Origin of the sequence: Rhodococcus wratislaviensis (genome assembly GCF_041228765.1) — a bacterium.
Taxonomy (GTDB): Bacteria; Actinomycetota; Actinomycetes; order Mycobacteriales; family Mycobacteriaceae; genus Rhodococcus_F; species Rhodococcus_F wratislaviensis.
Genome location: NZ_CP150488.1, coordinates 4,557,939 through 4,615,011, shown reverse-complemented (window position 1 = coordinate 4,615,011; position 57,073 = coordinate 4,557,939). Strand labels below are relative to the sequence as shown.

54 protein-coding genes (2 of these 54 only partly in view) are annotated in these 57,073 nt (G+C 65.8%); 19 read left to right on the top strand and 35 right to left on the bottom strand.

Translation table 11 applies throughout. The features are described 5' to 3' along the window. The 3 genes from WKC72_RS21315 to WKC72_RS21305 all read right to left on the bottom strand — a co-directional run. Window positions 1-32 carry the 5' portion of a DnaJ domain-containing protein gene (locus WKC72_RS21315; RefSeq protein ID WP_370178977.1) on the bottom strand. Its footprint begins 364 nt before the window's first position, so 32 of the gene's 396 nt are visible here — the first part of the coding sequence; it begins with the start codon at window positions 30-32; the stop codon falls past the left edge of the window. A 399-nt stretch (window positions 33-431) separates the two neighbouring features. Continuing rightward, window positions 432-755, bottom strand: coding sequence for a hypothetical protein (locus WKC72_RS21310; protein ID WP_268790412.1), 324 nt, complete (start codon window positions 753-755; stop codon window positions 432-434). Window positions 756-823: 68 nt separating this feature from the next. After that, window positions 824-1,246, bottom strand: a complete 423-nt coding sequence (locus tag WKC72_RS21305) for an Hsp20/alpha crystallin family protein (protein WP_112298847.1) — start codon at window positions 1,244-1,246, stop codon at window positions 824-826. A 129-nt stretch (window positions 1,247-1,375) separates the two neighbouring features. On the opposite strand from WKC72_RS21305, the gene WKC72_RS21300 reads away from it, so the two are divergent. Continuing rightward, on the top strand, window positions 1,376-1,780 hold the full coding sequence (locus tag WKC72_RS21300) for a MerR family transcriptional regulator (RefSeq protein WP_245973238.1): 405 nt from the start codon (window positions 1,376-1,378) through the stop codon (window positions 1,778-1,780). Between the two features lie 551 nt (window positions 1,781-2,331). On the opposite strand, the gene WKC72_RS21295 is transcribed toward WKC72_RS21300, so the two are convergent. The 9 genes from WKC72_RS21295 to WKC72_RS21255 form a co-directional block, all read right to left on the bottom strand. Beyond that, window positions 2,332-3,126 carry a GvpL/GvpF family gas vesicle protein gene (locus WKC72_RS21295; RefSeq protein ID WP_370178974.1) on the bottom strand — a complete coding sequence of 265 codons (795 nt, stop codon included), beginning with the start codon at window positions 3,124-3,126 and terminating at the stop codon, window positions 2,332-2,334. Continuing rightward, the gene (gene gvpJ / locus WKC72_RS21290) at window positions 3,123-3,488 is read right to left on the bottom strand and encodes a gas vesicle protein GvpJ (protein ID WP_005241554.1); all 366 of its coding nucleotides are present in this window, start codon (window positions 3,486-3,488) and stop codon (window positions 3,123-3,125) included. Before gvpJ (WKC72_RS21290) ends, WKC72_RS21295 begins: the two co-directional genes overlap by 4 nt. A gap of 254 nt (window positions 3,489-3,742) precedes the next feature. Continuing rightward, window positions 3,743-4,153 carry a PAS domain-containing protein gene (locus WKC72_RS21285; RefSeq protein ID WP_037231898.1) on the bottom strand — a complete coding sequence of 137 codons (411 nt, stop codon included), beginning with the start codon at window positions 4,151-4,153 and terminating at the stop codon, window positions 3,743-3,745. Window positions 4,154-4,408: 255 nt separating this feature from the next. Next, window positions 4,409-4,630 carry a gas vesicle protein GvpG gene (locus WKC72_RS21280; RefSeq protein ID WP_128638431.1) on the bottom strand — a complete coding sequence of 74 codons (222 nt, stop codon included), beginning with the start codon at window positions 4,628-4,630 and terminating at the stop codon, window positions 4,409-4,411. Window positions 4,631-4,639: 9 nt separating this feature from the next. Beyond that, window positions 4,640-5,413: a GvpL/GvpF family gas vesicle protein gene (locus tag WKC72_RS21275; RefSeq protein WP_370178970.1), complete on the bottom strand. Its 774-nt coding sequence runs from the start codon at window positions 5,411-5,413 to the stop codon at window positions 4,640-4,642. Beyond that, window positions 5,413-5,778, bottom strand: coding sequence for a gas vesicle protein GvpJ (gene gvpJ / locus WKC72_RS21270; RefSeq protein ID WP_005241539.1), 366 nt, complete (start codon window positions 5,776-5,778; stop codon window positions 5,413-5,415). Before gvpJ (WKC72_RS21270) ends, WKC72_RS21275 begins: the two co-directional genes overlap by 1 nt. A 301-nt stretch (window positions 5,779-6,079) precedes the next feature. Further along, window positions 6,080-6,454: a gas vesicle protein GvpJ gene (gene gvpJ, locus WKC72_RS21265; protein WP_037231892.1), complete on the bottom strand. Its 375-nt coding sequence runs from the start codon at window positions 6,452-6,454 to the stop codon at window positions 6,080-6,082. Next, a complete protein-coding gene (locus tag WKC72_RS21260) occupies window positions 6,451-7,812 on the bottom strand; it encodes an SRPBCC family protein (RefSeq protein WP_370178967.1) in 1,362 nt (453 codons plus the stop codon). Before WKC72_RS21260 ends, gvpJ (WKC72_RS21265) begins: the two co-directional genes overlap by 4 nt. A gap of 6 nt (window positions 7,813-7,818) precedes the next feature. Next, a complete protein-coding gene (locus WKC72_RS21255; protein ID WP_128638428.1) occupies window positions 7,819-8,424 on the bottom strand; it encodes a hypothetical protein in 606 nt (201 codons plus the stop codon). 75 nt (window positions 8,425-8,499) lie between these two features. Between WKC72_RS21255 and WKC72_RS21250 the strand changes: the two genes are divergently transcribed. Continuing rightward, complete coding sequence (locus WKC72_RS21250; RefSeq protein WP_158461210.1) at window positions 8,500-8,658, top strand: hypothetical protein; 159 nt, start codon at window positions 8,500-8,502, stop codon at window positions 8,656-8,658. 1,135 nt (window positions 8,659-9,793) lie between these two features. Further along, entirely contained in the window at window positions 9,794-11,299 is a 1,506-nt protein-coding gene (locus tag WKC72_RS21245; RefSeq protein WP_370178964.1) for a diguanylate cyclase domain-containing protein, read from the top strand. A gap of 192 nt (window positions 11,300-11,491) precedes the next feature. Here the strand turns inward: WKC72_RS21245 and WKC72_RS21240 are convergent, their stop codons facing one another. Together WKC72_RS21240 and WKC72_RS21235 are read right to left on the bottom strand one after the other, a co-directional pair. Next, window positions 11,492-11,887: a hypothetical protein gene (locus WKC72_RS21240; RefSeq protein ID WP_370178962.1), complete on the bottom strand. Its 396-nt coding sequence runs from the start codon at window positions 11,885-11,887 to the stop codon at window positions 11,492-11,494. A gap of 239 nt (window positions 11,888-12,126) precedes the next feature. After that, on the bottom strand, window positions 12,127-12,420 hold the full coding sequence (locus WKC72_RS21235) for a hypothetical protein (protein ID WP_037231836.1): 294 nt from the start codon (window positions 12,418-12,420) through the stop codon (window positions 12,127-12,129). A 314-nt stretch (window positions 12,421-12,734) separates the two neighbouring features. Between WKC72_RS21235 and WKC72_RS21230 the strand changes: the two genes are divergently transcribed. Together WKC72_RS21230 and WKC72_RS21225 are read left to right on the top strand one after the other, a co-directional pair. Continuing rightward, the gene (locus WKC72_RS21230) at window positions 12,735-13,304 is read left to right on the top strand and encodes a hypothetical protein (RefSeq protein ID WP_245973237.1); all 570 of its coding nucleotides are present in this window, start codon (window positions 12,735-12,737) and stop codon (window positions 13,302-13,304) included. Window positions 13,305-13,730: 426 nt separating this feature from the next. After that, the gene (locus WKC72_RS21225; protein ID WP_322789928.1) at window positions 13,731-13,979 is read left to right on the top strand and encodes a hypothetical protein; all 249 of its coding nucleotides are present in this window, start codon (window positions 13,731-13,733) and stop codon (window positions 13,977-13,979) included. Window positions 13,980-14,053: 74 nt separating this feature from the next. Here WKC72_RS21225 and WKC72_RS21220 read toward each other — a convergent pair whose 3' ends face one another. The 8 genes from WKC72_RS21220 to WKC72_RS21185 form a co-directional block, all read right to left on the bottom strand. After that, entirely contained in the window at window positions 14,054-17,836 is a 3,783-nt protein-coding gene (locus tag WKC72_RS21220; RefSeq protein WP_370178959.1) for a hypothetical protein, read from the bottom strand. A gap of 181 nt (window positions 17,837-18,017) precedes the next feature. Then, entirely contained in the window at window positions 18,018-20,570 is a 2,553-nt protein-coding gene (locus tag WKC72_RS21215; protein ID WP_370178957.1) for a LuxR C-terminal-related transcriptional regulator, read from the bottom strand. Window positions 20,571-20,680: 110 nt separating this feature from the next. Then, complete coding sequence (locus WKC72_RS21210) at window positions 20,681-22,435, bottom strand: MOSC domain-containing protein (protein ID WP_370178955.1); 1,755 nt, start codon at window positions 22,433-22,435, stop codon at window positions 20,681-20,683. Between the two features lie 142 nt (window positions 22,436-22,577). Then, entirely contained in the window at window positions 22,578-23,903 is a 1,326-nt protein-coding gene (locus tag WKC72_RS21205; RefSeq protein WP_370178953.1) for an MFS transporter, read from the bottom strand. 108 nt (window positions 23,904-24,011) lie between these two features. After that, window positions 24,012-25,247, bottom strand: a complete 1,236-nt coding sequence (locus tag WKC72_RS21200) for an alpha/beta hydrolase (RefSeq protein WP_370178951.1) — start codon at window positions 25,245-25,247, stop codon at window positions 24,012-24,014. Continuing rightward, window positions 25,244-25,489, bottom strand: coding sequence for a hypothetical protein (locus WKC72_RS21195; protein ID WP_370178949.1), 246 nt, complete (start codon window positions 25,487-25,489; stop codon window positions 25,244-25,246). Before WKC72_RS21195 ends, WKC72_RS21200 begins: the two co-directional genes overlap by 4 nt. Then, window positions 25,486-26,130 carry a VOC family protein gene (locus WKC72_RS21190; RefSeq protein ID WP_370178946.1) on the bottom strand — a complete coding sequence of 215 codons (645 nt, stop codon included), beginning with the start codon at window positions 26,128-26,130 and terminating at the stop codon, window positions 25,486-25,488. Before WKC72_RS21190 ends, WKC72_RS21195 begins: the two co-directional genes overlap by 4 nt. Before the next feature lie 23 nt (window positions 26,131-26,153). Next, window positions 26,154-26,912: a maleate cis-trans isomerase gene (locus tag WKC72_RS21185; RefSeq protein ID WP_370178944.1), complete on the bottom strand. Its 759-nt coding sequence runs from the start codon at window positions 26,910-26,912 to the stop codon at window positions 26,154-26,156. Window positions 26,913-27,169: 257 nt separating this feature from the next. On the opposite strand from WKC72_RS21185, the gene WKC72_RS21180 reads away from it, so the two are divergent. From WKC72_RS21180 to WKC72_RS21160, 5 genes are all read left to right on the top strand, one after another. Further along, window positions 27,170-29,272 carry a hydantoinase/oxoprolinase family protein gene (locus tag WKC72_RS21180; protein ID WP_370178942.1) on the top strand — a complete coding sequence of 701 codons (2,103 nt, stop codon included), beginning with the start codon at window positions 27,170-27,172 and terminating at the stop codon, window positions 29,270-29,272. 11 nt (window positions 29,273-29,283) lie between these two features. Next, window positions 29,284-31,608, top strand: a complete 2,325-nt coding sequence (locus WKC72_RS21175) for a hydantoinase B/oxoprolinase family protein (protein ID WP_370178940.1) — start codon at window positions 29,284-29,286, stop codon at window positions 31,606-31,608. A 43-nt stretch (window positions 31,609-31,651) separates the two neighbouring features. After that, on the top strand, window positions 31,652-33,349 hold the full coding sequence (locus tag WKC72_RS21170) for a (2,3-dihydroxybenzoyl)adenylate synthase (protein ID WP_370178938.1): 1,698 nt from the start codon (window positions 31,652-31,654) through the stop codon (window positions 33,347-33,349). Between the two features lie 173 nt (window positions 33,350-33,522). After that, window positions 33,523-35,106 (top strand): FAD-dependent monooxygenase, encoded by a 1,584-nt coding sequence (locus tag WKC72_RS21165; protein WP_112298376.1) that lies wholly within the window; start codon window positions 33,523-33,525, stop codon window positions 35,104-35,106. Next, entirely contained in the window at window positions 35,103-35,927 is an 825-nt protein-coding gene (locus tag WKC72_RS21160; RefSeq protein ID WP_112298377.1) for a TetR/AcrR family transcriptional regulator, read from the top strand. Before WKC72_RS21165 ends, WKC72_RS21160 begins: the two co-directional genes overlap by 4 nt. A gap of 37 nt (window positions 35,928-35,964) precedes the next feature. Here the strand turns inward: WKC72_RS21160 and WKC72_RS21155 are convergent, their stop codons facing one another. Further along, window positions 35,965-36,393 (bottom strand): nitroreductase/quinone reductase family protein, encoded by a 429-nt coding sequence (locus WKC72_RS21155; RefSeq protein WP_112298378.1) that lies wholly within the window; start codon window positions 36,391-36,393, stop codon window positions 35,965-35,967. A gap of 168 nt (window positions 36,394-36,561) precedes the next feature. Continuing rightward, window positions 36,562-36,750 (bottom strand): ChaB family protein, encoded by a 189-nt coding sequence (locus WKC72_RS21150; protein ID WP_009473096.1) that lies wholly within the window; start codon window positions 36,748-36,750, stop codon window positions 36,562-36,564. A gap of 226 nt (window positions 36,751-36,976) precedes the next feature. Here WKC72_RS21150 and WKC72_RS21145 point away from each other — a divergent pair, with 226 nt between their 5' ends. Both WKC72_RS21145 and WKC72_RS21140 read left to right on the top strand, forming a co-directional pair. After that, window positions 36,977-37,231 (top strand): hypothetical protein, encoded by a 255-nt coding sequence (locus tag WKC72_RS21145; RefSeq protein ID WP_235214329.1) that lies wholly within the window; start codon window positions 36,977-36,979, stop codon window positions 37,229-37,231. Continuing rightward, window positions 37,228-37,434 carry a hypothetical protein gene (locus tag WKC72_RS21140; protein WP_037231813.1) on the top strand — a complete coding sequence of 69 codons (207 nt, stop codon included), beginning with the start codon at window positions 37,228-37,230 and terminating at the stop codon, window positions 37,432-37,434. The genes WKC72_RS21145 and WKC72_RS21140 overlap by 4 nt, the downstream gene beginning before the upstream one ends. A gap of 58 nt (window positions 37,435-37,492) precedes the next feature. On the opposite strand, the gene WKC72_RS21135 is transcribed toward WKC72_RS21140, so the two are convergent. Then, on the bottom strand, window positions 37,493-38,743 hold the full coding sequence (locus WKC72_RS21135; RefSeq protein WP_112298849.1) for a LuxR C-terminal-related transcriptional regulator: 1,251 nt from the start codon (window positions 38,741-38,743) through the stop codon (window positions 37,493-37,495). A 191-nt stretch (window positions 38,744-38,934) separates the two neighbouring features. Here WKC72_RS21135 and hxlB point away from each other — a divergent pair, with 191 nt between their 5' ends. After that, a complete protein-coding gene (hxlB, locus tag WKC72_RS21130) occupies window positions 38,935-39,516 on the top strand; it encodes a 6-phospho-3-hexuloisomerase (protein WP_370178932.1) in 582 nt (193 codons plus the stop codon). 36 nt (window positions 39,517-39,552) lie between these two features. Further along, window positions 39,553-40,182, top strand: coding sequence for a 3-hexulose-6-phosphate synthase (gene hxlA / locus WKC72_RS21125; protein WP_037231807.1), 630 nt, complete (start codon window positions 39,553-39,555; stop codon window positions 40,180-40,182). A gap of 188 nt (window positions 40,183-40,370) precedes the next feature. Here the strand turns inward: hxlA and WKC72_RS21120 are convergent, their stop codons facing one another. The 5 genes from WKC72_RS21120 to zwf all read right to left on the bottom strand — a co-directional run bounded on the left by WKC72_RS21120 (window position 40,371) and on the right by zwf (window position 46,423). Continuing rightward, entirely contained in the window at window positions 40,371-40,676 is a 306-nt protein-coding gene (locus WKC72_RS21120) for an EthD family reductase (RefSeq protein ID WP_037231804.1), read from the bottom strand. Window positions 40,677-40,740: 64 nt separating this feature from the next. Further along, a complete protein-coding gene (locus tag WKC72_RS21115; RefSeq protein ID WP_370178929.1) occupies window positions 40,741-42,063 on the bottom strand; it encodes a cytochrome P450 in 1,323 nt (440 codons plus the stop codon). A gap of 81 nt (window positions 42,064-42,144) precedes the next feature. Next, window positions 42,145-43,116 carry a 2Fe-2S iron-sulfur cluster-binding protein gene (locus WKC72_RS21110; RefSeq protein ID WP_370178927.1) on the bottom strand — a complete coding sequence of 324 codons (972 nt, stop codon included), beginning with the start codon at window positions 43,114-43,116 and terminating at the stop codon, window positions 42,145-42,147. Between the two features lie 538 nt (window positions 43,117-43,654). Next, window positions 43,655-44,734: an AraC family transcriptional regulator gene (locus WKC72_RS21105; protein ID WP_370178925.1), complete on the bottom strand. Its 1,080-nt coding sequence runs from the start codon at window positions 44,732-44,734 to the stop codon at window positions 43,655-43,657. Window positions 44,735-44,881: 147 nt separating this feature from the next. Further along, window positions 44,882-46,423 carry a glucose-6-phosphate dehydrogenase gene (gene zwf / locus WKC72_RS21100; RefSeq protein WP_370178923.1) on the bottom strand — a complete coding sequence of 514 codons (1,542 nt, stop codon included), beginning with the start codon at window positions 46,421-46,423 and terminating at the stop codon, window positions 44,882-44,884. A 200-nt stretch (window positions 46,424-46,623) separates the two neighbouring features. Here zwf and gnd point away from each other — a divergent pair, with 200 nt between their 5' ends. Beyond that, the gene (gnd, locus tag WKC72_RS21095) at window positions 46,624-47,523 is read left to right on the top strand and encodes a phosphogluconate dehydrogenase (NAD(+)-dependent, decarboxylating) (RefSeq protein WP_370184438.1); all 900 of its coding nucleotides are present in this window, start codon (window positions 46,624-46,626) and stop codon (window positions 47,521-47,523) included. Between the two features lie 34 nt (window positions 47,524-47,557). Here gnd and WKC72_RS21090 read toward each other — a convergent pair whose 3' ends face one another. Beyond that, window positions 47,558-48,334, bottom strand: a complete 777-nt coding sequence (locus WKC72_RS21090; protein ID WP_268790390.1) for a helix-turn-helix domain-containing protein — start codon at window positions 48,332-48,334, stop codon at window positions 47,558-47,560. Window positions 48,335-48,424: 90 nt separating this feature from the next. Between WKC72_RS21090 and WKC72_RS21085 the strand changes: the two genes are divergently transcribed. Next, a complete protein-coding gene (locus WKC72_RS21085; protein ID WP_370184435.1) occupies window positions 48,425-49,222 on the top strand; it encodes a TSUP family transporter in 798 nt (265 codons plus the stop codon). Window positions 49,223-49,859: 637 nt separating this feature from the next. On the opposite strand, the gene WKC72_RS21080 is transcribed toward WKC72_RS21085, so the two are convergent. Both WKC72_RS21080 and WKC72_RS21075 read right to left on the bottom strand, forming a co-directional pair. Further along, entirely contained in the window at window positions 49,860-51,302 is a 1,443-nt protein-coding gene (locus WKC72_RS21080; RefSeq protein WP_370178920.1) for an aldehyde dehydrogenase, read from the bottom strand. 32 nt (window positions 51,303-51,334) lie between these two features. Next, a complete protein-coding gene (locus WKC72_RS21075) occupies window positions 51,335-52,432 on the bottom strand; it encodes an NAD(P)-dependent alcohol dehydrogenase (RefSeq protein WP_370178918.1) in 1,098 nt (365 codons plus the stop codon). Window positions 52,433-52,524: 92 nt separating this feature from the next. On the opposite strand from WKC72_RS21075, the gene WKC72_RS21070 reads away from it, so the two are divergent. Continuing rightward, on the top strand, window positions 52,525-52,668 hold the full coding sequence (locus WKC72_RS21070) for a hypothetical protein (protein ID WP_370178916.1): 144 nt from the start codon (window positions 52,525-52,527) through the stop codon (window positions 52,666-52,668). Window positions 52,669-52,769: 101 nt separating this feature from the next. On the opposite strand, the gene WKC72_RS21065 is transcribed toward WKC72_RS21070, so the two are convergent. After that, the gene (locus WKC72_RS21065; protein ID WP_370184433.1) at window positions 52,770-53,798 is read right to left on the bottom strand and encodes an LLM class F420-dependent oxidoreductase; all 1,029 of its coding nucleotides are present in this window, start codon (window positions 53,796-53,798) and stop codon (window positions 52,770-52,772) included. Between the two features lie 70 nt (window positions 53,799-53,868). Then, window positions 53,869-55,530 (bottom strand): fatty acid--CoA ligase, encoded by a 1,662-nt coding sequence (locus tag WKC72_RS21060; protein WP_370178914.1) that lies wholly within the window; start codon window positions 55,528-55,530, stop codon window positions 53,869-53,871. 190 nt (window positions 55,531-55,720) lie between these two features. Here WKC72_RS21060 and WKC72_RS21055 point away from each other — a divergent pair, with 190 nt between their 5' ends. Both WKC72_RS21055 and WKC72_RS21050 read left to right on the top strand, forming a co-directional pair. Then, window positions 55,721-56,953, top strand: a complete 1,233-nt coding sequence (locus WKC72_RS21055; protein WP_370178912.1) for a cytochrome P450 — start codon at window positions 55,721-55,723, stop codon at window positions 56,951-56,953. Further along, window positions 56,950-57,073: the 5' portion of a ferredoxin gene (locus WKC72_RS21050; protein WP_370178910.1), read on the top strand. The gene runs 71 nt beyond the window's last position; the window shows 124 of its 195 coding nt (coding positions 1-124); its start codon is at window positions 56,950-56,952; its stop codon lies beyond the right edge, outside the window. Before WKC72_RS21055 ends, WKC72_RS21050 begins: the two co-directional genes overlap by 4 nt.

Below are 57,073 nucleotides of genomic sequence, written 5' to 3'. Positions count from 1 at the left end.
ACCTGATACGGATCCCGATTGGCGGCCGTCACTTCGTTTCGTTCCTGCGATGCGCCGGAGAAGAGGTGGTCCCGGGCATCGAGGTGCCGGAACCACCAGAACGGGCGAGCCCGACCCGCACGAAAGGCCCACCCGCTTTCCTGATTCTCGTGAATGTGACAGGTGGGCACTGCCCCGCCCGGAACAGCCGACGAAGACCGTCTGCCACTAATGGCCGTGCGCCCCGGTCGATCCGACACAACCACCACGGATTGTTGTCGGGTGCGCGGTCGGCGCCGTCGTGTGGTCCTTTTCGTTGATCGGCGGCACCGGGCGGTGTGCCCCGGGTTCGCCGCGCCGCTCGCGAAGCAATGACAGGTGAAGGAGGCGGCAGCGGTCGAACCCCGTGAGCTGGTGCACTCGTCTGATTCATCACCCCGTTCCGAACTACATCACAGACGAAACATACTCTTGCGGATGGACTTTCCGGGTGCCGGTGGCGAACGCTGCGTGGCCCGGATCTCCGGGACCGGAGGAGCCGACACCGTCCACCCCATCGAAGCGGGAGGGAAGGGCTGCGGCGGACCGGCCGGCGCAGTCGCCAGCCGAGCGAGCAGGACCACGGCCTGCGGCGTGAGCGCGTCGGCGAGGATGCGATCCGAATCGGCCTCGAGCACTGCGTAGTCGAGCTCGTGCCACGGCCACACCACTTCGCGTGCGCCGCGCTCCGGAATTACGGTGGCATTCACGTCGGTGACCATGTTCGCCAGTGTCATCGACAATTCACCCCCTCCCGAGCCGTGTCGTCTCAGTCGAGCGTTGACGGTCTCCCTGTCGACCGCGCTCAGGCGGTGACCGCCTTCTTCTCCGAATGCCCACTACTGATCTCGATCTTGCGGGGCTTGGCCTTCTCCGCGACCGGGATCGTCAACCGCAGCACCCCGGCGTCGTAAATCGCCTCGATCTTGTCCGCATCGAGGTTCTCCCCCAGGAACAACTGCCGGCTGAACACCCCGCGCGGACGCTCGGCTGCAACCATCTCTCGGTTCTCGTCGAGCGCGGACCGTTCGGCACGCACCGTCAGAGTGTTCTTGTCGACGTCCAGATCCAGCGAGTCGGCATTCACGCCGGGTAGATCGAACTCCACCACGAACCGGTCCTGTTCACGCCAGGCGTCCATCGGCATCACCGCCGGACGGGCCGCGGTGCCGAGGACCTGCTGTGTCAGACGGTCGAGGTCGCGGAACGGATCCGTACGCATCAACATCGTGTCCACCTCCTGAAACACTCTCTTCATTCCACCAGGTAAACTCCAGCAGATGCTGTAGGTTTGGTATAGCATCTGTCATAGACCATGACAAGAGGTTACGCGAGAAAATTCCCGATCGGAGCAGAAGTGCCCGAAAAATTCGAGCGGTACGACTCCGAATCACCGTCGCTGCGCGGCGTTTACGGCATTTCGGTAGCCGCCGAGCTGTCCGGATTCGGGGTCGCCGCGCTGCGCCTGTACGAGGACTACGGGCTGATCACCCCGGGCCGCACCGACGGCGGCACCCGCCGCTACAGCGACTACGACCTGACGCGGCTTCGGCGCATCGCCGAACTCATCGAAGCCGGAGTCAACCTCGTCGGTATCGGCCGGGTTCTCGACCTCGAGCACCGCACGGACGAACTCGAACGCCACAACCGCCGCCTGCAAGCCGACAACGCGCAACTACGCGCCGAGCAGGATCCCGAGACCAGCACAGACCACACGAGCACCGCCGGTAACCCCGGCATCGGCAAACGCGAACACCACTGAAAGCGCCGGCCGCGCCGCTTCGGGCGCAGGACGGGCCGGGAATGGCATCAGCGACGGAATGATCGGTCACGGTCGGCCGAAGACGCACCGAGAACAGCCGCACCGGAACGGTGAAATTCGATGCACGACACGCGATTTCGGTCCATCCAGTGGTGTGGGCTGGTTCCCCTCACCGAGGCGAGGCGCCGCAGGACCCTCACCATTCGTTGGGGGCGAGCGGCGGCCGGGTGCGCCCCCTGCTACGAGCACCCCGACACATCGCCGAAGGCACAGAACTAACCGGCGGTCCTACGTACTGGGAACTTCGCCCGACCTATGCGGTGGTGACGTCGGTGGGTCGGGAAGATCGACATCGAGAACGAAGTCCAGCCAGGTGAGTGCGTCTGCCCGGGCTTCCGCCCGCGTAGTGATGTCAGGAGACACCCTCCGCAGCACCCAACGCTCCGATGCCGGGTGCGGTTCAACGCGCACCCGGGACACCTCGCACGAAAGCCGGTACGTGCAGGGTGAGCACAGCCTCTGGGAACCCTGAACGACCACAGACCTTTTCGTCAGCCCTCCGGCTTCGGTGTGACCATAAAGTCGTAGGGGGCCATGGGGCCGAGGATGCGCATGGTGACCCGGTTGTCCCAGCGTTCGGCCAGGTCGCCGACCGTCCGTTCGAGTTCGCCTTGCCGGTCCACCTCGAAGAGGACCGCGAGCTGGACGGCGTCCTCGTCGTGGGTGGGTTCGCGGACGGTGACGGTGTCGGTCAGCGGTGACAGCGCGTCGAGGGTGGTGCGGGTGTCCGCGTCCCGTTTGGCCTCGAGGGCTTGGCCGATGATCTCCCCTAGGGCCATTCTGGCGTCCCGGGTGAGCTCCTCGGGCTGGTCGCGGATCGTTTCGAGCAGGTCGGTGGCCTTCGGGCTCTCGTCGACGATCTCGCGGATGATGGTCTCCTCAACATAGCGGCCCTTCACCATGTACTGGGCGAAGCCCTCGAGCTCATTGAGAGCGGCAGCGAACTCGTCCTCGTGTTCGGTGAGGAGCTCGTTGATGACCGCGTCACGGTCGGACACGACGGCACCGAACCGCAGCGGCAGCACCGGGGCGACGTGCGAGGTGCCGTCGAGGATGTGGGCGTGGGCCTGCAGGTCCGCGGGGGTGCCCAGTCGTTGGTCCGGGTCGATCTCGCTGACCAACGCCGCGATGTCGCCGTGTTCGACGATCTCGATCGGGGCGTCGTGGACGCCGGAGGCGTCGTCCTCGGGTTGCACGTCCGCGGGCACGATGCCATACACATAGATCACCGCCGCCGAAGCACCCTCGTCGTTGTCGTTGTCGTCGGTGTCGTCGGCGGAGGTCATTTCCGCCTCCGCCGGGGTGCCGGTTCGCGTTCGCTGCCGGATCCGCTGAGCAGCTCACCGAGCGTCTCCCCGACGCCCTCGAGGACACCCTTGGTCTTGGACTTCGTGCTGCCACTGCCCTTGACATCGGACACGAGGTCGGACAGGCCCTTCGGTTCACTGCCGATCGCGAGCCGGTTCGCCGCCTCGGCGAAGCGCAGGTAGGTGTCGACGCTGGCGACCACGATGCGGGCGTCGATGGTGAGCAGTTCGATACCGACCAGTGACACCCGCACGTAGGCGTCGATGACCAGGCCCTTGTCCAAGATGGTGTCGATGACGTCCGCCAGGCTGCTCGAGCTCGGACCACCCGCTGTGGTCATTGCTGTGCTCCTCACTTCCGGCCCCCAGGTGTTTTCGCCTGGGCGCGCCGATCCCGACCGATCGCGAGTACCCCACCGACCGTCCTCTTGAACAGCGCCCCGACCACGGGCGTTCGCGGGTCGGCGGCGTTTGCCGATGCCGCCGACCGAGTGCGTACCGAGAACCCATGCGTGAAGGACGTGTCGTTCGAGACCTGCGCGCCGCACCCTCCGGGCCCCCGGACACTGACCAGCGACCGGACACGATCGCGGCCTCACCCGAAGGTCGGCGCGTTTCCGCCGTCCCACAACAGCTCGGTCACGTCCTGGAAGCAGACGAGCAATACCGGATCGTCCGCACGTGTCAGCACGGACTTGCTGATCGCCGCCCGCACGGCAGAACCGTCTCGGTGCGTGAGCGTCACGATCGTCCCCGCCGACTGTTGCAGATCCTCTGCAACCGGCCGCGGAGGGGACGCCGTCGGGAGCAGATCTCGCATGGATCGCCCCGAGAGCACATCGTGCGGATACCCCATCATGGCCTCGAACGCGCGATTGACGTGCACGACGTGACCGTCGCGGTCGACAGCGAGCACCGGCACCGGGAGCCGTTCCAGCAGCACCAGCGCGGGAAGTCCTTCGAGGTAGCCCAGAGCGGTATCCGGATCCGCACGTCGTCTCTCCATAATGATGTATCGAGGGTGCGGCCCCGCTGTTACCCCCGACGCTGAAACACCGGCAGCGGCGGCGACCCCTCGATCGGGCCACGTCGACACCCGGCCGCCGCCCCGTCCGCCCTCGCGGCCGAGGGATGGAAGAGCAAACTCGGGCACACGACCACGGCAGGCCTGTCCGGGACCGCGGAATCGGGATGACCACGCACCGCATCCGTCCCATCGCTACCACGCCGCGGATCCAGCGCGGCCCTGCCGGTGATTTCCCTAGGGTGATCCCGTCAACCGGTCGATGAGCACCTGTTGCGCCTGCTCCTCCTCTTCGGCCGTGATCTCACCCCGGGCACGGGCCTCCTCGAGTTCCTCGATCCCGCGGCGGATTGCCGCCGGATTGTGCATCTCCTCCTCGACCTGCCGCTGGATCAACGCCGCCAGCGAGATCACACCCTTCACCGGCTGGAGCGGCAGCGTGACGATGAAAGACAGCAATCCCGTGGTTCAGCCCTGCCCCGCCGGATTCTGGGTGACCACGAAGTCGTAGGCGGCCATGGGCCCGAGCAGCTTCAGCTCGACCCGGCCGTCCCACTCCTCGGCCAGTTTTCCCACAGCCTCTTCGAGTTCGTCCTGCCTGTCCACGTCGACGAGGACCGCGACCTGCACGGCCTCTTCCTCGTGCGTGGGTTCGCGGCGGTTGACGGAGTCGGTGAGGTCGCCCAGGGCATCGACCGTCTTGCGGGTGTCTTCCTCGCGCTTGCCGGCGATCGCGTTGTTCACCAGTTCACCGAGCGCCATCCGCGCCTGGCGGCCGGCGTCCTCCGACTTGTCCCGGATCTCCTCACGCAACTGCGCCGCCTGCTCGTTCTCGTCGAGGATCTCCCGCAGGATCGCCTGCTCCGCATACCGGCCCTTGACCACGTACTGGGCCTTGCCCTCCAGTTGTTCGAGGGCCGCCGCGAACTCGTCCGCATGTGCCGAGAGCAGTTCCTCCTTCACGGCGTCGGCGTCAGTGAGCACCGCACCGAACCGCAGCGGCAGGTCTTCGGGTTTGCCGATCGGACGGTCCACCGACACTTCGCTCACCAGGGCCGCGATGTCACCGCTCGCGACGACCTCCACCTTCCCATCCGCGACCCCGGTCGCGTCGTCCCCAGGTTCGACGTCGGCCGGGACGATGCCGTAGACGTACACCCCCACCGTCTGCTTCTTGTCCGACTTTTCCGACTTCTCTGTGTTCTCTCTCTTCTGCTTCTTCGTCTGCTCCGATGTAGCCATCACCTGTCACCTCGAGTCGACTTGCGCGACACCCGTTCCCGTTCCGGTTCCTCTTGCCCGCCCAGCAGGCCGCCGAGCTTCTCTTCGATGGCGCTCTTCGTCTTCGACTTCGCGATCTTTTCCGTCCCGCCCGACACCAGATCGGACAGCCCCTTCGGCTCGCTGCCGATCGCGAGCCGGTTCGCCGCCTCCGCGAATCGCAGGTAGGTGTCGACGCTGGCGACCACGATGCGGGCGTCGATGGTGAGCAGTTCGATACCGACCAGCGAGACCCGCACATACGCGTCGATCACCAGGCCCTTGTCCAAGATGGTGTCGATGACATCGGCCAGGCTGCTCGAACTCGGCCCACCCGCTGTGGTCATCCTCCTCGCTCCTCCCTGCCCCGCTATCGCCCTCCGCAACGCCGTGTGCGGGCGACTCGACGCGTGGCGGTACCGATCGTTCCTCGGCACGCTCTGCGCTCTCACCGCCGCCGCGTCCAGCTCGCCCCTGTGGCATACCCGAAATGGTGATGTAAGTGCGGACTACCGGACTACCCGGAACTCCGGAAGTTCAATCGATCAAAGACCGCCAGGGACTGAGCAATTCGACGACTACACCACTGCTCGAAACGGTCCGACCGGTCGGCCCTCGGGTGCCCGTTGGCCTGTTCCGACGTCGACATCACTTGTCCTCGCGAGTGGACTTGCGTGAAACCCGTTCGCGCTGAGGTTCTTCCTGTCCGCCGCCGAGGAGGTCGCCGAGTTTCTCGCCGGCGGCCCCGAGTGCGCCCTGAGTTTTCGATTCAGCGCCTCCCTCGCCGCCCCCAGCCAGGTCCGTCAGCCCCTTGGGCTCGCTGCCGATCTCGAGCCGGTTCACCGCTTCCGCGAACCGCAGGTAGGTGTCGACGCTGGCGACGACAACGCGGGCGTCGATGGTCAGCAGTTCGATACCGACCAGCGAGACCCGCACGTACGCATCGATCACCAGGCCCTTGTCGAGGATGGTGTCGATGACGTCGGCGAGACTGCTCGAGCTGGGTCCACCGGCCGTGGTCATGCGCGTGCTCCTGTCCTACGCCGGGGCGTTGCCTTCTTTGCTGTGGTCTTCTTTGCTGCGGTCTTCTTTGCAGGGGTCTTTTTTGCCGGGGTCTTCTTCGCGGGGGTCTTCTTCGCGGCGGCCTTCTTTGCGGGGGCCTTCTTTGCTGCGGGCTTCCGGGGACGACGCCGCCGCGGCTCGGGACGCCGGCGCGGCTCGGGCTCCTCCTCGGGTTCTTCCTCCTCGTACTCCCCGGTCTCGTCCTCCGACTCCTCCTCCGCCTCGGCGGCCTCGTCCTCCGGCTCCTCCTCCTCGTACTCCCCGGTCTCGTCCTCCGGCTCTTCCTCCGGTTCCTCCTCCTCCGCCTCGGCGGCCTCGTCCTCCGGCTCCTCCTCCTCGTACTCGCCGGTCTCGTCCTCCGGCTCCTCCTCTTCCTCGTACTCGCCGGACTCGTCCTCCTGGTCCTGCGGCTCTTCGTCTTCGGCAGTCTCGTCGTCGTCCGGTTCCTCGTTGATGTCCTCGGACTCCTCGGGTTCGACGACCTTGCCGTCCCGGATTTCTCCGCGCCACCCCTCGATCTCGTCGGGATGGAGAACGGACTGGGTCATGACATGGCGTCCGAAGTGCTTCAACTCCAAACGCGCTCGCCGTCCCTGTGCACGCCACAGGTTTCCCGTCTTCTCGAACAATCCCTTCGGGTGATACTCGAGGATCAGAACGATGCGGGTGAGATCCGGGGTCACCTCGTGGAACGTCACCGCACCGTCGATGAAACCCTTGGCGCCCTTCGAGCGCCACACGATCCGCTCATCCGGGACCTGCTCGATGATCGACGCTTCCCAGGTGCGGTGCGACAAGAAGATCTGAGCCTTCCACTCGAGCTTCTCGTCCGCCTCCTGCTCCACCCGCTCGACCTTCTTCATGAAGGAGGGGAAGTCCGCGAATTGGGTCCATTGGTTATACGCCAGTTGGACCGGGACACCGACATCGATCGTTTCGACGATATTGGTCAACTTGAGCTTCTTGCCCTTACCCCCACCGCCACCACCGGTGACCGCGTCCTTCACATCCGACGCCGTGTCCTTCACCTTGTCGGTCAGCCCGGAGAACAGTGACTTGCCGTCGCCCTTCTCGTCCCCGTCACCGTCACCGTTGCCGTTGCCGGTGACCGCGGACAGCAGGCTTCCACCGCCGCCCTCGGCGTAGTCGGTCAGCCGGCCGGCCGCACCCTGCACCTTGTCGGACACGGTGGACATCGCCTTGTCGGTCACGGTGCCAAGCAGGCCCTGCGCCGCCTTCTTCAGCGGTGACACCGATGCGGCCTCACCGGACACGTTCTGGCGCAGCTTCTTCGCTGCACTGTCGAGATTCGAGGTCATCGCTGATCACTTCCGGGTGCGTCGTCGTACGGGTACGGAATCGGTCGTCGCCTTCGCGCGCGTCCTGCGGGCCCTTGCTCGGGCCAGATCGTCTTCTTCGTCGTCGTTGTTCGTCGACGACCGGGACCGTGACCGGGCGGGCCGGGAACTACCGCTGCTCGAGGTGCGGCGGCGTGGGGCCGGACGCTTGCGGGCGCGGGGCGCCTCCTCCTCGGCTTTGTCCTCCTCGGCGGTCTCGTCCTCCGTGTACTCGTCGTCGTAGTCGTCCTCGGGCTCCTCTTGACTCTTGCGCTTGGACCTCTTCCCGCCCGCGGCCTCGTCGCCACCCGATTGCAACCGGGAGTTGAGCGAGTCGATGCGGTGACTGGCCGCGGTGACCGCGGCCGTCTTCGCCGCGTTCATCAACTCCTTGCGGACCGTCTCGCCGAGCTTGGCGACCTCGGGCGAATCCGCGAGCAGCTTGCCGGCCTGACCGAGCACACCCAGTGAGCCAGAAGGAAACCGACTGGATGCTCCGGCGCCCGCGAGCATCAGCGCCAACTTCATCTTGTGCGTGCGGCCCAGCATGTACCCGGCACCCACGGCCAACGCCATCTGACCTTTGCCTGTCATCGCCCAACCCCTTTGTCGAGTAGATGTGGTGCACCTCGGCGCCGGCGTCGGCGAAAAGGGTGGGGGCCGTGGTCGGTGGGTGGTGCCTTCGTTCCCGCCGACTACCCCGCGTCGGCGACGCTCAATCTGAGCGAAGCCCTCGAGTTCCGGAAGGGCGGAGGCGAACTCGTCGTCGTGTTCGGCGAGCAGTTCGTTCGTCACCGCGTCCCGATCGGACAGGACCGCACCGAATGACCGCGGGGTCTGCCGACCTTCGTGGTTACCCGCGTAGCGCAGTTGTCTGCGGGTACCCGCTGAGTACGCTGCCCGCGCCGCGAAGGCGGACCGGGCAGCCAGCCCCGCTCCGGCCGCCGAACCCCTTCGGCCGGGCGGGGCGCCCCGCCGCGGCGGGGCGAGGTCGAGTGCGTGGCCCCCACCTCCGCAACCTCGTGGATCACGCAAATACGCACGAGGAACAAAGGCGCCGAGTAATTCTAAGTCACCCCGTTGCGCAATCGATTGCCCAGAACATTATGGGCGGTTGTTAATTCCCAGAACGTTATGGGCGGTTGTTAATTTCATTATGTGAGAAATTCGGGTTTTTGCGAAACATTCCTTGACCCCAAGCGCGATAGGCACCGTAAGCGGGGGATCGACGATCCCGTGGATTCATCACCACGAGAGGAGTGAATTCTGATGGGCACCGGCCTGAGCTGACCGACGGAGCAAATCCGGGACAGCGGTGGCCCGGCTCACCTGGGGGCAGCCGGTCCACCGCCCTGATCAGCACGATCACCGGCTAGTTCGCCGCCAACCCCTACCGCCATCCTCGGCCGTGAAGTGAGCTCGGCCTACCGGTTCCCGGTCGGCAGGCGGCCGCGCAGTCGAGTCGATATCGTCACCCCGAAATTGGGGACGCTAACCCGGAATAACTTTCGTGAAGCGCGGTTCGAGAATGTGGATCTCCGCGAGATAAGCGCGGCTCGAGGATGAGGGGCGCTTCGCAGTATGTGCGAATGATTTTGCCGACACGGATATCCGAGAGTCCCGTGTCTGCATTTCATCACCGCGCACGGGAGTGACGGGTTTCGGAAATTCCCGGCGCAGCATGTGCAACGGGCACACCCCACGGAGGCGGCGCGGATGAACACCGGATACGGCGTCTTCATCAGCATCATCGGCCAGTGCGGCTTACCCAAAACCACGCCCCGCACGCCAGTGAATCGGCAGGGGCCCCGGCGTGGGGCATCGGGACCGTGGAGATCTCCGCCTGGGCGTGTCACCGCCGCCGATGCCGCGACCCGGGAACCTTCTCGTGAAACGAATGCGGTAGCCGTTGCGACATAGCTATTCACTGAAAGGTGTTGTCCGAGAATGAAACCGACCAGTCGTGACTGAATTGTTCGAACCGTACCGGGTGCCGGAGGGCGCCGCACAATCCGAGTTCCCCGAAGAGGTGACCCGATCCGAGACGGGATCGTTCCCGGGCGCGGCGACGTCGGCGCAGCTGGTCGCCGCACTGGAATGCGCGCCCGCCCCGATGGCGCTGTGGGAGTTCGGTTCGGGCCGTCTCCGCTATCTGAACCCGGCCGCGGCCGCCCTGGTGGGGTTCCCGAAGGCCGGCGAGGTGTCCGCGCGCAGGGCCGCCGACCTCTGCACCGCCAGCGCGGTAACGCAGGCACCGGAGGTCTCGGCCGCCCTGACCGGACGGGGTCGGTGGTGCGGGCCGACGGAGTTGCGGAATTTGCGCACCGGGGCACCGATCCCGTTGGTCCTGTCGGTCTTCGTCACCGAACGCGGCGAAAACGGGCACCCGCTGCTGATCGGGGTAATCGGCCGGGAGCCGTCCACCTCCGGCGAGCAGGAGCAATCGCTGCTCGCCGCCCTGGCGGCGGCCGACCAGCGGTGCCGGGAACAACAGGTACTCGCCGAGCTGAGCCGGCTGGCGGTCACCGCCGACCTCGACACTCTCCTGACCGCCGCGACCGCTGAGGTCACCGCACTGCTGGGGACGCGGTGCGCTGCGGTGGCCCGGGTGCCGGACACCGGCGGGGCGGCCCTGGCGGTGCTTGGCTACCACGGACCCGGGCCGCGCCCGAGCACCGTCGCCGCCGGCCGCGGTTCGCTGACCGGGTACACGGCCACCGAGACGGCGGTAGTGTGCTGCCCGGACCGCGCCCGCGAGCGACGGTTCGCGACCGCGGACATGGCCGCGAACGGGCTGGGCGGCGGCATCGGCGTGCCGATCGGGCACGATCCAATCTGGGGGGTGCTGACCGCATACGGCACACGTCCGCGCCCCACCCGGGATTGCGAGGTGGCCCTCCTGTGCGCGGTGGCCGCGGTGCTGTCCACCGCGATCGACCGCATCGAGGCGGAGGAGCGATTGCGGCATCGGAGCCTGCACGACCCGCTCACCGGGTTGCCCAACCGCACCCTGGCCCTGGAGCGTCTCAATTCCGCCCTCGACCAGGCGGCCCGCACCGGTGGCCGGGTGGCGGTGTTGGTGATCGACCTGGACAACTTCCGACACCTCAACGCCCGATTGGGGCACGCCGGCGGCGACGCCGCCCTGATCCGACTCGCCGACCGCCTACGGTCTGTGGTCCGGCCCACCGACACCGTGGCGCGCCTGGGCGGCGACGAATTCCTGATCCTGTGCCCGGCCGTCACCGGCCCAGCGGACGTGATTAGGATCGCCGACCGAATCGCCACCGTGGACCCGCACCCGGGTGACGGACCGATCACCGCGAGTATCGGTATCGCCGTCACCGGTGCCAACGTCTCCCCGCACGAGCTGATTCATCACGCCGACCGGGCGATGTACCGGGCCAAGGCCACCGGGCCCGGCCGCTACGCACTGCACCATCCCGATACCCACGGAACGGGCCGCTGAACCGCGCACACAACGCGAGACTCCGGACAAGCGTGGACGGGCTACCGCACTACACCCGGGCTCGCGGGTCGCGTAGAGCTGGGTGGCTGGGCCATATGCCTATTCTTCCCTGGTTGGCCGCGAGTTCTTCCCTGGTTGGCCGCGAGCCACGCCAGATCGCGCATGCCGCTCAGCTACTGCCGTGGGATGTCCCTATTCGAACGCGCGTCGACAGCGGTCGATCATGTCCTCGGCACGGCGCTGGAAATCGGTCACCTCCACCCCGTCGAGTAGTTCGCCGAGGACGTCGAGCTCGGTGAGCCACCAGCCCATCTCTTCGATTCCGTCCTGACGGCGGGGGCACTGGTGGCTGAACCGCAAAACCGACCGGGAGTGCCCCTCGCCGGTGATGTCCCACCGCAGCACGCTCTCCCCGCAGGCGTACTCGAGCAGGCTGGGCGGCCGGACCCGGCACAGCATGCCCGGACCCCCGCACGCGGGATGCAGCAGGCGCAGCACCCGCCACACCTCGTCACAGTCGTGGTGCAAACGGCGCTCCAGATGCAGCCGGTAGCGCCCGTTCTCGTCGACAGTGACGATATCGGTCATCGGCGGACATCCTCCGGCGCCCCGACCTTCGGATCAACGTGGTCTTTCGCGACGCGTACCCCGGTACGCGGGCGCGCAACCGACACGTCCCCACCGCCCACGATGCGCTCGGAGTGTCGCTACATGGCACGAGCCGGTCATGGCGTGAGCAAATTCCCGCTGGTCAGGCCCGATGGTGTACCGAGGTGGGCGCTGGGTACGACTGCCAACACACCCCGAACGTGGGCACTCCGCTCACGTCAGGGATGAAACCCGCCGCCGAGACCGCGGGGCACGAGTTCGAACCACGCGCTCGCTCCGCCGCGCACATGCGGATCCGGGTAGCACAGGGCGAGGCCCTGCGCATCGAACGCAGTAAACCACTCCTGCCAGGAAATGTGCTCGAGCGCGCCAGTGCGGACCCCGGCAAAGTCGATATGCAGAGCGCCTACGGCGTCGGTGGTCGCCGCCGTTCGTGCCGGTGCGCCGTGGTGCGCCTGAATCCAACCGCGGATCTCGTCGTGATCGGTGGTGATGTGCCGGTGTGAGGTCATCGGATTGGTCCTGGTCGGGAGCAGCGGTGTGACGCTCGGCGGTCTCACGAGGGCCCTTCTCCGGTTCCCCTACCGGCTACTACGCGTGCCCTGCAGCTGTTTGAGGTGATCGTGCAAACCCATCTCGACGAGCAGGCACCCACTCGGCTCGGCTACGAGCGGTTCCTCATCGTCGGCGACCGCGCCGCCGCCTGCCTGCTGGACGACGAGAACGCGGCCCGCTTGCCGACCTATGCATACTGGCCGCCGGCTTCTACTACGGCGTCAAGTTCATCCGCGACAGGCCCAACTACCTGCTCGCACTGGAGTGGCTGGTGATCGGGGCGTCCGGCGCCAACGTAGTCCTGTTGGCCGCCACGGGAGTCTCGCACTCGAGCCTCAGCTATCACCTGATGGTGTTCTTCGACGCGTTCTCGCGTTCGTTCGGCATGACGCTGATCATCGTGCTCGGGATGTTGGCGGTGACCCACGGATACCGCCCTTCGTGGATGGTCGATGCCGGTGCGGTCGCAGCGGCGGTTGGGGTGGGAATGAACCGCGCACTCGATGTGCGTCCCGTCGAGCTGGGGTGGGCGATCTTCTACCTCGTACTCAATCTCGCTGTCGCCCTGTTCATGCTCGCAGTCGCTGCTCGCCTGTGGCGGATCGGCGAACGACGAATCGCGGTATGGGTGTTCGTGGCGACGGTACTCGGGGCGTTCGTGGCCGTGATCTACGACTTCTTCCCCATCCCCGGTGATGATGTGGATCACACGCTGTTCTACATCCTGGCGATGTCGGTTTGGACACTCATGCTCGTGACCTACTACCACGGCTACCGCGCGCTCGAGATTTCCGAGCGAGCCGCCGCCAGTGACAGGTTCAACGCACTCAGTCCACAGTGATCAGGCGCTGGACGAACTCACCAGTCGGCGTGCAGTAGTCCTCTCAGGTGGGACCAACTTGCACCAGGAACCGGGCGACGCAGCGGACCAGCCGGTGCACGTTGACGTCCGGTCCCCGAGGAACATGACCTGCTCGGATTCGACTATTACCCGGGTAGCGCGTGCTATGGGATACACGCTCTGACAGTCAAGACGAGCACAGTGACCTGCCAAATTCCGATGGCCCACCTTCGACAATAAGGTCGACGAAATCCTATGAATTCTCGCGAGTACAGCCGATGGCGCCACAGCCGCCGTGCCGCCTGGGACGAAGCCGACCGCAAACGCGCCCACCCTGACATCGAAGCAGAGCGCCTCATCGAATTCGCTTGCAAGTGGGCACCATACGGGGGCGCTAGCGCGGAGGAAATCCTCGTAACTTTCGGAATGACTAGACCGCGTTTCATCGAGCGATTGTGGCAAGTCATCCCCAAATCGAACTGCGCCCAAGACCAGATCCACAACTTGGCGCGCGTATACCCGCCACACCTCGGAATTCCCTACCCGGTCCTGAACCGTGGCCGGCAGCGCGGTCAACGGTTGGGCGGTCGCCAGTACAGCCCGGAAGGCTTCGGCCAGGGCACCGGCGCTGCGGTTCCGCTGGACGACTATGGATTCGGTTCCGACTACCGCTAGTCGCGTCCGACGAATCGGCCCCCGCTCCCGCTAGGGATCGGGGGTCGTTCGCGTCATCCAGCGTGTCGGTTCGGTCAGGTGAGCACAGCGGCGGGTGCGCCGCCCGGTGCGCCGGTGACGGCGTACACGGCGCCGTCGGCGTAGTCGGTGACGTACAGCGTTCCGCCGGTGTCCGGATCGGGATCGACGAGCAGGAATCGGTAGGGTCCGTACGTCCCGGAGGTCGAGCCGTCCGGGTCGGTGACGAAGGTCCCGAGGACGGCGTATGTCGAGGTGTCGATCACCGAGACGGTCCGGCCGTCCGCGCCGGAGACATACAGCAGATCGCCGTCCGCGCTGATCGCCACGTCTTGTGCTCCCTCGGGCAGCCGGACCGTCGCGAGCTGGGTCCCGTAGGTGGTGCTGGACGGGTCGACGTCGATCACCGTGACGACCTCGTATCCGCCCGTCACGCGCCAGGTCCGTCCTGTGCGGTCGACGATGAAATGTCCGTTGGAGTAGCCGCCGCTGGCGAGTTCCACCGTGCTGACGTGGTAGGTGGCATAGGCTCGGGTGCCGTCCGCGTTGACAGCGACACTGCTGGTGACATCGGTGAACTCGCTGCTCGAGCGGGTGAGGTCCCACACCGGCCCGACTCCCAGGGTACTGATCGCCGTCATGGATTCGGTGTCGATCACGGTAACGGACGCGCCGCTCGTGCCGTACAGGCGACGGTCCTCGCCGACGGCCATATCGGTGAAGTATCCGAGGGGCTGGGAGGTGATCACGTCGTTCGTGGCGGTGTCGACGACCGACACCGTGCCGTCCTCACCGCTGGCGTAGAGGCGCGTCCCGTCGGGGCTGACGGCCAACTCCTGCGCCAGGGAATAGCCCTGGAAGTCAGGGGAGATGGGCAGCCAGATCGTGTCGACGACGGTGCCGGTGCTCGTATCGATCACCGAGACAGTGCCGGAATAGGGGCTGTTGACATACACCCACGTGCGGGCGGCCGCGATGTTCGACGACGCCCAGTCGACCTCGATCGGCGCCCCGACGACCGTGTTGGTGTCGCGGTCGACGACCTGCACGAAGCCGTCCTCACTCACGACGTACAGCCGGTCGCCGACGATCACCGCGCCGGTCGGACCGCTTCCCACCGTGATGGCGGTCGACTCGACCTCGAGGACATCCGGAACCTGCGTCGGCGAGACCGAAACGGTGACAACGATGTTCGTCACTGAGTGGCCGTCGGCGAGGGCAATGGTGAACTGGTCGGCGTCCTCGCCCGGTGATTGCAGGGCGAGGTCGCGGGCGGCGGTGGTCGGGGTGTAGGTGAAAGTCGAGCCGTCGGAGAGGACCGATCCGGACCCGGGGGCGGTGTTCGTGAAGGTCACCGGGTCGCCATCGGGGTCTTTGGGGTCGACGAGGGTGACGACGACCGCGCCGTCGGACGCCCGAGGTGTGCCGGCCGTCCAGCTCGCTGTGGGCGCGGAGTTCACGTATGTGAGCGTCAGGGCACGTACCCGCCCGTCGCTCGCATCGGTGACGAGCATCCGGGAACCATCGGCACTCAGCGCGATGGAGTGGTCGCCGGACTCGGCGGGCGAGTCGATGGAGAGGGTGGACACGACGATGTTGGTGCGCGTGTCGATGACGGTGAGGGTGTCCGGATTGGAGACGACATAGGCTGCGCTTCCGTCGGGCGTGACGCGCACGGCCGTCGGCTGGGAACCGACGGCGACGGTGGCGACGACGGTATTGGTGGCGGTGTCGATCACCGAGACGGTGTTGTTGGCGCGGTTGGTGACGTACGCGCGAGTGCCGGCAGGGTTGACGGCCACGGCGTTGGGTGTGGTGCCGGTCTTGACGGTCGCGACGACCGTGTTGGTGGCGGTGTTGATCACCGAGACGGTGTTGCTGCTGCGGTTGGTGACGTACGCGCGAGTGCCGGCAGGGTTGACGGCCACGGCGTTGGGTGTGGTGCCGGTCTTGACGGTCGCGACGACCGTGTTGGTGGCGGTATCGATCACCGACACGTTGCCGCTGCCGCTGTTGGTGACGTACGCGCGAGTGCCGGCAGGGTTGACGGCCACGGCGCTGGGTGTGGTGCCGGTCTTGACGGTGGCAACGACCGTGTTGGTGGCGGTGTTGATCACCGACACGTTGCCGCTGCCGCTGTTGGTGACGTACACCCGGGTCCCGGAGGGGTTGGCTGCGACGCCGGTCGGCGAGGTGCCGACGGGCACCGAGCCGATGACGGCGTTGCCTGCGTCGAGTACGGAAATGCTCTTCGAACCCTGATTTGCCACATAGGTTCTGGTGCCTGCGAACGCCGCACCGGACGGGTTGGACCCGACAGTGGTGGACTGCGCGACCTGGATCCGTGCCGCAGACACCGGCACCTGCACGGTCACCGGGTTGCTGGACTGCCCGGAGGTCACGGTGACGGTGAACGAGTCGTAATCGGCGCTCGGGTTCAGCGCGGCCGCCTGGCGCGTTACCTGGGTTGGGGTGTAGGTGAAACCGCCGGTAGCGTCGACGGTGACCGTTCCGCGGCTCGGCGGTCCGGTGACCGTGTAACCGAGTTGGGTTCCAGGCGAATTGATCGAGCCGAGCACCGAACCGGTGCTGCGGTCGGGCACACCGACGATCGGCCCGGCAGTGGCTGCAGAGCTCGTGCCGGTGGATGCGGTGCTCGCGGCGGCGAACGATTCGATCGGCTCGCCGGTCGTGACGGGGGCGGCAGCCAGGGCTCGGCTCGCATCGGCGGTGATTACCTTTTCCTGTCGACGGCACCATGCCGCGGCCAACGCCCAGAACGTGGGCGACTCGATCGGTACGGTTGGGTCATTCGACAGGAACGGACGTAGCCCGAGGGCTCCGAGCACCTTCGACACGACGCTGGATGCGACGTCCACCGCCGGGGTGGGGAGAGACGGGGCCAATGCCTGCGTCCCGACGTGCGGTGCTTCGGCACGGGTGTCGGATACCCGGCGCGTCAGGGCTGTCGTGCCGTCGGTCGTGGTGATCGCGGGAGCCGTCGCCGTCGCCGGAACTGCGTCCGGAATCGCTGCCGGCGCGGCCGGGGCGGGTCCGCGCGCTGCCGGGTCCTCCGCCGTGGCGGCCGGGTCTGGTGCCGTGCGCGAGCTGCCCGTCGCCGGGGCGGTCGGGGGGTTCGGCGCAACGGCGCTTCCCGCAGATGCGCGGTCGTGACCCTGTGCCGGTGTCGAGGACGCGTACGAATCCGATGACTCGGTGACTGCTCCGGCCGGGGGCCGGTCGGCCGGTGCGATCGCGGCACCGGACTCGTTGATCGTGGCCTGTGCCGTGTTGGCAGAACTCGATCCGACCTGCTCGGACTCGTCTGCTGTCGTGCCGGAATCCGGAATGCCACCGCCGTTCGCCGTCGACGAGCTGTCGGGTGTCGTGGGGTCGGATGCCGTGGCGGTGTCGGGGGTCGTCGCGCCGGACCCGTTCGTGTCGTCGTTCGAGGTGGCGGACGTGGAGTCGGTGCCCGTGGTGGAGTGGGTATCGGTGCCGGAGGTGGATTGTGAATCCGTGCCGGAGGTGGATTGCGAATCCGTGGTCGAGTCGCCTGTCGTGGACGATCCGGATCTGCCGCTCGACGAGTCCGAGTCGGTGCGCGATGCGCCGGAGGACGTCCTGTCCGACGAGGTCCCGTCCGTGGATCGGTCCGTGGATCGGTCCGTGGAGCGCCGGTCGGACGATGTCTGGTCGGAGGAGTCAGGACTCGACGACGTGGACGAGTCGCCGACGGACGGTGCTGCCACCGCGATGCCGGCCGGGGCGACCGCAAGCCCTATGCCCACTGCCACCGCCAGCTCGCCGAGATGCTTGAGGTGCTTGTCGTTATTCATGGGTTACTCCTCGATGAGGACGCTCGAACTGCAGTCCGGACGCACCATCCGGGGCTGGGCTGGCTTATCGCCTCGAAGCGCTTCTCAAGTTTCATGGGACAGCAATGATCGTCACGCTCAGTCGCGGATCTGAACCGCGTAGTCGACTACGCGATTTTCTGGTTACTGCGGCGACGCGCGATCAGCGCAGTCTGGCGTGGTAGCGGTGGCCTTCGACTGTGCGGATGGAGACTCCGAGGCGTTCGGCGATCTCTTTGTTGGTGAAGCCCTGGGAGACGAGGGCGACAATTTCGCGCTGCCGTCTCGTGAGTGGGGTGGTTTCGCCGGCTTGGCGCAGTGCGGGGGTGTTGAGTCCGCGGTGGGTGCCTGCCAGCGTCCTGGCACGGTCGATGGCTGTCAGTGCGGAACCATGATGTTGCTGTTCGCGGAAGAGAGTTCCGGCTTGGGCGGAGGCATCGGTCGCTGCGACGATGTCACCGATTTCTTCGTACCGCCGTGAGGCCTCGGCAAGTTTTTCGCCGTCAACGCTGGTCAGACCGTTGGCATGCAGTGCAACGGCGTGGACCCGTGGCCCGTCGACGAGGTCGGTGAGCTCGTTCAGCCGGTGCGCTGTGGTGTGATCGCCGAATTGCGATGCGGCTTGCAGACACAGGAGTTCTTGGCCGAAGTGGCCGCGATCGGCCGCGATCGCGGCCGCCTTCCGGGCGAGGCGGATTGCCTCGGCGATCATCTGCTGGGCGGCCGCAGCCCATGCTTTGGCTAGGGTGCACGCTGATCGGAGGAAGCCGTAGGGATTCAGCGTGTCGAGATCGCGCACCAGCTCCGCTGCGCGTTTCCCGTCCCCGCGATGCGATAACGCGAGAATCAGGTAAACCCGGCAGCTGACGACAGCTGATCTGTCGTACGTGGTGGTACGGAATTCGCGATCCGCCCTGTTCAGAACCTCGAGCGCAGCGTTCAGATGGCCTTGGGAGAGGTCAACGTAGCTGTGGAGCAATGAGACGAACAAACCTATGGTTCCGGGAGTGTTCGCGGCATACTCGACAAACTGGGTCATGACTTGTTCCGCGGCCTGAAGGTACCCCGCGATGAACATTGCTTCGATGTGGAAGTAGACGATCCCATACTCCAGCGCGGACGCATCACTAGAGGTTGCGACTAAGGCGGAGGCCCGCTTGGTCAATGGAAAAACCTTGGCGGCATTTCCTGAGTAACCGTGGGCAATGACCAGGGCGCATGAGGTGAGCACGAATGCCATATCGCTCGGCGCAGTCTGAAAGACCACGTTTCCTGCGGCGATCGCGTGGTCGGGTCGGCGGCCTTGCACCGACTCGAGGAGTGCCTCGAATGCGGCTAGCTCGGACGATTCGTGGTTATAGGGCGCTACCTTGGCGATTGCCAGTTCTTGCCTCGCCCGTTCGGGATCGCCGAGGCTCCAGCAGAGGGTGCCGACTCGCATAACGGACAGTCGCCGTTGCTCCTCGAGCGTTAGCGCGTTCTGATCGAGCGCCTCGAGCAGGGCGAATGCATCCTGTGCCCGACCGACGTTATTGAGCACCCAGTAGTGCAGCATCGCGCCTTGAAAGCCGCTGTCAGATATATGTCCGGCGTCCGCGAAGCGAAGGGCGAGGGGAGCATCGTGGAGTCGTAGTGCGGTGGCGGTGGCGGCGAGGTAGAGCCCCAGGTCGGGCGGCAGGTCGGATTCGAGTCTCAGCAATGCGCGTCGCAACAAAGCTGCGGGTGTTGGATCAGCGCGGGTGGAAAGAGCGGTTGCGAGACGACCGCGCAGGCGGCGCAGTTGTAGGAGGTTGCCAGTGCTGCGACGGACTTCACCGTAGAGGGGGTGGCTGAGGCGGACGGCGATATCGCCGTTTTCGCTGGTCATGTCGATGAGGCCGCGGGAATGCACTTCCTTGACCGCGTGCGGACTGGTGAGGGCTTCCAACACCGTGCCGTCTATGGGTTCGCCAATCGCGAGGTAGTCGAGGACTTCTGCCGTGTCATCGGTCAGCGAACCAAGCTGGCCGGTAATGAGTTTGGCGAGGGTGGGTGAGACGACGGGTTCACCGCTCCACCGCCAGGTGCCGACGTCGCTCACGAGCCGTCCGGCGTCGCGTTCCTGGCAAACGAGATGCCGCAGGAACAGCACGTTGCCGCGGGTCAGGTTCCACAGTTCGGCCGCCGTTGCGGGGGCGACGGGCCCAGCGAGCGCTTGCGAAAGCAAGCGTTCAGTGTCGTTCTTGCGCAGGGGATCTAAATCGATCCGGTTGAGGAACCCGTCTTTCCAGAGGGTGGTGATGGTGTCGGGGGCCGGTTCTGTGCTGCGCAGGGTGAGCACGACCTTGGCAAGGCCGCGCTGCACGAGTTGTTGGATGACGACGACGGACAGGTCGTCGAGCAGGTGAACGTCGTCGACGGCCACGACTACGGGCTTGTCGCCAGCAGTGAGCGCCTTGATGACGGTATGGATGACCATCATCGGGTCGGCCTGCGAGATCGGTGCCCATTGAGCAAACGCTCCCAACGGAAGAGTTCGAGCCGAGGCCGTAGCGGTGACCCACCGGACGGCGTGCCGTTTGGCAAGTACGGCGACGGCGGCACTCGCCAACCGACTCTTGCCAACACCGGCACCGCCCGCCACAAGAACCCCAGAGCCATCACCAGAGCCTTCGATAGCCGCCCAGATGCGCCGCAGTTCCTCATCCCTGCCCGTAAGCGGCCAGACACCGTCCACGACGCAATCTTAGCTACTGCGTGAATAGGCGCGGGAAATCATCGATCCGTGACGCTTTGCGTTTTCCAGCGGTAGTTGGCGCGACGGAGCCACGTGGGCCCCCTGGCTTGTCAGAGATCGAGAACGAGGTCGGTTTCGGGTTGCGAGCAGCACAAGAGGGTCGTGCCCGGGATCGGGGGTTCCAGGGGGTCCGGTCGGTATCGGACGGTCCCGGAGAGGACCGGGGTCTGGCAGGTGTGGCACACGCCGGTGCGACACGACCAGCGGGTCGGAACGTCGCAGGCTTCGGCGAAATCGAGGACGGTGCTGTACTGGTCGCTCCATGGCACGGTGAGTCCGCTGCGGGTGAACGTGATGCGCGGCCCGGTGCCGACGGGTCCCGGGGGCTGGTGCGGCGGGGTGTGGGTGGAGTCGGTGAGTCCGGGGTTGATGGCCGGGAGTGCGCCGAACAACTCGGTGTGGATGCGGTCGGACTCCACACCGATGTGCAGGAGTACCTCGCGGAGCGCGGCCATGAACGCGGTGGGACCGCACAGGTAGGTGACCACGTTGGTGGGCAGGCCCAGTGCGGCCAAAGCTTCGCGGTTGATGCGGCCGGGGACGGCCGGCGGAACCAGGTTCGCCGTCGGCCCCTGGGCGGTGTAGTAGACGTGTTCGTGACCTCGGTCGACACTGGTCAGCAACCGGTGCGCTTCGGCCGCGAAAGCGTGTTCGGCGGCTGAATGGGCGGTGTGCAGCCACCAGATGTCGCGCTTGCTGTGGGCTGCGGCGAGTGCATGCAGCATCGCCAGAACGGGGGTCACCCCGACGCCGGCCGAGAGCAGGAGCACGGGCGTGGTGTCATCGTGGTCTTCGGTGAGAACGAAATCGCCACGCGGAGAAGCGACGTCGACGGTATCGCCGACACGTAACTGCGTGTGGAGATAGGTGCTGACGAGGCCCTGGGTCTCGCGTTTGACGCTGATGCGGTACTCGTTGTCCGACGGAGCGGCGGACAGCGAATAGTTGCGCACCGGTGGCGGGTCGGCGGCGCCGGCGACGCGGAGGGTGAGGTACTGGCCGGGTTTCGGCCGGGTCAGCGGGGCGTCGTCGTGTGGTGCCAGGTGGATCGACGCCACGGTTGTGCTCTCGGGAACAATCCGTGACACCCGCAGCGGTCGGAAGCCGGCCCAGCCGTCCGGTTGGGCGCCGACGGGCGGCTCTTCGGCGCGAGTCGGGTGCTCTGCGGTGTCGAGCAGATCGCGAAACGATCGCTGCCAGCCGGGGCTGAGCGCGGGGATGTCCACTGCGTTCCGGAGTTGGCCGATGTCCCGGTCGGGTAGGTAGAGCAGTGCGTCGATCGCGGCGACGCTCATGCGGTGTCGGCCGATCCGGGTGCGGATGATCTCGTCGCCTGCATGCACGTAACCTTCGGTGATGACCCGGAAGTAGAACCCGGGCCGGTGGTGGGCAACCAGCAGCGCAGGCATCTCGGGTTCACCCAGGCGCATTCCGACCCGATAACAAGTGACGCGTGGCTGAGTGACCTCGAACTCGGCGTCACCGATCCGATAGCGGTCACCGATGTGCACCTCGTCGTCGGGTAGGCCGTCGACGGTGAAGTTCTCACCGAACTGGCCGTATTCGAGATCGTCGCGACCGAGATGACGCCGCCAGAAGTCGTAGGACTGACATTGGTAGACGAGCACGGCACGAATTTCTCCGCCGTGACCGCCGAGATCGCCTTGACCGTCGCCGTCGATGTTGAGCGTGCGGACCATGCGGGGACCGTCGACGGGGTACTTGAAGATGCCGGTGTGGACGGTCCGGCCTTGCCAGGGCACGTCTTTCGGCATACCGACGTTGAGTGACTGCAGGCGTGCCACTGTGGTTGCCCCTTACTGTTTCGCGCGGAACAGGTAGCCGGAGGTGTCCATCGTTCGTGCCCCGGCCATCGCGATGAGCAGCTTCGTCATGTCGCAGAACATCCTATATCCGACCGTGATCTGCGCCACTCCCGGCCGACGGTCATGAAACAGCGTTCCGATCGATATCCGCGGCCGCGGAAGGACGTCGGGTCTGAGCGAATCGGTGGATCGGTGTGCGCTGAGGAACGAGCACGGTCAGGATGGCACCGACGACGGCCGGTGCTGCGAAAGCCGCCAGTTGCCAGTTGGTTCCGGTCCCGATCGCGACGAGGACGCCACCGTAGGTGGGGCCGACGATCGCCCCGATCCGGCCCACACCCAAGGCCATACCCAGTCCTGTGGCACGGTTCGATGCGGGGTAGTGACTGCCGATGAACGTATTGAGAAGGATCTGGGTGCCGGTCGTGCCGACTCCGGCGAGCAACACCAACAAGTAGACGACGACCAACGGCGGAGTGGTGGTAACGAGCAGTAGTGCGATCGCGGCGCACAGAAAGAATGCTGCAGTGACGGGTTTGATCCCGTACCGGTCCGCGAGCACGGCGCCGCCGAGGGCACCCAGGGCGCCTCCGATGTTCAGGGTCAGGAGAAAAGACAGGGACGCGCCCAGAGGGTATCCGGCCGATTTCATCAGCGCGGGTAGCCAGGTCGCCACGCCGAACAACACCAGCAAACAGAGCAGCGTCATGCACCAGAACAACAGGGTCGTGAGAGTGCGGTCGATACCGAAGAGTGCGTGTAGGCCACGGTCCCGGCTGGGCGGGGTGGAAGTAGGGCCGGCGGTGCGTTCGACGCCATACCGGTCGGCAATCGCAGCCGCGGCGGCATGTTCTCCACGGAAAGCGAGGTAGGCGGGTGATTCCGGGAGGAACGCGAGCATCAGGGGCAAGAACATCAGCGCCGGCACCATGCCGGCGAGAAACATCGACCGGAAGCCGTGGGTGGGCACCAACCACAGGGAAAGCACTCCGGCGAGTATGCCGCCGATGCAGGTGCCGACGAACCCCATGGCCAGCGACCGGGCCCGGGCGCGGGGTTCGGCGAATTCGATCAGTGTGGCGGCGGCTGTGGGCATGAGGACACCGGCGCCGAGTCCAACGGCGAAGCGCCCCGCCCCGAACACCTCGGGGGTGGGTGCGATCGCGCACGCACCCATGGCTGTGGAGAACGTGATGACGGCGGCGAGGAGGGTGCGGCGGCGTCCCCACCGATCGGCAACCGCCGCGGCGAGGAGGGCACCGACCAGCATGCCGATGCCGGTGAGCGAGCCCAGCATCCCGACGTCTGTGGCGTCGAGGTCCCAGGGGGCGTAGGTGAGCAGTGACGGAACCACTGTTCCGTACATGAGGAGGTCATAGCCCTCGAGGACGAGGGCCATCAGGCAGAGCCCGACAACGGGGGCTGCGGGTGAGATACGGGCACGCATCGGTTTCTCCGCTCGGAGGGTAAGCCCAGACCGACGACCGCGGTGACCTGCGGAAGAAGTCAGGTCACTGCGGCGCGAGGTCCGGCGTATCGGGTTGTGGTCGTCTATTTACGGGAATCTGACTGCCAGCCACGCGCCGATGTCTCCGGCGGCGAGGCTGGCACCGGTGGGTGCGCGGTCGCGGATCGGTCCGCCGAAGTGAGTGCCGGCGACACGGACGTGGGTTTTGTCCGTCGAGCCGAGTGCATCGCACATCGTCTTGGCATCGTCGGGGAAGCAGGCTTGGTCTCCGGTGAGTTCGACGAAGAGTGTCGGTGCGGTCACCGTCGGGGCGCAGCGCAGGAAGTCGGCGTTGCTGCTGAGCCCGGACCAGGTCGACAACCAGGCGTCCGGCGTGGCAAAGCGGCCGAAGCCGACGAGTCCGTAGTTGGTCAGGTCGGGTCGGCGGCCGAACAGCGACCCGTAAGGGCGTTCGTTCGGGTTCAGCGACAGATCGACGAACCGCAGGTCCGCGTCGGTGCGGTAGACGGTGAGGACGCGGGGTGCGAGGGCAGCGCGGCGATCCGCTGGATCGGCGGTGCTCGTGTACCGCCGGCGCGCGTCGGAGGCTTCGTCGATACGTTGCCGGGCGATGGTGTCGAGGCGGGCGATGCGGTCGTGCTGCGCCTGGCGGTAGCGGGTGATGAATTCGGGTGAGTAGGAGGAACTGTGGGGTGGTTCGGCGAATCCGTTGGCGGGATCGAACGGGTTCAGGTCCGAATCCGTTGAGAGCGGGTCGGACTCGTCGACGACCGATGGGTCGATCAGCCGCAGCAGCAGTGCGCCCTGACCGGGGTGCGGTGCCATGAATATCGCCGCGTCGGGCCGGGGCATCTCGGTCCCTGCGAGATCGATGGGTCTGCCCGCGGGGGTATGGGTCAGCCGCTCCCCCGACGGCAAACCGGCTTGCTGGTGGTAGAACGCGAAGAGGGTCCCGCCACCGGAATGGCCGAGGGCGACAACGTGGTCGAAACCCCTCTCCCGCAGGAATACTTGCCCGGCCGCGACATCCAGCAAGGCCTGCTCGTGCACCAGTGCGATGTCATTGTTGACCGATCGGGTGCCCTGCGTCCACACCGCGTACCCGCGGGCGAGCAGTTCGGGCACCAGCACGTGGTGAGTCAGATCCTGGCGCGGGTGCGTCAGCGCGACGACGGTGTGCGCGCCGGGCACCGTCCGCAGGACACCGGAGACCTTCGCGCCATCCGCGGTGGCGAGTTCGTGTACCGACGTGACGGTGGCGTCGGGGGCCTGCGCGGCGTCGATGTACCGTCCGGCGCCGAGCCGTTGGGTGCTCTCGCTCATTGCGGCTCGACTCGCATGGCGTCCTTGTCCCACTGTGTAATGCGGGACTGCGCCAATCCTGCGACGCTGCTGTACCAGACGGCGTGGCGGCAGCCGGTGGCGCGGCGGTCGATGACGATGGCCGAGTCGGAGACGATTCGGAAATAGGGTCCGACGTGGTCGACGGTGACCGCCGGGTTGCGACCGGCCACCTCGGCGACAGCCGTGTTCTCCGGGACGTCGAGGATGAACAGGATCGTCATCGTGTCACCATCTCCTTCGATTCCTGCTCCTGCTGCCAGGCCGCTGCCCGTTCGGTGATCAGATCGGCTTTGCGGGTGAGCAGCGCGGCCATGCTGGGGTCCGGGCCGGTCACGACGTCGACGAGGGCGTCGATGGTCAGGTTGGCGTCGAGGTCTTCCTGCGGGGTGACCGGGCGCAGCGCCCGGGTAATTTCGATCATGTAGCCGTTGGGGTCGTGGGTGTAGATCGACTCGATCGTCTCGTGCTGGATCTGCATCTCCACCGGCCACGAGCTGTGATCCAAGCGCCGCCGGTATTCCATCAGGTCGTCTTCGCTGTCCACGTGGATTGCCAGATGGCGGGAGCGGATGAAGAAGATCGGGACGTCCTCCGCGAACCGGGAGTAGGAGTCGCCCTGCGGGCCGCCATCGAACGGTTCGAGGCCGAAGTAGTAGAAGAAGGCCAATCGGTCGTCGTTGCCGATATCGAAGAAGAAATGGATGAAGTCGGGGTGTTTCTCCGGGCCCCAGCCGGCCGCGCAGATCGAGTGCACCACCGGGAACCCGAGAACGTCGCGGTAGAACGTGACGGTCGCGGCGGGGTCGAATGTCGGGTAGGCGACGTGGTCGACGCCTTTGACTGTGTGCTGCAGGTCGGACATGGTGAACTCCAATGGATTCGAGGCTACTGAACAGCGGTGGCCGGAGCATCGGCACGCAGCAGACCGCCGGCTCCGGGAATGTCGACCGCAAGGTCGAGCGCCCGCAGCAGGCTGTAGGCGCCGGCGGTGGCGGCCGAGAGGACGGGCAGCCCGAACTCGTCTTCGGCCGATTGGACGAGGTCGAGTGAGGGCATCTGCACACACGCGGAGATCACCAACGCGTCGGCTCCGGCACGGTCGAGTGATCGGGCGGCGTCCATGACCCGGTGGCCTGGGATGCAGCCGACCTCCGCGTTGTCGGCGACTTCGAGGGCTCGCCAGTCCACTACCTGAATTCCTTCGGCCTCGATGTACGCGACGACCTGCTCGGCGAGGGGACGCACGTAGGGGGTGACCAGGACGATCCGTTCGGCGTGGATGGCATGGAGCGCTTCGACGAGTGCGCCCGCGCTCGAGCGGATCGCCGCTTCCGAACCGCCGGTGGCCAGTTGCTCGGCAATCAGCCCCTCCACCCGCTGATGCTCTCCGGGCCCCACCGACATCAGGGCGACCAGGCACGCGTAGAGGATGGCGTCTACCCCGGCATCACCGAGTTCGAGGATGCACCGCTCGCGTTGGGCGTTCATCGCCCGTAGCTGTTCCGGGGACACGGACTGCATCCGCATCCGGCTCGAATGAAACGAGAACCGCGCGTGCGCATGCCGGTTGAGCAGTGCCGGCATTTCCGTCTCGACGGTCACATTCGAACTCGGTACGACGAGTCCGATGCGATGAATGCCCATGTTGTGGCCCTTCTGATGTGGAGTCGGACGTAGATTTACGCCTATGACGAGTATTCGACGCTGATGATGATTCGTCAAGCCCCGAGTGGCGCGGGTGTGGGTTCGTCATAACTTCCTCACATCCGTGACGGCACTCACAGTTGGCTCTTGACATGTCATCATTCACGTCGAATACTCGACACAGACGTAAGGAGTGTTCGAGGATGACCTCACACCGCCCCCTGAATTTCCCCCCAGCACGAAGGAGCGCAGCTGCAATGGCATATGTGATCGGAGTGGACGTCGGTGGCACGTTCACCGACGCGGTATTGGACGACGATGCCGGCACTATTCTCGCTGCGAAGGCCCCCTCGACACCGCCGGACTACTCCCGCGGCGTGATCGATGTCCTCGAGGTCCTCGCCGGGCAATTGGGCTGCCCGATCGAGGAAATGCTGGCGAACACCCACCACATCGCACACGGCACCACGTCGTCGCTCAACGCGCTCGTCATGGGCAACGTGCCCCCGGTCGGCTTTCTCACCACCAAGGGTCACCGCGACTCCATCTACATCATGAATGTCGAGGGCCGATACCTGGGTGGCTCACCGGAGCAGTTGCAAAATGTCATGGGGCAGAGCAAATCTCATGGCCTGATACCGAAGAAGCATGCCCTGGAAGTAACCGAACGACTCGACCGCGACGGCAACGTCGTCGTCGCACTCGACGAAGAATCCGCCCGTCGAGCCATCCGCACGCTTCTCGCCGACGGCATCACCGCGATCGCGGTCTCACTGCTGTGGTCGTTCCGCAACCCGACGCATGAACAGCGCATCCGTGAGCTCGTCCACGAGATCGACCCGACGGTGTTCGTGTCCCTGTCGAGTGAGGTGAGCCCGCGCATCCGCGAATTTGCCCGCAACGCGACGACCATCATGAGCACCCAGATCGGGCCCGGGCTGCGTGACTACCTCGGTTCACTGGAGTCGAAGCTGCGGGAACGCACACTCGCCGGACCCCTGCTGGTGATGCAAAGCAACGGCGGTGCCGTCGCAGCCGCCGAGGCACCGAAGAACGCGATCAGCACCGTCGGTTCGGTGCTGACCGGTGGCGTGGTCGGTGCGGTGTCCCTCGGCAAGCAACTCGGCCACCGCAACATCATTGCCACCGACGTGGGCGGCACCACCTTCCTCGTCGGCCTCGTCGTCGACGGCGAACCCGTCCGGGCGTCCAGCACCATCATCAACCACCACCCGATCAACGTCCCCACCCTCGAGGTGCACGCCATCGGATCCGGCGGCGGCGCCATCGCCTGGGTCGACCCCGGCGGCAATCTGCAGATCGGCCCGCACAGCGCCCAGGCCGTCCCCGGCCCGGCCTGCTACGGCCAGGGCGGCACCGAACCGACCAACGCCGATGCGAATCTGGTGCTCGGAATCCTGCCCGAACGCGGACTCCTCGGCGGCCGTAAGCCGCTGGACAAGGACCTCGCACGGGATGCGATCCGCACCAGGATCGCCGAGCCCCTCGGGCTGTCGGTCGAAGACGCGGCCGCGGCGATCTACGCCGTACAGAACGCCCAGACCGGTGACCTGCTGCGCAAGACGGTGGTCGAGGCGGGACACGACCCCCGCGACTTCGTGCTCTACGCCTTCGGCGGTGCCGGCCCAGCCCACTGCGCCGCCTACGCCCGAGAGGTCGGCGTCAAGGAAGTCATCGTCCCGCTCGGGCAGGTGGCCTCGGCGTTCTCCGCCTACGGATTGGCCTCGTCCAACATCGTCCTCGCCGCTGAACTGTCCGACCCGGCCGCCATGCCGCTCGATCCTGCCCGTGCCGAGCGCAACTTCGCCCAACTCGAGTCCCAGGTTCTCGAGCAACTCAACCGGCAGGGGCTGACGTTCACCGGGGTGGAGATCGAACGCGAAATCGACATGCGTTACACCATGCAACTCGCGGAGGTAGCGACAGCGGTGCCTTCCGGCAGCCTCGACGCTGCCGGTATCCACGCTGCGTCGGATCTCTTCGAGCAGCGGTACGCCGAACTCTACGGAAAAGACAGCGGCTTCCGTGAGGCCGGAATCCAGGCCATCACCTACCGTGTGCGGGCCACCGGCCTCCTGCCGTTCTCCCCCACGCTGCCGGAGGTCAAGTCCGCGGACTCCGCCGATCCCACACCAGCACATATCGGAACCCGAAAAGTGTGCCTGGACGGCAGGATCGGCTACGTCGACACCGACGTCTACGACTACAGCCAGCTGCTCGCCGGACACGTCCTGCACGGGCCGGCCATCATCGAAGTCCCCACGACCACCGTCGTCGTTCCCCACGACACCACCGGCACCGTCGACCGCCTCGGCAACCTCACCATCGTCGCCCAGTAGGAGCACCGAAGATGACCATGCAAATCCCCGGCTCCGAAATCTTCTCGAGCCGACCCATCGATCCCGACGCACTCGCGCGATCGCTGCCCCCGACGCTGGCAGTCCACACCGTCAGCCAGGAGCACATCGACAACCTCGACCCACTGACCTACGAAGTCATCCGGCACCGGCTGTGGTCGGTCACCGACGAAATGGGCGAAGCACTCAAACGCATGTCCGGCTCCCCCATCGTCACCGACGCCAACGACTTCGACTTCGCGATCAGCGACGAAATCGGGCAGGAAGTGCAGGTCGGGCTGTACAACACCATGCTCGTCGGCGCCGTCGACCTCGCCATCTACTGGACGCTCCAGCACCGCGCGACCAACCCGGGCATCACCGAGGGCGACATGTTCCTGTGCAACGACCCCTGGGTCGGCGGCGGCCTGCACCAGAGCGACGTGATCGTCTACCAACCAATCTTCCACGAGGGCAAGCTCTTCGCCTGGACCAGCGCCATCTGTCACGAACCCGACCTCGGCGGATCTGGGCTCGGCTCGTTCGACCCCTCCGCAAAGGACGTGTTCTCCGAGTCCCTGCCGACACCCCCCATCAAGGTGGTCCGCGACTACGAGCTGCAACGCGACGTCTCCGACGCCTGGGTGCGGCGCTCGCGGGTGCCGATGCTCGTCGGACTCGATCTCCGCGCGAAGATCGGCGCCAACACGGTGGGCCGCAACCGACTGCTCGCGGTGATCGAGCAGTATGGCGCCGACACCGTCAAGGCCGTGATGAAGAGGATGATGGCCGACGCCGAGGGACGTCTGCGCGGCAAGCTCACCTCGCTGCCCGACGGAACCTGGAAGGCCACCGGCTACCAGGATCAGTCACACACCGGCGACCGCGGAATCCACAAGATCACCGTGGCCATGACCAAGGCCGCCGACCACCTCACCTTCGACTTCACCGGCACCGATCCGCAGACCGGCGTCATCAACTGCACTTACGCGGGCATGCGCGGCGGAGTCATGCTCGCCCTGCTTCCGATCCTCGCCGGCGACATCCCCTGGTCCGCGGGCGGGCTGATGCGCTGCTTCGACCTGGTATCCGAAGAAGGCACGATCAACAACGCCACCTTCCCCGCCGCGGTCAGCCGCGGACCGATCGGCCCCGCCTGGCTCACCGGCACCCTGATCGCCGAATGCCTGTCGCAGATGCTCGACCGGTCGGTCGATCTCGGCACAAGCGTGCAGGCCGCGTGCTGCGGCACCTGGGACACCGCCGTGATCGCCGGTCTCGACGAACGCCCCGAACAGTCGGTGCCGTTCCTCAACATCATGATGGAGCCGATGGCCGGCGGCTACGGGGCCCGCCCCACCGCCGACGGCATGGACACCGGTGGCCTCTTCTGCATCCCGATGGGCCGCATCCCGGACACCGAAATGACCGAATTCCTCTACCCGCTGCTCACCCTGTGGCGCCGCGAGGAACCCGACTCCGGCGGACCCGGACGCCAGCGCGGTGGCGTCAGTGCCTCCATCGCCATCACCCCGTACGGCACCAGCCTGCCGATGGGCCTGGTACTGGCGTCGGCGGGCAAGGCCGTCGCCCAGAACAACGGTCTCGCAGGCGGATACCCCGGCAATACCGGCGTCGAGGTCCTCGCGCGCGGCACCGACATCGTCGAACAGTTCGCGGCCGGGCGCATCCCCGACGACCTCGACGATCTGGGCGGCGGCCGTGAACTCGGAGCCTGCTACGCCGAGAGCTACGTGGCACCCGGTGAGGTGCTGTACATGCACTGGCAGGGCGGCGGCGGCTACGGTGATCCGTTGCTGCGCGACCCGGCCGCCGTGGCAGCCGACTTCCGCGAAGGCAAGGTCACCGAAAACGGTGCCGAGACCGTCTATGGAGTCATCCTCTCCGGCGGAGGCGCCGATGAGATCCGGACCTCGGATCGGCGGGACGAGATGCGCACGGAGCGCCGAGACCGCTCCGGCACTACTCGGTCCGATGCCCCCGTGCTCGACCTGGCCGGGGCTCGCAGACTCGACGACAACCTGGCGGAGGTCACGATCGGGGACACCCGCGCAATCGCCTGCGCCCAGTGCGGACGCCTCCTCGGAGACGACAAGACCAATGCTGCGCTGGACCTCGCCCGGTTCGAAGGTCCCTCCTCGACCGCCGGACCACAGGTGACCTCCGATCCGCGCGAGTACGTCGACGCCCCCGTCGTCTTCCGGCAGCTGTGCTGCCCCGGTTGCTGGACCGCCATCTACTCCGGCATCGTCCCCGCCGATCACCCCGATCACGCCCTGGACATCGCCCGCCTCCTCCCCGCGGTAGCGGAGCGATAATGTCGGCGAAACCTTCGATGACACTGGAACCAGGAGGGCGGCGGTGACCTTCTCGGATTGGGGCGGACGCCTCGTCACGTTCCCCGCCGACCGGGCCAGGCATTACCGCGAAAGCGGGATGTGGAGCGCCGATCCCACCGGCCGGCGACTGCACCAGATCGCCACCCGGTGCCCGGATCGAACGGCGGTGATCAGCGCGGAGGGCTCGATGAGCTTCGCCGAACTGGACCGGCGGACCGACCAGATCGCGGCCGGACTGGTTCGGCTCGGGCTCGAGCGACTCGATCCGGTCATATTCCAGCTGACCAATCGCCTGGAGACCGTCCTTGCCTGGTACGGCTGCCTCAAGGCCGGCCTGGTTCCCGTCGCGACTCTGGCCGCGCACCGCATGCACGAGATCGGGCACGTCAGCCGGAAGGTCGGCGCTGTGGGGCACATCGTCGAGGCCCGCACCGCGGGATTCGATCTCGTGGAGTTCGCACGCGAACACGCCGCCGGGCATCCCAGCATCCGGCACATCATCAGCGTCGGCGACGAGGCGGGTGAGACTCAGCCGGGCGTGACCCGACTGGAAGACATCGGCCCCGAGACCGATCCTGCCGCGGCCCGCGCCGTGGTCGAACAGATCGAAGCGCAGATCGACCCACTCGATGTCGTCGCGTTCCAGCTGTCCGGCGGTACCACCGGTGTGCCCAAGGTGATTCCGCGCATCCATGCCGAATACTGGAACAACGCCCTGCTCTACGCGCGGCGGCTCGGCTGGGACGAACACAGTCGCGTGGCACACCTGATACCGATCATTCACAACGCCGGAATCTCGTGTGGGCTGCACGCAGCGCATTCCGTCGGCGCCTGCCTGGTCCTCGCCACCGCTGACGCTCCCACGGCATTCGAGTTGATGGCACGGACGGAGGCGACCGAAGTCCTCATCGGGCACGGCCACTACCAGGCAGTTCTGACCCCCGACTTCGACAAGGCCCGCGCATCTCTCCGACGGGTCGTACTGTCGGGTGCCAAAGTCCCACCCGAACTGTTCGAACGAGCCGACGACGGTGCGGGGCATTGGGCAGGCCAGCTGTTCGGCATGTCCGAAGGGCTGTTCACGGTGACCCCGCTCGACTCCTCCACGCACGCTCGCCTGACGACCGTGGGAACCCCGATCGCACCCGACGACGAAATTCGCATCCTCGAGCCGGGTACCGAGAACGAACTCCCTGACGGCGACGTCGGAGAACTGTGCTGCCGCGGCCCGTACACGATCCCCGGCTACTTCGACGCCCCGGTCCACAACCAGGATGCCTTCACCTCCGACGGCTTCTACCGCACCGGCGATCTCGCCGCGATCACCGTCATCGACGGCACGCGGTACCTGTCGATCGAGGGCCGAATCAAGGACCTCATCAACAGGGGCGGAGAGAAGATCAACGCCGAGGAACTCGAACTACTCTTGCTCGAGCACCCCTGCATCGCCGACGCGGCGGTAGTCGCCATGCCCGATCCCCGACTCGGGGAGAAAACCTGCGCATATCTGGTGGCCACCGACGGAGAACCATTGTCGATGAACGCCATTCAAGACCATCTGGCGCAGCTCGGTGTCGCGAAGTTCAAGTGGCCCGAACGGCTCGAATGGGTGCCGACCTTGCCGCACACCAATGTGAACAAAATCGACAAGAAGCGGTTGCGTACCGAGATAGCTGCGAAACTGCTCGCCGAAGCCGACGCACGCGGCGCGGTCGTGTAGATAACCCCGTCGACCGGTTCTGTTGAAGATCAACACCTTCGGGGCATGTCCACACGGGCATGCCCCGAAGACGATCACTCGCCACACGACCTCGGCTGCACGCATCACATTGACTGTTCGACAGCAACGTAGAATACTCGACTTAAACGTCACAAAGACTGAAGGGTTTTGCCATGAATCTCGAGCGAGTCGCAGTTCTCGGAGGTGGACCCGGCGGCCTCTATGCCGCGAGACTGCTCAAACTCAGCCATCCGGACGCCGAGGTGACCGTGTACGAACAGAGCGCCCCGGACAAGACATTCGGATTCGGCGTCGGCCTCGCATCCCGCACACAGCGCAATCTTCGCGAGGCCGATTCGGCATCGCTCGAGGCCATCGTTGCCGCCGCACACCCGCACGACATGTCGATGCAGGTCGGCGGGCACATCGCCCACCTACCGAACGGGGACCTCCTCGCGATCGCGCGCACCTCCCTGCTCGAAGTACTGCAGCAACAAGCCCGACAGGCCGGCGTCCGACTGCACTTCGGCGAACGCCGGGACATCGCCGGCCTCGACGCGGACCTGATCATCGCGGCCGACGGCATCAACAGCGGGACACGCGCACAGTTCGCAGACCGCTTCGATCCACATATCGAGACCGGCTCCGGCCTGTACCTCTGGTGCGGAACCGATTTCGCTCTTCCGAGCGCACTATTCACACCGGTGACCACCGAGCACGGCACGTTCGTGGCGCACGCCTACCCGTACGGACCACACCGCAGCACCTTCCTCATCGAAACCGACGAGGACACGTGGCGACGGGCAGGATTCGATGTTTCCACCGAGCAGACAGCGCCGCTCGACAGCGACGAAACGTCACTGCACTACCTGCAGGAGGCGTTCGCCGACACCCTTCAGCACCACCCGCTGGTCGGTAACCGCACCCGCTGGATGCGCTTCCGAACCATCTCGTGTGGGCACTGGCACAGCGGCAATGTCGTACTACTCGGCGACGCCGCCCACACCGCGCACTACTCCATCGGCTCGGGCACCAAGCTCGCCATGGAGGACGCCATCGCACTCGACCACGCACTCACCGCCTCCCCGAACCTCGAGGAAGCGCTCGCGCACTACGAGCGAACTCGCCGCCCCGCCGTCGAATACCTTCAGCACATCGCGCACCGCAGCGAACTCTGGTGGGAGTCCTTCCCGCAGCGGATGAACCTACCGGTCGAACAGCTTCTGATCGCCTACATGACCCGCGCCGGAAAGGTCAGTCTCAGCCGATTCCACGACACCGCGCCCATGCTTGTGAGGAAAGGCCTGTCGAGCTACGCGGACCTGCCGGCCGACGCGATCCCCGGCACAGACATCACGGACTGGATACTCGGGCAACCACTCGACCACGGTGACCGCCGATTCGAGCACCGGATCGCACCGGCGGACCTGCGGGGCGCCACCACCACTACAGTGCTCGACATCGACTTCGACTCCGCCTGGGGCCCGGAGGCCACCGCACTCATCGAGACCGCGCCAACCGCACGAACTCTCTGGCTCACCGGCCCATCTACCCGCTCATCGCTGCTCAGCAGGCTCGATTTCGCCGAACGTCTCGGTCACGACACAGATGCAGTCGTCGTCGTCGAGGCCCCCACATCCTGCCGCGCAGATGTCGCGGCAGGTTTGGCCAGCGTACGGATGCACCTCGCGTTCTTCACTGATCCGGCGACGCCGGACGCTGATCCGGCGTCGTCCGCGTCGCGGGTCTTGACATGAGTGCGCGACCAGTGGTCGGCGCCCGTTATCCTTCGGACATGACAAGCGAGGAGGCCGCGAAAGAGCGCCGACCCCGAGGCCGGGGCAAATCCCGTTCTACCGATCAGGCTGCGACCGAGAGCGCGGGCATCCGCAGCAACCCTCGCCGTGAGCTCGTGGAAAAGCAGATCATCGAGCAAGCCACTCGGCTGTTTGCCGAAAGAGGATTCGCGAGCACCACGCTGCAGGACATCGCCGACGCAACCGGCCTGACGCGGCCGGCCCTCTATCACTACGTGGCCAACAAGGACGAACTCCTCTCCCGCCTGGTCAGCGAGAGCACAGAGACACCGGCCGCGTTGCTGCATACCATCAACGAGCGCACCGATCTGGGTCCGACGGAAAAGCTCCGCGAGATGGCCACCGCCATCGCATTGCATCAGGCGCAGGCTCCAGATCGATTCCGGTTGATCATCCGATCGGAAGCCGAATTACCCGAAGACATCTCACGCAACTACGAGCAGAGCCGCCGACACGTGCTGAAGGAATTCATCCGCGTCGTCGAAGACGGCATCCGCACCGGCGAGATGCGACCGGTCGATCCGCGCACCGCGGCTTTGGCCGTCATCGGCATGCTCAACTGGATCGCCTGGTGGCATCAGCCGGGAAACGCGGACGACGACCGAGTCATCGCCACTCAACTCGCAGACATGGCAGTACGCTCGTTGGTCCACCAGGACCCGCAGTCGGCACCCCCGGAAGGTCCCGCACGAGCGATCGCCATGATCCGCCAGGACCTGAACTACCTCGAACGGCTGCTCGACGAATCACACCCCGACTGACTGCGCTCGGCAGCAATGGCCCTGATTCTGGCGGATCTCACCCGCGGCGCAGTGCCAGCACAGGGATCGTCCGGATGCCCGCCGTCTTTTCCGCGTATTCGGCAAAGCCGGGATACCGGCTCCCCTGCTCGGCGTAGATCCGATCCCGATCGTCACCGGTCACCTCGACGACACTCACCGGGTACTGCTCGGTGCCGCGTTCGATCTCTGCCTTGCCCGCGGTGACGAGGTTGTAGTACCAGTCGGGGTTGGTCGGGGCACCGGCCTTGGAAGCAAAGACGTAGATCGTGTCCGGATCTTCCTCGTCCAGTAGATACATCATCGGGCTCACCCGGTCCTGCCCGGTCTTACGGCCCCGGTGGTGAACCAGCACCACCGGGGCGCCCTCGAATGGGCCACCCACTCGGCCCTGGTTTGCCCTGAATTCTGCGATGATGTCCGCGTTCCAGTCGTTGGCGGTGCTCATCCTCCGAATTCTCCCAGCCGGGCGCAGGAACGGTCGGCATTTCAGGCCGACGTCGCCGTCTCGTGTCGTACTCGTTCCCCTGCTGACCGCTGTGGCGACCAGTGCGGTACCACCAATCCGACGCCACGCACATGCACGCGCCAGTCGCCACCAGGCCCTCGAGGAAAATCAGTCCTGCTTGGGAACCCAGTGGTCGGTTGCGAGCTCGTAACTCTGTTTGAGCTCCCCGTACGCCGCTCGTTGGGCCTCCTCGCCCTCGCCGTACCGCCGGACGGCCATCTCGTGGGCCGCCGCGAAGGCTGCCTGCACCTCCTTCGACGATCGCCGCAGTGTCTGTGGGAGCTCGGTTCGGTTCACCGCTCCACTCCTTCTCGGTCGTGGCCGTGATGTACCCCTCGATTGTCCGCCCGGTTCCACCGTGGCGGTACCGGGTTGACCGGGTTTTCCGCATCTACCTGCCAACGGTGTAGACCAGGGAAACACCTGGCACCGGGCACCGGTATGGGTAACAATGGCCTCGAGAAACACGCAGCAACGCCAAATTCATTCTCGCCGAAGGGAAGTCCGTACCGGAGGAGACTCGATGCCCGTTTCGCCACACACATCCTTACAGCACGTCCAGGATCGCACCACCGACCTACGCCGATGGTTGGATACCGGCGACAACACCGCCGCCCTGACGGCGTATCTCCGCGACGAACCCGTCGACCACCGGTGGCTCACCACCTACAAACGACTCACGCACGACCTGTTGAGGGCGGTCGACCACGCCTGTCCGCCCAGGGCGCCGCACCAAACGCCGACCTCGGACGTCGGCCGTCATCCGGACCGTCGATGAACGACGACCAACGCCGGGCACTCGAGCACGTACGCGACACCTGCGCCATGCTGCACAGCTTCCTGACCACCTACCCGAGCAACCGACCCCCCGAACGGGTCCGATCCGCCACCTTCGCGCAGCTCACCGACGACCTCCTCGACGCCGTTACCGCAGCACAGAACGCCGGCGTCCCCGAACAACGCATCTTCGACAGCATGTGACAACCATCCGCTGACCCCGCCCATAGCCGAGGCCCATACCGGGTCGAAGTTCGGCGCTCTAGCTGGTGCCGAGGGCGGCATACGCATCGCCGGATGCGATTCCGGCTCGCATTCCGATTGCGCCGGCCTCCCCCCGATTGGCGACGTCGAGCTTCTTGAGCACGGCCGCGACGTGAAACTTGATCGTGCTCTGGCTGATCCCGAGTTCCTCGGCGATGGCGCGATTGCGTTTGCCCACCGCGAGGTGCGCAAGGACTTCGAGCTCGCGGGGGTTCAGGGTGGACAGAAGATGCTCGTCGGGACGCGCGGTGGGCGGGTCCAACGGAATGGTCAGCGTCACCCGACTCCCCCACCCGGCGATGGACTCGATGTCGATCCGGCCGCGCAACGTGCGCAGGCGTCCGGACAGTTGCCGAGTCAGCGCGTTGCGGTCGATGGCGCCCGGCCCCTGGTCGCGGACCTCGATCAGGACATTGTCACCGTCGCAGTCCCACGCGATCCGCAGCCGGGTCAGCACCGGTTGCGCGCCGAAGGCCAGCACGATGGCGCGGACCATCGCGCGTGCCGCATGCGCCACCTCACCAGGAAGCGGACGGCCGTCGGCCGGCGGGTCGACGTAGTCGACGTCGACCTCCCGATGCCGCAACAGAGGTCGCAATTCGCCCTGCAGCCTGGCGAATGCCGTGGTCACCGCTTCCTCGGACAGGGCGCGATCAGCGGCACCCGCCGACCGCAGCGCGATCAGAGCGGCCGACGCCGTTTCGCTCGCGGTGATGCGGGACCGCCGGTCGTCGAGGTCGTTCGACCGCAGGGTTCCCAGGATCGACGACAGGGTCGCCTCGTGCACCTCCGTCAGTTCCGCGATGGTGCGGGCGCGTTCACTCGACGCGGCCCGGGACTCGGCGAGATAGTCGGGGCTGGCCTGCGCCACCTGTTGCTGGATGGAGGTCGCGACGATCCCGAACATTGCCGCGATCTCATCGGGGTCGGGTGCGCCCGTCCGAGATGGCCGCGGGACCAGGACGAGCAGGGTGTCGCCGGTGTCGCGGATCGCCCAGACTCGGCGGCGTCCACCTCCCAGCGAACGGATTCCGGCGAAGACACCACCGGGTTCGATGGATTGTTTGATCTCGTCGAGTTCGTCGATGGTCACCCGGTCGACGATCTCCCGGTTTCCGGCGACCTTTCGGGGGCGTCCGGTGCACTCACGGGTGAAGATCACCAGAGCATCGTGCGACCACCACTGGCCCAGGAACCGGGAGAAGCGGGCCGCGATGTCCGGGAGCGGTCCCGTGATCACCTTACGCATCTCCACCCAGGCGTCAACCTGCAACCGAACAGTGTGCTCCGCGCTTACCACGCATTCACCGTATTGCCAGGCACGGCGCAACGGCACTGGCCAAGCGGCCAGCCCGAACCCGCCGACCGACCGGGTGCCGCACCGCACCGCAGTCGGCAGCCTTGTTCTCACACCCAGAACGGCTATCACCGAGGAGGACCATGACCGTCACCGTCGAGCAGACACGCACACGGTTCAGTGACGGGCGCCGCATCGTGCTCGACGAGAACGAGCGCCTACTCAATTCCGTCGCCGCAGAGCAGTGGGACCGCGCCGGCTCGCTCATCACCACCGCGCGGGCAGTGTTCGTGATCGGCAACGGGCGCAGCGGCCTGGCCGTCCAGATGGCCGCGATGCGACTGATGCACCTCGGCCTGCGCGTCCACGTGGCCGGCGAGGTCACCGCCCCCGCCATCGGCGCCGGGGATGTACTGATTGCCGTGTCGGGGTCGGGCACCACCGCCTCGGTCGTCGGCGCGGCCGATACCGCGAACAAGGTGGGTGCCTCGGTTCTGGCAGTCACGACTTCCGCGGACTCGCCGATCGCCCGGCGCGCCGACGAGGTCCTGGTCCTGCCGGCGGCCGACAAGCAGGACCACAGCGCCGCCATCACCGCCCAGTACGCGGGCAGCCTGTTCGAACAGTCCGTGCTCCTCGCCTTCGACGCACTGTTCCAGGCGCTGTGGCGCAACGAAGACCAGACCGCCGAGCGGCTGTGGGAACGCCACGCCAACATCGGCTGACCACGAATCCCACCAGAAGATAACCAGGAGATACACATGACGAAGCTGCAGGTTGCAGTCGATCTGCTCACCACCGCCGACGCGCTGGCCCTGACCAACAAGGTGGCCCCGTACGTCGACATCATCGAACTCGGCACCCCCCTGATCAAGAGCGCCGGCCTCAGCGCCATCACCGCGATCAAGGCCGCCCACCCGGACAAGGAGGTCTTCGCCGACCTCAAGACCGCCGACGCCGGCTTCCTCGAGGCAGATCTGGCCTTCTCCGCCGGAGCAGACCTGGTCACCGTCCTCGGCGCCGCCGGCGATGCCACCATCAAGGGCGCCGTCGAGGCAGGCAAGAAGCACGGCAAGAAGGTCGTCGCCGACCTCATCGGCGTCGAGAACCGTGTCGAGCGCGCCCGCGAGATCTCCAAGCTCGGTGTCGCGTTCGTCGAGATCCACGCCGGACTCGACGAGCAGGCCCAGCCCGGGTACTCCATCCAGACCCTCCTCGACGACGGCAAGATCGCCGGTGTCCCGTTCTCCGTCGCCGGTGGCGTGAAGGTCGACACCATCGCCGCCGTCCGTGACGCAGGCGCGGAGGTCGCGGTCGCCGGTGGCGCCATCTACAGCGCCGAGGACCCCGCTGCGGCCGCGAAGGCGCTCGAGGAGGCACTGGCCAAGTAGCACGCGATCGCTGGGTGAAGGCCCTGAACACCACCAGTTCAGGGCCTTCACCCATTCGCATGACCCCATTTCGCCCGCATTCTTCTATCGTCGTTCGCTCATGGTCCGGTCCCGGTGCAGATAACGGAAAGGGGTTCTCCGCCGGCAATAAATGGCGGAGAACCCCGTGAGCGGTTGTGGCCGAGCGGTTACGTGGAGGTCGGTTCGAAGTGAAGGATCTGTACTCCCCCGGTGGCGAAGTGGGGTACATCAGCCTGAGCGGCCGCACCCTCGGGGGACGCGAGAGCCGCAAACATTTCCTCTGCGGAATCGAAATCCGCCTCGAAGATCGCGGCGAACGGTGTAGGTCCCTCCGCTGCCGCAATGTCTACCGTGTGGCGGATCGCGCGGACGCCCGGGAGCTTGCGGGCAATCGGCAGGTGGGTGTCCCGGTAGTACGCGCGGAAGGCGTCGTGGTCGTCAGGTCGGCCGTAGAGGACCATCAGGGTGTGCATTGTGTTCCTCTTCTCAGAACAGTGGTCAGGGCTGGACGGAATCGAGGGCGAAGCCATAGTGCGGTCACGGTCGATCGTCGGGCGCGGGGTTCTGAGCGGGATCCCACTGGACCAGGAGGCGCTCAGGTCCCCGGAAGGAGGTGTTCGGCGAGTACGTCCACTCCTGACTCTCCACCAGATTCAGGTGCGGAAGGCGCTTGGTGGTCTCCTCGAGCATCACTCGCATCTCCATCCGGGCCAGAGCCTGCCCCAGGCAGAGGTGGATGCCCCATCCGAACGCCACATGCTCGTCGGCGTTCTGGCGGGTGATGTCGAAGCGGTCGCCGTCGTCGAACACGGCGTCGTCGTGGTTGGCCGATCCGGTGAGCACGAGGATGCGTTCACCGGCGGCGATGTCGAAGCCACCGATCGTCACCGGTCGGGTGGTCACTCGCCGCCAGGCCGGCACCGAGGACGCGTAGCGCAGGATCTCCTCGACGGCGTTCGGGATGAGTGAGGGATCGTTGCAGAGCAACTTCCACTGATCACGGTTCTCGAGCAACACCTTGAAACCGTTCGCGGTTGCGTTCGTCGTGGTTTCGTGGGATGCGTAGAGGTGACTCTGCATGATCGAGGCAAGGTACGTCTTGTCCCAGACGTCGTCGTTACCGGCCTTCTGCCATGCCTTGATCGCATTGCTCATGTAGTCGTCGCCGGGATTCGCAATCAACCGCTCGAGGTGTTCGCGGGCGTACTGGAGGTAGGCGGCGAACTCGCCCGCCAACTCCACCTGCTGCTCATCGGTCGGGCGCCCCCAGATCCACAGCGCGAAGCGGGACGCGTAGCCGCGGGCGCGTTCGACCTCGGCCTCCGGTACTCCCATCAGCACGAACGCCGTCAGGGCCGGCACCTGGAACGTCATGTCCGCGACCATGTCTGCATTGCCGGTCTTGACCATCGCGTCGAGGCAGTTGCCGACGAAGCGGCGGGTTATCGGCTCGATCTCGGCAACCCTGTCGTCAGCGACGCCCTTGCGAAGCACACGACGCCGCTTGGTGTGCAGCGGTGCGTCCTCGTCGACGAGCATCGTCGAGGGCACGAAATCGACGGCTGCGAGTTTCTCCATCGCGGCCGGGCAGGGCGGTTTGATCAGCTCACCGGCTGCGGTGGCACTGTACGACTCGGTGTCCCTGAAGATGGCGACGACATCCTCGTATCGGCTCACCACCCAGTACCCGATCTCGGGACTGTAGAAGACCGGTTCCTCGTTGCGGGCGCGGGTGAACACGGCGTACGGGTCCTGCAGGTATTGCTCGTCGAACGGATTGAACTCCGCCGCGAACTGGCTCACCGGGCACTTGCCCGGCGACGCTGCCGAAACATGCGGCGCGGAGGTGGTTTCAGTCATGTCGATTCTCCTATGAGTGGACGGGTGTGGTGGCACGCCGACTGCGACGAACCAGGGAGTGTGTGGGGTCGTGTGTGTCCGTCAGAGATCGAGGACGAGCCGTCCGGAGCGGGCGCGTGAGCAACAGATCATCATGACGTCGTTTTCTGCCTGCTCGTCCTCGTCGAGGATCTGATCGCGATGGTCGACTTCGCCCTCGAGGACCGCTGTCTCGCAGGAACCGCAGACGCCTTCGGCGCAACTGTTCGATGCCTTGATGCCACACGCGAGGACGGCGTCGAGGATGGTCTGGTCGGGCGCGACGGTCAGCGTCTTGCCCGACCTCGTGAGTTCGACTTCGAAGGCCATCTCGGCGTCAGGGTCGAGTTCGACGGCAGTTCCGGAGAAGTGTTCGACGTGCAGCTGTTTCGACATACCGAGCTCGGCGCAGCGGGCAGTGACCGCGTCGAGGAGGCGTTGCGGTCCGCAGCTGTAGATGTGCACCCCAGGACCGAGGTGCGCTCCGAGGAGATCGTCGACATTCATGCGGGCGCCTTCACTGGACACGCACAACTGAACATTGTCCTGATCGCCGAGTTGATCGGCGAATGCCATATTCCTGCGGGACCGGCCGGCGTAGATCAGCCGATGTGGGCGTTGCCGTGACGTGGCGGCCCCCATCATCGGAAGTATCGGCGTGATCCCGATACCGCCGGCGATGAACAGGTACTCTTCGGCGGACTCGAGTGGAAAATTGTTCCGCGGATGCGATGTGGTGAGCGTTGCGCCCTTCTTGATCTCGTCGTGGATGTATTGCGATCCACCCCGGCTGTTCGGATCGCGCAGAATCGCGACCTCGTAACGAGATCGATCACCGGGATCGCTGTGCAGCGAATACTGCCTGACCATGTCGCCGGCTAGGTGAATGTCGATGTGCGCGCCTGCTTCCCATTCGGGAAGGTCCTCTCCAGCGCTATCGATCAAACTCAGCGTGAGCACGTCGTCACATTCGCGGCGGACCTCATCCACGATCAGATGCAGAACTGGTGTCGTATCGGATGCGACGGTGGACATACGAGCCTCCATGGCTTGGGAAGCGGGAAAGTCTGCTAACAGAGCGACTTTCAGTTCAGGGACCGAGGCTGTCACTGCCGATGGCAGTTGTGTTCGGCCTCACTGACGACGTTACGAAGTTGCCTGCGCCATATCTATCCCCACAGCGGCGCGGACTGTCCACTCAGCGACAGCGATATGCGCACCGGAGCAGACATTGCCGGTGGCATGCTCGACCCATGCGATAACCACCCCAGCAGAGCGCCGCGGGCCGACACCCCGATGTCCGCTGCTCCTCGGAGGCGTCGTGCGGACCGCTCCGCTGACTACTGCACGCAATGCCGTGCCATTGCGGTGAGGCGTGGAGGTGATCGGTCGGTCAGCGCCGTTCGGCGGGTGCTGGTCGGGCTGGTTTCCCACTACCCTTACCGACGAATCTACGCACCCGACCAGTCCTATCTATCCCGAAAGCGGACGACACCATCCATCCAGCGCCCATTCTCGACGCGGACCACATCATCATTGTGGTGGCGCCGGACGAGAAGCCGCGTGCGGCTCGTCAGCCGTACCGCAAGGTCCGCGAAGGACTGACCCCGTACATTTGCCGGTAATCCCGCGAGAATCGCCCATAGTGATAGAACCCCCACCGTGCCGCGACGCCGGCGACCGTCTCGGCGTCATGGCGCCCACAGACCAGATCCTCATGGGCCCTTTTCATTCGGACGCCGCGGAGATACTCCATCGGAGTCGCATCCATGAACTCGCGGAATCCGCGCTGGAGTGCGCGCACACTCAACCCGACCTCCCGGGCAATATCCGCCGGTGTCAGCGGCAACGCCGCGTGTGCATTGATGAACTCGACGGCATGGCGAATCGTGGCCGGTGCGGTCAACGCCGCAGGAGTCGCCAGATCATCCGCATACTGATGCTCGGTCAAAGACAGCAGCCCCACGACGATCGAGTATGCCAACGGCTCGGCCAGCATCGGGTTCACCATCATCGACCCGATGATCTGGCTCTGGTATGTGTTCAGAACAAGTGTGCGCCAAGCACTTCCATCGACACCAGTCAGATCGAGTCCACCGTGGATCCGGACCGGCCCGCAGACCTGCCGACCCAGCAGATCCTGCAGCGCAGTGTGTACGGCCACACGATCCAGCTTCATCGCAAACATGTTCAGCCGACTGTTCGGCGGAGTCAGGATCCGAGCATCGGAACCGGTCTGATAGACCACCGCACTGTTCTCTTCGACAACGGTGTGCTCACCATTCGACTCCGACAGGAGTCTACCCGACAACGGGATGTTCACGTGATAGCCCTCGATCGAGGGGCAGAAGAGGTCGCTGTTGCTGTTGTAGCGGATTTGGCCCGCAACCAACGGACCGGTCGCTACCGCTTTCAGATCCGCTTCGAACCGGGACACCGGCGCAACCCGCGTGAGTTCGTGAGGATGGAACACCTGGCCCACGCCTGCGGTCGCCTCCTCGACGTCTCCGCTGTGCAAGAGGATCGGCACGGATGGCCGGCCACTGCCCCGAGAGCTGTACGACGCGGTCATTTCTTCCGATCGCCTTTCCGTGGTCAGCAAGGTCGCCCGACGATCACGAGCCAAAGGCACTCCTCCCACACCATTCGACATGCGCACACCTGACCGAACAGCGCCCCGGGAGTATGGTCTGTGTCGCTATTTTATGTCAATGATCTCCGTGTTCCCTGCTCCGCAGACCGAAGCGCCGAGCAGGAGAGGCGACCGGGCCGGTGGACGGGTCTCACCGGCCCGGACGGGTCAGAGCGACCGCCACTCCCGGCCGGTCCGGCTGAGGATCCGTTCCGCCGACTCGGGGCCGGCAGAGCCGGACGGATAGTCGTCCGGGCGACCGAAGCCTGCCCAGTGCTCGAGGAGAGGATCGATGACACGCCAGGAGCATTCGACCTCCTCACGGCGAGGGAAGAGTGTGGCGTCGCCGCGCAACACGTCACAGATCAGCCGCTCGTAGGCCTCCGGCGCCGGGTCGAACACCGACCGGAAGTCCATCCCCAGGCTGACCGGCTGGATATGCATACCGCCACCGGGGCGTTTGGCACCGATGTGCAGTTCGATTCCGTCGTCCGGTTGGACCCGGAACACGAGCACGTTCGAGACCGCCGCCGCCCGGGCAGCCGGTGAACCGTGGGCCGGGGGTATGAGCGTCACCGCGATCTCGGCGGTCCGCCGTGCCAGGCGTTTGCCGGTGCGGATGAAGAACGGCACGCCGGCCCACCGGCGGGTCGCGATGCCGACCGTCAGGGCCGCGAAGGTCTCCGTCGCCGAGTCGGCGGGGAATCCTGCCTCGTCAGCCAAACCCGGTACGGGAACGCCGTTCTCCACGCCCGCACCATATTGGCCGCGGGCCGATGTCTCGGCGAGCGGTCCGAGGAGCTCGGTGGCGGAGAGGACCTTGATCTTCTCGGCGGCGATGCTGTCGGCGTCGAATGCGACCGGTTCTTCCATCGCGATCAACGCCAACAGTTGCAGCAGGTGATTCTGGATGACATCACGAGCGGCACCCACGCCGTCGTAGTACCCGGCACGGCCCGACACTCCGACACTCTCGGCCATCGTGATCTGCACATGGTCGATGTGCCGGTTGTTCCACAACGGCTCGAACATCCCGTTCGCGAACCGCAGCGCGAGGATGTTCTGCACCGTCTCCTTCCCCAGATAGTGGTCGATGCGGTAGATCGACGACGGCGGAAACACTCTTTCCAGCGCGACACCGAGGGCCTGCGAACTGGCGAGATCGTGCCCGAACGGCTTCTCCACCACCACCCGGCGCCAACCGTGCGCACTCCGATTCAGCCCGCAGATCGCGAGCTGGTCACACACCGACGCAAAAGAGGACGGCGGAACTGACAGGTAGAACACGTAATTGCCGGGCTTACCGCGACGGACGTCGAGCTCGCCCAGCCGGGCGGCGAGTCCGGCGAACGCCGCGGTGTCGTCGAACGATCCCTGCACGAAGTGGATACGCTCGGTGAGCGCCGCCCACACCGCAGGGTCGAATGGTGTGCGCGCGTGCGCAATCACCGCCTCGCGCAGCCGGGTTTCGACGTCTGTGCTGTCGCGGGCGAATCCGACGAGATCGAAGTCCGGTGGCAGCTGACTACCGTGCGCGAGGTCGTAGATTGCCGGGACCAACTTCTTGCGGGCGAGATCACCGGTGATCCCGAAGATCACCATCGACGCCGGTTCGGCGACGAGCCCGGTGTTGCCGATCGACGCCTCACCGACTCGGCCGCCCGAGCCGGCTGTCAGCGGGTCCCTCTCCTGCACTTCAGACACGGTCACTTCTGTTGCACTCCGTCTTTCGCTCCACCACACGCGCACTCGGACAATGCGTCGGATACCAGTGTCGACGGCGCGGCGATGCAATGCACTCGGCCGAGCGGCCAGTGACAGCTCCCCTTCCGGTCAGGTGAGACGGCCCCGAAACCCCCGTAGACATAGAACTCGGCACGATATTGGAAATCGAAGGTGGAACGGTGACGATGAAGCTGGGATTGGTCGGTCTGGGCCGCATGGGCCTGAACATGCGCGAGCGGCTGCGCGAACGCGGACTCGAGGCGATCGGATACGACCCGCACACCGCTGCCCGCGACGTGGACAGCCTCGAATCGTTGGTCGAGTCGCTTCCGGCGCCGCGGTCGGTGTGGGTGATGGTGCCTGCGGGTGCGACGACCCGTGAGGTCATCGGGCAGCTCTCCCGCCTGCTCGCACCCGGCGACCTCGTCGTCGACGGTGGCAACTCCCGGTTCACCGACGACACGATCAACGCGGACGTCCTCGCCGGACTGGGCATCCGCTACGTCGACTGCGGCGTCTCCGGTGGGATATGGGGACGACAGAATGGTTACGCGCTGATGGCCGGCGGCGACGCCGCCGACATCGACCGGTTGATGCCGGTCTTCGACGCGCTGCGACCGGACGGTGACCGTGAGGACTCGTTCGTCCACGCCGGCCCGGTCGGCGCCGGCCACTACGCGAAGATGGTGCACAACGGCATCGAGTACGGGCTGATGCAGGCCTACGCCGAGGGGTACGAACTGCTCGCCGCCGAGGACTCGATCGCGGACGTGCCCGCCGTCCTGCGTGCCTGGTCGAAGGGCACAGTCGTGCGGTCCTGGTTGCTCGATCTTCTGGTGCAGGCCTTGTCCGAGGATCCCGGCTTGTCGTCCCTGTCCGGCTTCACAGAGGATTCCGGTGAAGGCCGCTGGACCGTAGAAGAAGCCATCGCACACGCGGTCCCCGCGCCGGTGATCTCCGCCGCACTGTTCGCGCGGTTCGCCTCCCGACAACACGATTCGCCCGCCATGAAAGCCGTATCGGCGCTGCGCAACCAGTTCGGTGGGCACGCCGTCCGACGTGCCGAACCCGCCGGAATCGCCTGAACAGTGGCGAACTCGGACCCACCTGCCCGGCAATTCACCGATTCGTGTCCTCGCGGCGGCCGACCGCGGACGGCGGCATTCCGAACTCACGGCTGAAGGCGAAGGAGAACGCTGCGGGAGATGCGTAACCGAGGGTCGAGGCGACCCGAGTCACTGGCTGCGAGCGCAGCAGCGGGATGGCCGCCAGCAACCGGGCCCGCAGGCGCCAGGCCGCCGGACTGATCCCGACCTCGCGTAGGAATCGCCGGGTGAAGGCACGTTCGCTCATCGCCACTCGGCCTGCCCACTCGGCATTCGTCACGCCGACCTCCGGCTTGCCGAGATAGGCACGACACAACGCGACCAGGTCCGCCGACGCGGGCAGAGTCAGGTGCAGGGGCAGCGACCTGAGAGTTGCCAGCTCGAACAGCAGCAGTGCCGCGATGGCACCCTCGCGACCGTCGCGGTCGTACTCGGCGGGTAGGTCGGCGGCGACGAGCAGCATTTCGCGGAGCAGCGATGACACCTCGACCACCACGCACTCCGTGGGCCACCACGGCACCGCACCCGGTTCGATGTAGAGACTGCTCGTACTCACACCGATCATCCGCACCCGATGCCGTGTGGCCGGCGGAATCATGACACCCTGCGCGGTGGGAACCGTCCAGGTGCCGCTGCCGGTCTCGACAACCATTGTTCCTGTAGCGCCGTACAGGAACTGGGCACGACGGTGTTCGTGCCAGTCCAGCACGAAGCCGGCCGGATAGTCGGTCGCGATCGGCAGCACGTCCCGATCGACACCGTCGACCTCGCTGAGCGGGACATTCCTCACGACACCAACCTACCGGCTGACTATCGAACGAAATCGTCTGACATTCGATTGTCGCCACCTCACCGATACGGTGAACTGGTTCGAGTGAATATGTTCGTGCTCGTTCTCATCGGCCTCCTCACCGGGTTGACCACGGTCCTGTTCGGTTTCGGGGGTGGGTTCGTGACCGTACCGGTCGTCCTCTGGGCAGGAGCAGGGCTCGGTGACTCTGCCGCTCAGGTCGCGGTCGCAACCTCGGCGGCGGTGATGGTGGTCAATGCTGCGGTCGCCACCTCCGCTACATCCCGGACCATTCTGCGCCACCTGCGTGACTCGCGTTGCCTCCTGGCGCTTCTCGGACTCGGAGGTATCGCGGGCGCGTTGCTCGCTCGGCTCGTCCCCGGTGCAATCATCCAGTGGGGGTTCGTCACCTATCTTTTCGGGACGATCATTGATGTCATTCTGCGCCCGGGATTCTTCCGTCCGACGGCGCGCCGCACAATCGACTCTCGGCAAGAGTTCGCCATACCGACCTCGCTCGGGCTACCGATCGGCGCGAGCGCAGCTTTCCTCGGCGTCGGCGGCAGTGTCATGACAGTGCCTCTCCTGCGCCGCGCCGGACTGGGGATGGGTGTCGCTACCGCCCTCGCCAACCCGATGACCCTCGCCATCAGCGCGCCGGCGGCCCTGACCTTTCTCGCCGACAGCGGTCCCGGATCCCCGGCCGGGGCCGCCCTGGTCGGCTCCGTCGACGTGGGCGCGGCCCTGGCACTGCTCCTCGGCGCACTCCCGGTGATCGTCACGCTGAGGCGGCGTCCACCCCGCCTTCCCGACCGTGTCCACGCAGTCAGTTACGTGCTACTCCTCGTCGCGGTCACCATGACCACTGTGCTTGCAGCGCTTCGGTAACCGCAAGAACGTCGTACCGATTCGGCATGTTCAAGGCCACGCACATGGTCATGGCGATACCCGCGTGCGTGACTGGGGACTCGCGTCTCGGTATAGGGGCCGACAGCGTTTGCATACGGTGTGCGGTGTCTGGGCCTTCACCACCTTCGAGGTCACTCTGCTCGACATCGAGCGCACCGGTCCGAGGGTCGTGACGATTACGACGATGGGTCTGGGTCGTTCATGAACGCACGCATCGGGCACGTTTCGACGACAGTACGTGGCTGTTCGTCGTCCCGATGCTGTTGCCGCTGAACGGCGCCGCCATCTGTGCGCCGACGTCCGTCGACCACGCAGTGACGGAAGCTACCCCGTTCTTCCGGGAGAACCTGGCGGCTCACCCGAACTGAACACCAGCCCGGATCTGTGCAGGACGAACCAAACTACAGCCCTGCTGCGAACGTCCGTCGGTGCCCACGCACAGGCGGACGTTCGAGGCGGCATCGATATCCACTCAGGCCGCCGATCATGGTGTCGTCGCGGTCGGTCACCCTCCAAATCGCCCTGGCCTCACACGTGACGGGGGTGGAGAAGTTGACGAAGTTGCCGTCGGGGTCAGGGAACAACAGCGTTTAGTTGCCCCACGCATCGTTGTCGATCAGCGAGTGTAGATCGACTTCAAGGTGACGTACGCGCTCAGGCCCTCCGGTCCGAGTTCGCGGCCGAGTCCGCTGGCTTTGACCCCGCCGAATGGGGCTCCGATGTCGAGGTCGAAGAAGTTCACTCCGACGCTGCCGGTCTCGATACGGCGAGCAAGTTCGAGGCCCCTGTCCCGATCGGATGTCCAGATAGTGCCGCCCAGTCCGTAGTCGGAATCGTTGGCGATCGCGACCGCATCGTCGACGTCCCCGTACGGCAGGACGGTCAGGACAGGGCCGAAGATCTCCTCACGCGCAACGGTTGCCGAATTGTCGAGGTCTGCGAAGACTGTCGGTTCGACGAACCATCCACGATCCAGGTGTTCAGGCCGGCCGCCACCCGCGACGACGGTTGCGCCCTCCCGTTTACCGGTTTCTATGTACGCCTCGACAATGCGGCGCTGGCGTTCGGAGACTAGTGGCCCGACCCGGGTGGCGGGGTCGGTCGGGTCACCGACCGTCAGCGACGACGCGAGGTGCGCGACTGCTTCGACGGTTTCGCGGTAGCGGGACCGGGGCGCAAGAATCCGGGAGGACAGGTAGCACGTCTGCCCATTGTTGAGCAGGCTCGCCCACGACAACCCGCGCGCGACGCTCACCAGATCGGCATCGTCGAGGACGATGGCCGCGCTCTTACCGCCCAGTTCGAGGGTGACCGGCCGCAAAAGGCGACCACACGTCTCTCCGATCGCCCGTCCGGCAGCAGTGGACCCGGTGAAGGCGACCTTGTCCACACCGGTGTGGCCGACGAGGTAGGCCCCGATCTCGCGGCCACCTGTCACGATGTTCAGCACCCCTGCCGGTAGTCCGGCCTCCTCCGCGGCGTCCGCAAGCTGGAACGCGTCGAGCACAGTCTCCGGGGCGGGCTTGACGACCACGGTGCAGCCTGCCGCAAGCGCCGGGGCCACCTTGAACATGGTGAGCGACTGCGGAAAGTTCCACGGAATGATCGCGGCGACAACACCGATCGGCTCGCGGCGCACGATCGTCGTGGACCGGCCATTTGCTGAGGTCCGCGGAGTCTCGACCGGAATCTTCTCGGCAAGATCGGCGTAGTACCGCAGCGTCGCGGCGGGTCCACTGCCCTCCGCGGCCAACGAAATCGCCGAGGGCATACCGTTCTCGTCGGTCACCACCGCAGCCGTTTCCTCTCGTCGCCGGTCGAGCGCATCGGCGAATCGACGGAGAGCGGCTGCGCGATCGACAGGTTCCAGCGCGCCCCACTGGGTTGCACGCAGCGCCCCGCGCGCGGCGGCGACGGCCGCGTCGACTTCTGCGGCCGTGCTGTCTGGCGCGGAACCGACCGGTTGCTCGGTGGTCGGCGAAATCACCGTGATGGTGTCGGAGGTCGACGGGGTGTGCCAGCGGCCGTCGATGAACAGCTGCGAGCGGGTGTACTTCATGCGGGTCCTCAATCGGTCGTACGTCAGTCGGGTCAGGAATTCGGAAGCAGAACCGGTTTGATGGTGGTGCCACTGACGGCGTCTGCTTCGGCGGCGGCGATATCAGCGAGTGGGTAGGTGCGGATGAGCCGGTCGAATGGGAACCGGCCCTGTCGCCACAGGTCGATCAACCGAGGCAGAAACAATTGCGGGACGGCGTCACCCTCGAGGATGCCCATCACGTTCTTGCCGGCGGCCAGGGCCGCCGGTGCGAGGACGAGCTCGCGTGTGGCCGCGCCGACGAGACCGACGGTCCCAGTGGGCCGGAGGCTGTCGATCGCCGACGCGATGACCTGCGGGACTCCTGTCGTGTCCAGGGCCGCGTGGACGCCGCCGCCGGTCAGCTTCCGGATCTGGCGGGCCACGTCATCCGCTGCCCCCTCGATCACGTCCGTTGCGCCGAGTTCGAGGGCGAGGTCGAGTCGGTTCGCGTGCAGGTCGACCGCAACGATCCGGGAGGCGCCGGCAACCCGGGCGGCCATTATCGCCGACAGACCCACCGCTCCGGCACCGAAGACGGCGAACGTCGTGCCCGGGCCCACCTTCAGGGCGATCAGCGCGGAACCGGCGCCGGTCTGGATCCCGCATCCCAGTGGGCCCAGCAGATGCAGCGGTAGATCCTTGTCGACAACTACGACGTTGCGGGCACTGACGACCGCGTGGGTGGCCAGGGAGGACTGACCGAACCACCGTGACGCAAGGGCGTTGCCGTTCAGGTCGGTGAGCGGGCCGGGCCCATCGGGGCCGCGGCCGGACAGATTGCGGGCGAAGAAGGCGAAACAGTACGCCGGGTGCCCACCCACGCAGTTTTCGCACTGCCCGCAGGAATCGAACGACAACAGAACATGATCGCCGACCTCGATGCCGGTGACGCCGGCGCCGACTTCCTCGACGACTCCGGCCCCCTCGTGGCCGACCACGATCGGCGGCTGGGCGAGGAACGACGGGTCTCTGGGCAGGACGTCGGTGTGACAGAACCCGACACCGGCGATGCGAACCCGTAGTTGGCCGCCGGTCGGGTCGGCCAATTCCACCGTCTCGATCTCGAACGGTGCGTCGTGGTGACGCAGCACTGCGGCTTCGATGCGCATCGGAAGGCTCCCTCTGTTCGGTGCGTAACCAGAACGTACAGCTGACCGCCTGTACGGTCAATAGCCGTTGACGAGCTCGCTAGACCAGGTCCATGCGCTTCGATATCGTGCGGGACTACGAGGACGCGATCGAGCACCTCCTCAACGCCTTCACCACGCGGGACGACGCCCAGGGGATCGCCGGCGCGAGACCCTCCCCCATCGTCATCACGGCACCCGCTGCCGCTGTCACGTAAAGCAGTTGAGCAACAATGTGATTCGTAGTTCGTCGAACATGTGCTCATCACTTATCGACCACCGGGGCGCTACCCTGCCCCACCACGTGCTGCACGTCTCATTATGCGAGCAGTTCTGCAACCGCCTCGATCGAGGAGTAACCGAGGCCCTGAAGTAGCAGCGTTTTGACCGCAGTCTTCTCCCATCGAACGAGGTCTTCTTTGATCTTGTCTCGTGATCCGACGAGGGCGACATCCTCGACCATGGCCAAGGGCACCGATGCTATTGCTTCGAACTTGTGCCCATCCAGGTAAAGGCGCTGAATGCGTGCGCATTCCGCTTCGTAACCCATGCGCACGAACACTTGATTGTGAAAGTTGGCTTCCTGGGCGCCCATTCCACCGACGTAGAGCGCGATGTTGGGCCTGATCGCGTCGGCTGCCTTCTCGATGTCGTCGTCGATGACAATGGGGACCGTGGCGGCGATGTCGAAATCGTCGAGAGATCGGCGGGCTTCGGGTTTCGAGAATCCTTCCTTCAGCGCTGCTCGATAGAAGTCGTCCATTCGGGGCGAGTAGAAAATCGGCAGCCACCCGTCGGCTATCTCGGCGGCGAGTGCGATGTTCTTTGGCCCCTCGGCCCCGAGATAGATCGGGATCTCGGTACGAATGGGGTGGATCATGGACCGAAGTGACTTTCCGAGGCCGGAGCCACCTTGCAGTGGGAGTTGGTAGAACGAACCGTCGTGACTCACGGGTTCGTCTCGTCGCACGAACTTACGGACGAGTTCGACGTATTCTCTTGTGCGAGCGAGCGGTCGGGGATACGGCTGCCCGTACCATCCCTCGACGACCTGTGGCCCTGAGACGCCCAAACCCAGGATGAAGCGGCCCCGAGACAGGTGGTCCAGTGTCATCGCCGCCATGGCAGTCGCCGCTGGGGTCCGTGCCGACATTTGCAGGATGTTGGTGCCCAACCTGACCGTGCGGGTCGAGGCGCCGTACCATGCCAAGGGGGTCAAGCAGTCGGATCCGTAGGTCTCGGCAGTCCAGACCGAGTCGTAGCCGAGACTCTCCGCAAGGGAGAAGGCCGCTCGTTCGTCGTCCGAGGGCGCGGTAGACCAATAGCCCAGGTGAAATCCCAATTTCATTGTTTGCGTCCCTAACTTCGTCGTCATTGGTGTGTTTCGTTGTCGAGGTATGCGGATCCGGTGGTGGTGTCTACCGAGACGGGGGAAGCACGCTGCCGCTCGCGCGGACAGTCCGCAGGTCTTTGACCGCCAGTTCGTCGGCGTCGTAGCTCCGGCGCAGGTCCTTCTTGTCGAGTTTGCCGACGCTGGTCTTGGGGAGGGCGTCGACGAAGGCCCATCGTTCGGGGAGCCACCAGCGTGCGACCTTGCCGTCGAGGAAGGCGAGAAGTTCGGGTGCGGTGGCGGTCGCGCCGTGGGCCAGTTTGACACAGACGACAGGGCGTTCCTCCCATTTCGGGTCGGGAACACCGATGACCGCGACCTCGGCGACGGCGTCGTGCTCGAGCAGTGCGTTCTCGAGTTCGACCGTCGAGATCCATTCCCCGCCGCTCTTGATTCCGTCTTTGAGCCGGTCCTTGAGCTGGATCCATCCGCCCTCGTGGAGGACGCCGAGGTCGCCGGTGCGCAACCAGCCGTCGTCGAACTTGTCGGGGGTATCGGCACGGAAATAGCTGCCCGCGATCGTCGCGCCGCGCAACTGGACTTCTCCGATGGATTCGCCGTCCCAGGGCAGTTCGTCGCCCGTTTCGCTGACGATGCGCGCCTGCACTCCCGGGACGATTCGCCCCGTCAGGCTCGCCCACTGCGCGGCCTTTGCGTCGGGGGTGTTGCGGGGTGGTCGGGAGAAGGTGAGCAGCGGGCTGGTCTCGGTCATGCCCCACCCTTGCGTCAACGCGACGCCGTGGTGGGTAGCCATGCTCCGTACCAGCGCGGCCGAGAGCGGGGAGCCGCCGGCCACAGCGAGCCGCAGGCTGGTGAAGTCGGCTGCGTTCGTGCGGGCGTACTCGTCGAGTCCGGTCCACAGTGTCGGCACGGCGGCAGCCGCGGTGGATCGCAGTTCGGTGATGATGCGCGCCAGGTGTTCGATCTGGAGGTACCGGTCGTTGAGGATGATGTCGGCCCCGCTGGTCCAGGCGGCGTGCGGCCAGCCCCAGGCGTTGGCGTGGAACATCGGCACGATCGGCAGCACCCGGTCGGCGTCGGAAAACCCGAAGGCGCTGCCGGTGGAGATCTGCAGGCTGTGCAGGTAGATCGAACGATGACTGTAGGCAACGCCTTTCGGGTCACCGGTAGTGCCAGTGGTGTAACACAACGCGGCGGCGCTTCGCTCGTCCAACGTAGGCCAGCGGAAATCGGTGTCGGGGGCGAGAACGTCGTCGAAGTGGTGTACCTGCACACCGGCTGGCACGGTCAGTTCCGCTTCGGCTTCGCCGGCGATGATGACGTGCTCGACGGTGGGCAACCGATCGATCATCCGTTGGAGCTGGGGCACCAGGTCGGCGTCGACGAGGATCACCTTGTCGGCGCCGTGGTTGGCGATGAAGACGATCTGATCGTCGTGCAGCCGCAGGTTCAGTGTGTGTAGCACCGCCCCCATTCCCGGTACCGCGAAATAGGCCGCCAGGTGGGCGGGACTGTTCCAGCAGAGTGTGGCGACCACGTCGTCGGTTCGTACACCGAGGCGGCGCAACCCCGCGGCCAGGGCGCTCACGGTGGTCCCGAACTCTCGGAACGAGGTGCGCTGCACCCGTCCGCCCTGATAGTGCAGAACCGCACTGTCGGGGTGTGTGCGGAGGCCGTGCAGGAACAGGTCCGACACGAGGAGATCGACATCTTGCATTGTGCTGTGCATGGCAGGTCCGTCCTGGCTGGTGGGGAGGTTCGTCACGTTCCGCTGCCCGTCGGCGAGGCCTTTCAGCCCGCCTGTCTTGACCCGTGGACAGCTGCTCTCTACTCTAGACCGTACGTACGGTCAGTCAAGATGGTTGCTGATCCTCGACAGACCACTTTCCCTTCCTGAAAACCCCGAGAAGGACAACGCCATGACGTTATCGGCACTGCACACCGACCTGGGAAGCCCGGACGCATACTCCGACGGAGTTCCGCACCAGGTCTTCGCCGAGCTTCGCCGCCGCGAACCGATGGCCTGGATCGAGGAGCCGGCCGGTGACGGCTTCGACGGAGGTCCGGGATTCTGGGCGGTCACCCGGTACGAGGACGTCATGACGGTCTCGAAGAATCCGGACGTCTTCTCCTCCCACAAGGGCGCGTCGTTCCTGCGCGATCAGCGGCCCCAGGATCTGGCGGCCCTGCAGCAGATGATGCTCAACCTCGACCCCCCGGACCACTCCCAGATGCGATCGATCGTCAGCAAGGTCTTCACTCCGAAGATGGTGCGCGGCATGGTCGGGAGCATCACCGCCCACGCTCAGGCGATCGTCGACGCCCTGCCCGACAACGGCGAGATCGACCTCGTCGAACACGTCTCGGCGGAGATGCCGCTGCGGGTGCTCGCCGACGTCCTCGGCGTGCCCTCGGAGGATCGCCACCTGCTCTACGACTGGACCAATCGCATGGTCGGACTCGACGACCCCTCCTACGGAGGGCGTGAGGCTTTCCTTTCTGCGTTCATCGAGATGTTCAAGTATTCCAGCGCGCAGACCAAGGCGAAGCGCGCCGAACCCGGCTCCGATGTGTGGTCCCTGATCGTCAACGCTGAAGTCGATGGTGCACGCCTGTCGACCGAAGAGCTCAACCGCTTCTTCCAACTGCTGGTCATTGCCGGAAACGAAACGACCCGCAATCTGCTGACCGGCTTCGTCCTTACTTTGAGTGAGCACCCGGACGAGCGCAGCAAACTGGCTGCCGACCCGGCGTTGCTGCCGAAGGCGATCGAGGAGGTGCTCCGATTCCACTCCCCGGTCATCCAGTTCCGGCGCACCGTGACCCGGGAGACCGAACTCGGCGGCAAACGGCTGCAGGAAGGGCAGAAGGTCGTGATGTTCTACGTCTCGGCCAACCGGGACGAAGCCCAGTTCGAGGCACCGGACGAATTCCGCGTCGACCGCGGGGCCGCCAATCATGTCGCTTTCGGCGCCGGCACCCACTTCTGCCTGGGCAACAGCCTCGCCCGACTCGAGGCGAAGGTCCTCCTGGAAACCCTGTTCGCGCGGTTCCCGGACTGGCGGGTCACCGGTCCCCCGGACCGATTCCGATCGAACTTCATCAACGGAATCAAGAAACTGCCCGTCCACCTCCGAAAGGCCACGTCATGAAAATCTGCGTCGACCGCACCAAGTGCACCGGTCTCGGTATCTGCGAATCCCTCGCCCCGGACATCTTCGAGATCGACGATGCCGGCGCGCTGTTGCTGCTGCGCGAGGACGCCGATGACG

Coding starts and splice junctions, on each gene's coding strand:
- WKC72_RS21310 (WP_268790412.1), bottom strand. CDS start 755: ATGACACTGGCGAACATGGTCACCGACGTGAATGCCACCGTAATTCCG.
- WKC72_RS21305 (WP_112298847.1), bottom strand. CDS start 1,246: ATGTTGATGCGTACGGATCCGTTCCGCGACCTCGACCGTCTGACACAG.
- WKC72_RS21295 (WP_370178974.1), bottom strand. CDS start 3,126: ATGACCTCCGCCGACGACACCGACGACAACGACAACGACGAGGGTGCT.
- gvpJ (WP_005241554.1), bottom strand. CDS start 3,488: ATGACCACAGCGGGTGGTCCGAGCTCGAGCAGCCTGGCGGACGTCATC.
- WKC72_RS21285 (WP_037231898.1), bottom strand. CDS start 4,153: ATGGAGAGACGACGTGCGGATCCGGATACCGCTCTGGGCTACCTCGAA.
- WKC72_RS21275 (WP_370178970.1), bottom strand. CDS start 5,413: ATGGCTACATCGGAGCAGACGAAGAAGCAGAAGAGAGAGAACACAGAG.
- gvpJ (WP_005241539.1), bottom strand. CDS start 5,778: ATGACCACAGCGGGTGGGCCGAGTTCGAGCAGCCTGGCCGATGTCATC.
- gvpJ (WP_037231892.1), bottom strand. CDS start 6,454: ATGACCACGGCCGGTGGACCCAGCTCGAGCAGTCTCGCCGACGTCATC.
- WKC72_RS21260 (WP_370178967.1), bottom strand. CDS start 7,812: ATGACCTCGAATCTCGACAGTGCAGCGAAGAAGCTGCGCCAGAACGTG.
- WKC72_RS21255 (WP_128638428.1), bottom strand. CDS start 8,424: ATGACAGGCAAAGGTCAGATGGCGTTGGCCGTGGGTGCCGGGTACATG.
- WKC72_RS21240 (WP_370178962.1), bottom strand. CDS start 11,887: ATGACCGATATCGTCACTGTCGACGAGAACGGGCGCTACCGGCTGCAT.
- WKC72_RS21235 (WP_037231836.1), bottom strand. CDS start 12,420: ATGACCTCACACCGGCACATCACCACCGATCACGACGAGATCCGCGGT.
- WKC72_RS21225 (WP_322789928.1), top strand. CDS start 13,731: ATGACTAGACCGCGTTTCATCGAGCGATTGTGGCAAGTCATCCCCAAA.
- WKC72_RS21220 (WP_370178959.1), bottom strand. CDS start 17,836: ATGAATAACGACAAGCACCTCAAGCATCTCGGCGAGCTGGCGGTGGCA.
- WKC72_RS21205 (WP_370178953.1), bottom strand. CDS start 23,903: ATGCGTGCCCGTATCTCACCCGCAGCCCCCGTTGTCGGGCTCTGCCTG.
- WKC72_RS21200 (WP_370178951.1), bottom strand. CDS start 25,247: ATGAGCGAGAGCACCCAACGGCTCGGCGCCGGACGGTACATCGACGCC.
- WKC72_RS21195 (WP_370178949.1), bottom strand. CDS start 25,489: ATGACGATCCTGTTCATCCTCGACGTCCCGGAGAACACGGCTGTCGCC.
- WKC72_RS21190 (WP_370178946.1), bottom strand. CDS start 26,130: ATGTCCGACCTGCAGCACACAGTCAAAGGCGTCGACCACGTCGCCTAC.
- WKC72_RS21185 (WP_370178944.1), bottom strand. CDS start 26,912: ATGGGCATTCATCGCATCGGACTCGTCGTACCGAGTTCGAATGTGACC.
- WKC72_RS21180 (WP_370178942.1), top strand. CDS start 27,170: ATGGCATATGTGATCGGAGTGGACGTCGGTGGCACGTTCACCGACGCG.
- WKC72_RS21175 (WP_370178940.1), top strand. CDS start 29,284: ATGACCATGCAAATCCCCGGCTCCGAAATCTTCTCGAGCCGACCCATC.
- WKC72_RS21165 (WP_112298376.1), top strand. CDS start 33,523: ATGAATCTCGAGCGAGTCGCAGTTCTCGGAGGTGGACCCGGCGGCCTC.
- WKC72_RS21160 (WP_112298377.1), top strand. CDS start 35,103: ATGAGTGCGCGACCAGTGGTCGGCGCCCGTTATCCTTCGGACATGACA.
- WKC72_RS21155 (WP_112298378.1), bottom strand. CDS start 36,393: ATGAGCACCGCCAACGACTGGAACGCGGACATCATCGCAGAATTCAGG.
- WKC72_RS21145 (WP_235214329.1), top strand. CDS start 36,977: ATGCCCGTTTCGCCACACACATCCTTACAGCACGTCCAGGATCGCACC.
- WKC72_RS21140 (WP_037231813.1), top strand. CDS start 37,228: ATGAACGACGACCAACGCCGGGCACTCGAGCACGTACGCGACACCTGC.
- WKC72_RS21135 (WP_112298849.1), bottom strand. CDS start 38,743: ATGCGTAAGGTGATCACGGGACCGCTCCCGGACATCGCGGCCCGCTTC.
- hxlB (WP_370178932.1), top strand. CDS start 38,935: ATGACCGTCACCGTCGAGCAGACACGCACACGGTTCAGTGACGGGCGC.
- hxlA (WP_037231807.1), top strand. CDS start 39,553: ATGACGAAGCTGCAGGTTGCAGTCGATCTGCTCACCACCGCCGACGCG.
- WKC72_RS21120 (WP_037231804.1), bottom strand. CDS start 40,676: ATGCACACCCTGATGGTCCTCTACGGCCGACCTGACGACCACGACGCC.
- WKC72_RS21115 (WP_370178929.1), bottom strand. CDS start 42,063: ATGACTGAAACCACCTCCGCGCCGCATGTTTCGGCAGCGTCGCCGGGC.
- WKC72_RS21110 (WP_370178927.1), bottom strand. CDS start 43,116: ATGTCCACCGTCGCATCCGATACGACACCAGTTCTGCATCTGATCGTG.
- WKC72_RS21105 (WP_370178925.1), bottom strand. CDS start 44,734: ATGTCGAATGGTGTGGGAGGAGTGCCTTTGGCTCGTGATCGTCGGGCG.
- gnd (WP_370184438.1), top strand. CDS start 46,624: ATGAAGCTGGGATTGGTCGGTCTGGGCCGCATGGGCCTGAACATGCGC.
- WKC72_RS21085 (WP_370184435.1), top strand. CDS start 48,425: ATGTTCGTGCTCGTTCTCATCGGCCTCCTCACCGGGTTGACCACGGTC.
- WKC72_RS21080 (WP_370178920.1), bottom strand. CDS start 51,302: ATGAAGTACACCCGCTCGCAGCTGTTCATCGACGGCCGCTGGCACACC.
- WKC72_RS21075 (WP_370178918.1), bottom strand. CDS start 52,432: ATGCGCATCGAAGCCGCAGTGCTGCGTCACCACGACGCACCGTTCGAG.
- WKC72_RS21070 (WP_370178916.1), top strand. CDS start 52,525: ATGCGCTTCGATATCGTGCGGGACTACGAGGACGCGATCGAGCACCTC.
- WKC72_RS21065 (WP_370184433.1), bottom strand. CDS start 53,798: ATGAAATTGGGATTTCACCTGGGCTATTGGTCTACCGCGCCCTCGGAC.
- WKC72_RS21060 (WP_370178914.1), bottom strand. CDS start 55,530: ATGCACAGCACAATGCAAGATGTCGATCTCCTCGTGTCGGACCTGTTC.
- WKC72_RS21055 (WP_370178912.1), top strand. CDS start 55,721: ATGACGTTATCGGCACTGCACACCGACCTGGGAAGCCCGGACGCATAC.